The 57,671-nt window shown below is 73.8% G+C and carries 43 protein-coding genes (1 of these 43 running past the window's edge); 17 read left to right on the top strand and 26 right to left on the bottom strand.

Translation table 11 applies throughout. The features are described from left to right. A protein-coding gene (gene fxsA / locus ABZ404_RS36405; RefSeq protein ID WP_358837702.1) for an FxsA family membrane protein crosses the window boundary here: on the top strand, positions 1 to 88 show its 3' end. It extends 494 nt beyond the left edge of the window; only the last 88 of its 582 coding nucleotides appear in the window; its start codon lies beyond the left edge, outside the window; it ends in the stop codon at positions 86 to 88. A 141-nt stretch (positions 89 to 229) separates the two neighbouring features. On the opposite strand, the gene ABZ404_RS36400 is transcribed toward fxsA, so the two are convergent. The 4 genes from ABZ404_RS36400 to ABZ404_RS36385 all read right to left on the bottom strand — a co-directional run bounded on the left by ABZ404_RS36400 (position 230) and on the right by ABZ404_RS36385 (position 3,745). Next, positions 230 to 604 carry an RNA polymerase-binding protein RbpA gene (locus ABZ404_RS36400; RefSeq protein ID WP_067155573.1) on the bottom strand — a complete coding sequence of 125 codons (375 nt, stop codon included), beginning with the start codon at positions 602 to 604 and terminating at the stop codon, positions 230 to 232. 254 nt (positions 605 to 858) lie between these two features. Continuing rightward, positions 859 to 2,211 (bottom strand): MFS transporter, encoded by a 1,353-nt coding sequence (locus ABZ404_RS36395; RefSeq protein ID WP_358836113.1) that lies wholly within the window; start codon positions 2,209 to 2,211, stop codon positions 859 to 861. A 56-nt stretch (positions 2,212 to 2,267) separates the two neighbouring features. Next, on the bottom strand, positions 2,268 to 3,032 hold the full coding sequence (locus tag ABZ404_RS36390) for a glycerophosphodiester phosphodiesterase (RefSeq protein WP_358836112.1): 765 nt from the start codon (positions 3,030 to 3,032) through the stop codon (positions 2,268 to 2,270). Continuing rightward, a complete protein-coding gene (locus tag ABZ404_RS36385) occupies positions 3,029 to 3,745 on the bottom strand; it encodes a hypothetical protein (protein WP_358836111.1) in 717 nt (238 codons plus the stop codon). Before ABZ404_RS36385 ends, ABZ404_RS36390 begins: the two co-directional genes overlap by 4 nt. A gap of 63 nt (positions 3,746 to 3,808) precedes the next feature. Between ABZ404_RS36385 and ABZ404_RS36380 the strand changes: the two genes are divergently transcribed. Next, entirely contained in the window at positions 3,809 to 5,305 is a 1,497-nt protein-coding gene (locus tag ABZ404_RS36380; RefSeq protein WP_358991341.1) for a PLP-dependent aminotransferase family protein, read from the top strand. Positions 5,306 to 5,529: 224 nt separating this feature from the next. On the opposite strand, the gene ABZ404_RS36375 is transcribed toward ABZ404_RS36380, so the two are convergent. After that, positions 5,530 to 7,083: a hypothetical protein gene (locus ABZ404_RS36375; RefSeq protein WP_358836109.1), complete on the bottom strand. Its 1,554-nt coding sequence runs from the start codon at positions 7,081 to 7,083 to the stop codon at positions 5,530 to 5,532. 37 nt (positions 7,084 to 7,120) lie between these two features. After that, on the bottom strand, positions 7,121 to 7,315 hold the full coding sequence (locus ABZ404_RS36370; protein ID WP_067155558.1) for a hypothetical protein: 195 nt from the start codon (positions 7,313 to 7,315) through the stop codon (positions 7,121 to 7,123). A 320-nt stretch (positions 7,316 to 7,635) separates the two neighbouring features. On the opposite strand from ABZ404_RS36370, the gene ABZ404_RS36365 reads away from it, so the two are divergent. From ABZ404_RS36365 to ABZ404_RS36355, 3 genes are all read left to right on the top strand, one after another. Then, entirely contained in the window at positions 7,636 to 8,028 is a 393-nt protein-coding gene (locus ABZ404_RS36365; RefSeq protein ID WP_358836108.1) for an ankyrin repeat domain-containing protein, read from the top strand. Positions 8,029 to 8,287: 259 nt separating this feature from the next. Next, positions 8,288 to 9,706 carry a HEAT repeat domain-containing protein gene (locus ABZ404_RS36360; RefSeq protein ID WP_358836107.1) on the top strand — a complete coding sequence of 473 codons (1,419 nt, stop codon included), beginning with the start codon at positions 8,288 to 8,290 and terminating at the stop codon, positions 9,704 to 9,706. A gap of 157 nt (positions 9,707 to 9,863) precedes the next feature. Further along, a complete protein-coding gene (locus ABZ404_RS36355) occupies positions 9,864 to 13,439 on the top strand; it encodes a hydantoinase B/oxoprolinase family protein (protein ID WP_358991338.1) in 3,576 nt (1,191 codons plus the stop codon). Here the strand turns inward: ABZ404_RS36355 and ABZ404_RS36350 are convergent. From ABZ404_RS36350 to ABZ404_RS36335, 4 genes are read right to left on the bottom strand one after another with little or no spacing between them, the layout of a single operon-like run. Continuing rightward, complete coding sequence (locus tag ABZ404_RS36350) at positions 13,427 to 14,320, bottom strand: biotin-dependent carboxyltransferase family protein (RefSeq protein ID WP_358835710.1); 894 nt, start codon at positions 14,318 to 14,320, stop codon at positions 13,427 to 13,429. The two genes, ABZ404_RS36355 and ABZ404_RS36350, sit on opposite strands and share 13 nt — an antisense overlap. Then, positions 14,317 to 14,937 carry a 5-oxoprolinase subunit PxpB gene (gene pxpB / locus ABZ404_RS36345; protein ID WP_358835717.1) on the bottom strand — a complete coding sequence of 207 codons (621 nt, stop codon included), beginning with the start codon at positions 14,935 to 14,937 and terminating at the stop codon, positions 14,317 to 14,319. Before pxpB ends, ABZ404_RS36350 begins: the two co-directional genes overlap by 4 nt. A gap of 14 nt (positions 14,938 to 14,951) precedes the next feature. Next, positions 14,952 to 15,722, bottom strand: coding sequence for a 5-oxoprolinase subunit PxpA (locus ABZ404_RS36340; RefSeq protein ID WP_358835709.1), 771 nt, complete (start codon positions 15,720 to 15,722; stop codon positions 14,952 to 14,954). Next, positions 15,719 to 16,996 (bottom strand): MFS transporter, encoded by a 1,278-nt coding sequence (locus ABZ404_RS36335; protein ID WP_358835708.1) that lies wholly within the window; start codon positions 16,994 to 16,996, stop codon positions 15,719 to 15,721. The genes ABZ404_RS36340 and ABZ404_RS36335 overlap by 4 nt, the downstream gene beginning before the upstream one ends. A gap of 190 nt (positions 16,997 to 17,186) precedes the next feature. On the opposite strand from ABZ404_RS36335, the gene ABZ404_RS36330 reads away from it, so the two are divergent. The 4 genes from ABZ404_RS36330 to ABZ404_RS36315 all read left to right on the top strand — a co-directional run bounded on the left by ABZ404_RS36330 (position 17,187) and on the right by ABZ404_RS36315 (position 25,494). Next, positions 17,187 to 17,891 carry a GntR family transcriptional regulator gene (locus ABZ404_RS36330; RefSeq protein ID WP_358835707.1) on the top strand — a complete coding sequence of 235 codons (705 nt, stop codon included), beginning with the start codon at positions 17,187 to 17,189 and terminating at the stop codon, positions 17,889 to 17,891. Between the two features lie 98 nt (positions 17,892 to 17,989). Further along, positions 17,990 to 19,513, top strand: coding sequence for a hypothetical protein (locus ABZ404_RS36325; protein ID WP_358835706.1), 1,524 nt, complete (start codon positions 17,990 to 17,992; stop codon positions 19,511 to 19,513). 417 nt (positions 19,514 to 19,930) lie between these two features. Continuing rightward, the gene (locus tag ABZ404_RS36320; RefSeq protein WP_358837807.1) at positions 19,931 to 20,776 is read left to right on the top strand and encodes a hypothetical protein; all 846 of its coding nucleotides are present in this window, start codon (positions 19,931 to 19,933) and stop codon (positions 20,774 to 20,776) included. Between the two features lie 56 nt (positions 20,777 to 20,832). Next, positions 20,833 to 25,494 carry a hypothetical protein gene (locus tag ABZ404_RS36315; RefSeq protein ID WP_358991335.1) on the top strand — a complete coding sequence of 1,554 codons (4,662 nt, stop codon included), beginning with the start codon at positions 20,833 to 20,835 and terminating at the stop codon, positions 25,492 to 25,494. Between the two features lie 52 nt (positions 25,495 to 25,546). Here ABZ404_RS36315 and ABZ404_RS36310 read toward each other — a convergent pair whose 3' ends face one another. The 8 genes from ABZ404_RS36310 to ABZ404_RS36275 all read right to left on the bottom strand — a co-directional run bounded on the left by ABZ404_RS36310 (position 25,547) and on the right by ABZ404_RS36275 (position 36,777). Then, on the bottom strand, positions 25,547 to 27,124 hold the full coding sequence (locus ABZ404_RS36310; RefSeq protein ID WP_358833937.1) for a GMC family oxidoreductase N-terminal domain-containing protein: 1,578 nt from the start codon (positions 27,122 to 27,124) through the stop codon (positions 25,547 to 25,549). A gap of 19 nt (positions 27,125 to 27,143) precedes the next feature. After that, on the bottom strand, positions 27,144 to 28,739 hold the full coding sequence (locus ABZ404_RS36305; RefSeq protein WP_358833936.1) for an amino acid permease: 1,596 nt from the start codon (positions 28,737 to 28,739) through the stop codon (positions 27,144 to 27,146). A gap of 103 nt (positions 28,740 to 28,842) precedes the next feature. Further along, positions 28,843 to 30,312, bottom strand: coding sequence for an aldehyde dehydrogenase family protein (locus ABZ404_RS36300; RefSeq protein WP_358833935.1), 1,470 nt, complete (start codon positions 30,310 to 30,312; stop codon positions 28,843 to 28,845). Positions 30,313 to 30,427: 115 nt separating this feature from the next. Then, positions 30,428 to 31,579, bottom strand: coding sequence for an aromatic ring-hydroxylating dioxygenase subunit alpha (locus ABZ404_RS36295; protein WP_358833934.1), 1,152 nt, complete (start codon positions 31,577 to 31,579; stop codon positions 30,428 to 30,430). Further along, positions 31,576 to 32,775: an N-methyl-L-tryptophan oxidase gene (gene solA / locus ABZ404_RS36290; RefSeq protein WP_358833933.1), complete on the bottom strand. Its 1,200-nt coding sequence runs from the start codon at positions 32,773 to 32,775 to the stop codon at positions 31,576 to 31,578. Before solA ends, ABZ404_RS36295 begins: the two co-directional genes overlap by 4 nt. A gap of 113 nt (positions 32,776 to 32,888) precedes the next feature. After that, positions 32,889 to 35,354, bottom strand: coding sequence for an FAD-dependent oxidoreductase (locus tag ABZ404_RS36285; protein WP_358833932.1), 2,466 nt, complete (start codon positions 35,352 to 35,354; stop codon positions 32,889 to 32,891). Between the two features lie 166 nt (positions 35,355 to 35,520). Continuing rightward, positions 35,521 to 36,324 carry an IclR family transcriptional regulator gene (locus ABZ404_RS36280; RefSeq protein WP_358833931.1) on the bottom strand — a complete coding sequence of 268 codons (804 nt, stop codon included), beginning with the start codon at positions 36,322 to 36,324 and terminating at the stop codon, positions 35,521 to 35,523. Between the two features lie 18 nt (positions 36,325 to 36,342). After that, complete coding sequence (locus ABZ404_RS36275; protein ID WP_358833939.1) at positions 36,343 to 36,777, bottom strand: hypothetical protein; 435 nt, start codon at positions 36,775 to 36,777, stop codon at positions 36,343 to 36,345. A 352-nt stretch (positions 36,778 to 37,129) separates the two neighbouring features. Here ABZ404_RS36275 and ABZ404_RS36270 point away from each other — a divergent pair, with 352 nt between their 5' ends. The 4 genes from ABZ404_RS36270 to ABZ404_RS36255 are packed head-to-tail and all read left to right on the top strand — an operon-like array spanning position 37,130 to position 41,357. After that, entirely contained in the window at positions 37,130 to 39,871 is a 2,742-nt protein-coding gene (locus tag ABZ404_RS36270; protein ID WP_358833938.1) for a nitrate- and nitrite sensing domain-containing protein, read from the top strand. Continuing rightward, complete coding sequence (locus tag ABZ404_RS36265; protein WP_358833930.1) at positions 39,868 to 40,308, top strand: roadblock/LC7 domain-containing protein; 441 nt, start codon at positions 39,868 to 39,870, stop codon at positions 40,306 to 40,308. The genes ABZ404_RS36270 and ABZ404_RS36265 overlap by 4 nt, the downstream gene beginning before the upstream one ends. A gap of 10 nt (positions 40,309 to 40,318) precedes the next feature. After that, positions 40,319 to 40,771, top strand: a complete 453-nt coding sequence (locus ABZ404_RS36260; RefSeq protein WP_358833929.1) for a DUF742 domain-containing protein — start codon at positions 40,319 to 40,321, stop codon at positions 40,769 to 40,771. Then, positions 40,752 to 41,357 carry an ATP/GTP-binding protein gene (locus tag ABZ404_RS36255; RefSeq protein ID WP_358833928.1) on the top strand — a complete coding sequence of 202 codons (606 nt, stop codon included), beginning with the start codon at positions 40,752 to 40,754 and terminating at the stop codon, positions 41,355 to 41,357. Before ABZ404_RS36260 ends, ABZ404_RS36255 begins: the two co-directional genes overlap by 20 nt. 102 nt (positions 41,358 to 41,459) lie before the next feature. On the opposite strand, the gene glpK is transcribed toward ABZ404_RS36255, so the two are convergent. The 4 genes from glpK to ABZ404_RS36235 form a co-directional block, all read right to left on the bottom strand. Continuing rightward, positions 41,460 to 42,971, bottom strand: a complete 1,512-nt coding sequence (gene glpK, locus ABZ404_RS36250; RefSeq protein WP_358833927.1) for a glycerol kinase GlpK — start codon at positions 42,969 to 42,971, stop codon at positions 41,460 to 41,462. 335 nt (positions 42,972 to 43,306) lie between these two features. Then, positions 43,307 to 44,503: a lipid-transfer protein gene (locus ABZ404_RS36245; RefSeq protein ID WP_358833926.1), complete on the bottom strand. Its 1,197-nt coding sequence runs from the start codon at positions 44,501 to 44,503 to the stop codon at positions 43,307 to 43,309. Beyond that, entirely contained in the window at positions 44,500 to 44,949 is a 450-nt protein-coding gene (locus ABZ404_RS36240; RefSeq protein WP_358833925.1) for a zinc ribbon domain-containing protein, read from the bottom strand. The genes ABZ404_RS36245 and ABZ404_RS36240 overlap by 4 nt, the downstream gene beginning before the upstream one ends. Before the next feature lie 84 nt (positions 44,950 to 45,033). After that, the gene (locus ABZ404_RS36235; RefSeq protein ID WP_358833924.1) at positions 45,034 to 45,840 is read right to left on the bottom strand and encodes a M15 family metallopeptidase; all 807 of its coding nucleotides are present in this window, start codon (positions 45,838 to 45,840) and stop codon (positions 45,034 to 45,036) included. A gap of 92 nt (positions 45,841 to 45,932) precedes the next feature. Between ABZ404_RS36235 and ABZ404_RS36230 the strand changes: the two genes are divergently transcribed. Further along, positions 45,933 to 46,460, top strand: coding sequence for an NUDIX domain-containing protein (locus ABZ404_RS36230; protein WP_358833923.1), 528 nt, complete (start codon positions 45,933 to 45,935; stop codon positions 46,458 to 46,460). An 11-nt stretch (positions 46,461 to 46,471) separates the two neighbouring features. On the opposite strand, the gene ABZ404_RS36225 is transcribed toward ABZ404_RS36230, so the two are convergent. Then, positions 46,472 to 48,829 carry a TIM-barrel domain-containing protein gene (locus ABZ404_RS36225; RefSeq protein WP_358991332.1) on the bottom strand — a complete coding sequence of 786 codons (2,358 nt, stop codon included), beginning with the start codon at positions 48,827 to 48,829 and terminating at the stop codon, positions 46,472 to 46,474. A gap of 219 nt (positions 48,830 to 49,048) precedes the next feature. Between ABZ404_RS36225 and ABZ404_RS36220 the strand changes: the two genes are divergently transcribed. After that, a complete protein-coding gene (locus ABZ404_RS36220) occupies positions 49,049 to 51,037 on the top strand; it encodes an acetoacetate--CoA ligase (protein WP_358837044.1) in 1,989 nt (662 codons plus the stop codon). Positions 51,038 to 51,058: 21 nt separating this feature from the next. Here ABZ404_RS36220 and ABZ404_RS36215 read toward each other — a convergent pair whose 3' ends face one another. Continuing rightward, positions 51,059 to 52,381, bottom strand: a complete 1,323-nt coding sequence (locus ABZ404_RS36215; protein WP_358837045.1) for an aminotransferase class I/II-fold pyridoxal phosphate-dependent enzyme — start codon at positions 52,379 to 52,381, stop codon at positions 51,059 to 51,061. A gap of 45 nt (positions 52,382 to 52,426) precedes the next feature. On the opposite strand from ABZ404_RS36215, the gene ABZ404_RS36210 reads away from it, so the two are divergent. Both ABZ404_RS36210 and ABZ404_RS36205 read left to right on the top strand, forming a co-directional pair. Next, positions 52,427 to 53,701, top strand: coding sequence for an MFS transporter (locus tag ABZ404_RS36210; RefSeq protein ID WP_358837046.1), 1,275 nt, complete (start codon positions 52,427 to 52,429; stop codon positions 53,699 to 53,701). 115 nt (positions 53,702 to 53,816) lie between these two features. Then, the gene (locus tag ABZ404_RS36205) at positions 53,817 to 54,674 is read left to right on the top strand and encodes a hypothetical protein (protein ID WP_358837047.1); all 858 of its coding nucleotides are present in this window, start codon (positions 53,817 to 53,819) and stop codon (positions 54,672 to 54,674) included. 170 nt (positions 54,675 to 54,844) lie between these two features. Here ABZ404_RS36205 and ptsP read toward each other — a convergent pair whose 3' ends face one another. Both ptsP and ABZ404_RS36195 read right to left on the bottom strand, forming a co-directional pair. Further along, a complete protein-coding gene (gene ptsP / locus ABZ404_RS36200) occupies positions 54,845 to 56,515 on the bottom strand; it encodes a phosphoenolpyruvate--protein phosphotransferase (RefSeq protein ID WP_358837699.1) in 1,671 nt (556 codons plus the stop codon). Positions 56,516 to 56,609: 94 nt separating this feature from the next. Further along, entirely contained in the window at positions 56,610 to 57,059 is a 450-nt protein-coding gene (locus ABZ404_RS36195; RefSeq protein ID WP_358837698.1) for a PTS glucose transporter subunit IIA, read from the bottom strand. Between the last annotated feature and the right edge of the window lie 612 nt (positions 57,060 to 57,671).

The raw sequence follows: 57,671 nt of genomic DNA, 5'->3' as shown, positions 1-57,671 counted from the left end.
CAAGGTGGTGCGCGGCGAGGTGATCCGCGAGGACGCGGGCTCCTCGCCGTACCACGAGGAGCGGGGCCCCCGGCCGCCGCTGACCTGACGGCCGGCCCGCCCGGGCCGGCCGCCCGCCGCGCCGGTCATCGTGCCCGGCGGGCGGCGCACCGGGCACAAGAAGAGGGCCGGTCCCACCGAAACGGTGGGACCGGCCCTCTTCTTCTTGGGCGCTTCGGCGCTTGCGCGCTTAGGCGGACTTGCGGCTGTCGCGCGGATGCACGGCAATGTTCATGGCGCCGGAACGCAGGACCTCCAGCCTCTCGGCCAGAACCTCCTCCAGCTCCTCGCGGGTGCGCCGCTCCATGAGCATGTCCCAGTGCGTACGCGCGGGCTTGCCCTTCTTCTCCTCAGGACCTTCGCCGTCCACCAGGAGTGCCATGGCGCCACACGCCTTGCACTCCCACTCCGGCGGGATGTCTGCCTCCACCGAGAACGGCATCTCGAAGCGATGTCCGTTCTCGCATGCGTACTCCACCGCCTGGCGCGGGGCCAGATCGATGCCGCGGTCGGTCTCGTAGCTGGTCACCACGAGGCGCGTGCCGCGAAGAGCTCGCTCACTCATGAATCGTGCCTCCCGGGCTTGTCGCCCACAGGACAGGTGTCGCTGTCGTCGTCATCCGGTCAACGTCCGGTCGGCGTTAAAGATTCCCGTTGTGGGTCATGTGTCGCCGTCGTGCCGCCCCTTGTTGTACCCACCAGTGCCCGGTTTGTCACATCTGGCAGCAGATGTCACCCAGCGTCTTCTCTAGTTGAGCACGCAGTAACGGTCCGCCTGGCAGGCCAAAGGCGTACACTACCGGCCTTTCACTTCAACGTCTAAATCCGCGCCGGAACAGGGTTCCCGGCGGCCGCCACGGCGGCCCTCACCGGGACCCTCGCGAGCAGCACGAAGCCGACCGCGAAGAAGATCACGAGAGAGATGATGGCATCCCGGTAGCTGCCGGTCAGCTGGTACGCGAGCCCGAACACCAGTGGCCCCAGCCAGCTCAGCCCGCGATCGCTCATCTCGTAGGCCGAGAAGTACTCGGCCTCCTTGCCGCTCGGCACCAGGTGTGAGAAAAGCGACCGCGACAGCGCCTGGCTGCCGCCGAGGACCGTGCCGATCGCCGCCGCCAGGACGAAGAAGAGCGCGGGCGAGTGCGCGGGCAGGAAGTACCCGGCGCCCAGGATCAGCGCCCACACCGCCAGCGACCCCAGGATCGTGCGCTTGGCGCCGTGGGTCCGCGCCAGCCGCCCCATCCCCAGCGCCCCCGCCACCGCGAGCACCTGCACCAGGAGCACGGCGACGATCAGGGTGTTCTGGTCCAGCCCGAGTTCCTCGGAGCCGTACAGCGACGCCTGCGAGATCACGGTCTGCACGCCGTCGTTGTAGATCAGGTACGCGAGCAGGAAGGCGAGCGTCAGCGGACGCGCGCGCATGTCGCGCAGGGTCGCGACGAGCTGGCGCCAGCCCGCGCCCACCCTGCCCTCGGCCGGTACGTGCCCGGCGGGCGCGCGCCGGTCCCGCAGCCGCCGCAGCGGTACGAGCGTGAAGGCGCCCCACCACACGCCCGCCGACGCCAGGCAGATCCGTACGGCCGTGCCCTCGGACAGCCCGAAGCCGTCGTGGCCCGAGTAGAGGGCCAGGTTGAGGATCAGGACGAAGGCGCCCGCGGTGTAGCCGAACGCCCAGCCGCGCGAGGAGACGCGGTCGCGCTCCTCGGGGCCCGCGATCTGCGGCAGATAGGCGTTGTAGAGCACCATCGAGACCGACAGGGCGGCGTTGGCGACGATGAGGAGGACCGCGCCGAGCAGATAGCGGTGCCCGTCCAGGAAGAACATGCCGGCCGTCGCCGCGGCACCCGTGTAGGCCGCCACCGCGAGCAGCGGCTTCTTGCGGCCGGTGCGGTCGGCCGCGGCGCCCACCATCGGCATCAGGACCACCGCGAGCACCACCGAGGCGGACACCGCGTAAGCGAAGAGGGACCCGGCCCGCACCGGGACGCCCAGGGGGTGCACGAAACCGCGGGCGTCGGCGGCATCCTTGGCGATCGCCGTCAGATACGGCCCGAGGAACACGGTGAGGACGGTCGTCGAGTAGACCGAGCACGCGAAGTCGTAGAAGTACCAGCCGTGTTGCTCGCGGCGGCGGTCGGCGTCCGGGACCGCCTCCGCGGCGGCCCGGCCCATGGTCTCGGCGGTCAAACCCCGCGCCCTTCCGTTCGTCCTGTGGGCGCGCGCGGAGTTCAGAAGCCGGTTCCCCGGTCGGTCAGTACCTTGCGCAGCGTCTCCAGATGATCGGTCATGATGCCATCCACACCGAGGTCCAGGAGCCTCGTCATCCGATCGGGATCGTTGACGGTCCACACGTGGACGTGCAGGCCCAGGGCGTGCGCGGTCCTCACGAAGCGCCGGTCCACCACCGGGACGCCGTTCTGGGACTCGGGCACCTGCGCGCACACCGCGCCCCGGCGCAGCGGCGCGGGCAGCCCCAGTGAGCGCAGCCGCAGCGCGGCCACGCCCCGCACCCCGTACGAGGTGGCCAGGCGCGGACCCGCCAGCCGCGCGGCCCGCGCGACCCGGGCCTCGGAGAACGAGCCCACGCACACCCGGTCCCAGGAGCCGGTACGCCGGATCAGCTCCACCAGCGGCACGAGCGCCGACTCGGCCTTCAGATCCACGTTCCAGCGCGCCTCGGGGAACGCGTCGAGAAGCTCCTCGAAGAGCGGCAGCGGCTCCCGGCCCGCCACCCGGGCCTGTGACACCTCGCCCCACGGCAGATCGGCGATCCGGCCCACGGCGTCGGTGACCCGGTCCAGGGTGGAGTCGTGGAAGGCGACCAGACGGCCGTCCGCCGTGGTGTGGACATCGGTCTCGAAGTACCGGAAACCGGCCGCGGCGGCCCGCCCGAAGGCGGCGGCGGTGTTCTCGATGCCGTCCGCGGCCCCGCCGCGGTGGGCGAAGGCGATCGGCGTCGGATGGTCCAGATAGGGGTGGCGTACGCGAGTCACCCGGGCAGTATCGCCTGTGCCGGCGCCTCCCCGGCCAGGGGTCCGGCGGCCGGGGCCGGTTCGCCGGCGGCCCCCGGTGTCCCCGCCGCCTCCGGGACCGCGAAGACCCGCAGGAAGAGCTGGGCGAGCGGGCCGATGGCGAGGGCGTAGGCGACCGTGCCCACACCGAGCGAGCCGCCGAGCAGGAAGCCGGTCACCACGACCGCCACCTCGATCGAGGTGCGCACCAGCCGGATGGAACGGCCGGAGACCCGGTGCAGCCCGGTCATCAGGCCGTCGCGCGGCCCGGGGCCGAACCGCGCCGAGATGTAAAGCCCGGTCGCCACGCCGTTGAACAGGATCCCGCCGGCCATCAGCGGGATCTCGGCGGCGAGGCCGTGCACGTCCGGCACGAGGGCGAGGGTGGCGTCCATCGCGATGCCGATGGCGAAGACGTTGGAGACCGTGCCCAGGCCCGGGCGCTGGCGCAACGGGATCCACAGCAGCAGCACCAGCGCGCCCACGATGATCGAGACGACCCCGATGGTCAGCCCGGTGCGCTCGGCGATGCCCTGGTGCAGCACACCCCACGGTTCGAGTCCGAGCCCGCTGCGCACCAGCAGCGCCGAGCTCACCCCGTACAGCGTGAGGCCGACATAGAGCTGGAGCAGCCTCCGGGTGAGGTGTGCGGACACGTGAGCGTCCCCCTGTCTGGTGGTGGTGGACTGACGCATGACACTCTGTGGCGGGGAATCCTCTCCCAACCATGGCCAATCCGGGGAAGGTGGACTGACTTCATGGCGCAGTGGACCTCGGCGGTCGGGCCGGCACAGCTCGCCCGACAGCTCAACGCACAGCAGCAGCCCCGCCCGGCGGGCACCCGCAAGCCGCCCGCCTACCGGGCGCTGGCCGACGGGATCCGGCTCCTCGTCCTCGAAGGCCGGGTGCCGGTGGCCGCGCGCCTGCCCGCCGAGCGGGAGCTGGCCCTGGCGCTCTCGGTCAGCCGCACCACGGTCGCCGCCGCCTACGAGGCGCTGCGCGGCGAGGGCTTCCTGGAGTCCCGCCGGGGCGCGGGCAGCTGGACGGCCGTGCCGGCGGGCAACCCGCTGCCCGCGCGCGGCCTGGAGCCGCTGCCGCCCGAGTCGCTGGGATCCATGATCGACCTGGGGTGCGCGGCGCTGCCCGCGCCGGAGCCGTGGCTGACCCGTTCGGTGCAGGGCGCCCTGGAGGAGCTGCCGCCGTACGCGCACACCCACGGCGACTATCCGGCCGGGCTGCCGGCGCTGCGCCGGATGCTCGCCGAGCGGTACACCGCGCGCGGCATCCCGACCATGCCCGAGCAGATCATGGTCACCACCGGGGCGATGGGCGCCATCGACGCCATCTGCCACCTCTTCGCCGGGCGCGGCGAGCGGATCGCGGTGGAGTCGCCCTCGTACGCCAACATCCTCCAGCTGATGCGCGAGGCCGGGGCCCGGCTCGTGCCCGTCGCCATGGCCGAGGGGCTCACCGGCTGGGACCTGCCCCTGTGGCGGCAGGTGCTGCGCGACTCCGCGCCCCGGCTCGCCTATGTCGTCGCCGACTTCCACAACCCGACGGGCGCGCTGGCCGACGAGGACCAGCGCCGCGCCCTGGTGGACGCCGCCCGTTCGGCCGGGACCGTGCTCGTCGTCGACGAGACCATGTCCGAGCTGTGGCTGGACGAGGGCGTCGACATGCCGCGCCCGGTCTGCGCCTTCGACCCGGCGGGCGCGACGGTGCTCACCGTCGGCTCGGCGAGCAAGGCGTTCTGGGCGGGCATGCGCATCGGCTGGGTGCGGGCGGCCCCCGACGTCATCCGCTCCCTGGTCGCGGCCCGCGCCTACGCCGACCTGGGCACCCCCGTCCTGGAGCAGCTCGCCGTCAAGTGGCTGATGGCCACGGGCGGCTGGGAGCAGGCCGTCGACCTGCGCCGCGCCCAGGCGCGTGAGAACCGCGACGCGCTGGTGGCGGCGGTCCGCCGGGAGCTGCCGGAGTGGGAGTTCGACGTACCGGTGGGCGGGCTCACGCTGTGGGTGCGCACCGGGGGAATCTCCGGCTCCCGCCTGGCGGAGGTGGGCGAACGGGTGGGCGTCCGGGTGCCGTCCGGCCCCCGGTTCGGCGTGGACGGCGCCTTCGAGGGCTATGTGCGCCTCCCCTTCACCGTGAGCGGCCCGGTGGCCGAGGAGGCGGCGGCCCGCCTCGCGGCGGCGGCACGGCTGGTGGAGAAGGGGGCGAGCACGGGGGGCGAGTCGCCGCGGACGTTCGTGGCATGAGGGGAAGGGGCGCGGCGGTGCGGGGCCTTGAGGGGGGCCGGGGCGCCCGGGGCCCAGAGCTGCGGCACTCAGGACCGAGGGACGTTCGGGGCACCTGGGGGACGTGTCGGGCGCCCAGGACCGAGAGGTGCCGGGGCCCCCGAGGGTGCCGGGGCGCCCGGGGCTGACGGGCGCTCGCCGTGGTGCCCCGGGCGTTCAGGCGTTCCGTCCGCCGGTGCGGTGGCTCACCCCTCCGCCGGTACCGCCTGCGCGTGCGGGGCCGCCTCCACCGGCAGGTCGCGTTCCGGGAGCAGGTCGAGGACCGCCTGGCGGTGCTGTTCGCTGGTCGCCTCGTCGTACGGGTCCGGGGTCGCCGGGACCTGGAGGCGCAGGACGGGCCCGGTGCCCAGCCGGGCGTAGCCGCGGCCGGGCGGGACGAGCGCGGTCGGGGTGGTGTGCGGCGGGACGCCGAGGACCCACGCGGCCTGGGCGGCGGTGGCGGGGCCGAGCACCACGCGCGCGCGGGTGTGCGTGCGGACCGGCTCGGTCAGCGCCTCCAGGCAGTCGAACTGCTCGGCGACCACCACCGTCACCCCGGCCGCCCGGCCGTGCCGCAGCGGGATCTGGAGCAGCTGCTGCGGCTCGGGGCGCCCGTCGGCGGCGGCCAGGTGCCCGAAGACGCTCGGCCGGTCGAGCAGGATCCACAGCGGCCGCTTGACGTCGTCCGGAGTCGGGTGGCCCGACTGGCGGGCGCGGTTGGCGGCGATGAGGCGGCGCTCGGTCTCGTGCGCGGCCCACTCCAGCGTGGCCAGCGCCCCGGCGAGGCCGCACTCGACGGCGAGCACGCCCCGGCGCCCGGCCAGGCACGCGTACTCCCCGGTGCCGCTGCCCTCGACAATGAGCACGTCGCCGTACTGGAGCGCCTGGAGGGCGATGGAGCGCAGCAGGGTCGTGGTGCCGCTGCCGGGCTCGCCGACCGCCAGCAGGTGCGGCTCGGTGGAGCGCGGCCCGGTGCGCCAGACGACCGGGGGCGCGTCGCGGACGTCCTCGCCCTCGACGACCGGCACGGTCCGCTGCACCGCGTCGGCGTCGGTGAACCCGAGCACGGTCTCGCCGGGCCCGGCCACGAACCGCTGGGCGGCGATCGCGGTGGGGAGCGCGCCGAGGACGCGCATCACGAGCTGGTTGGCCTCCTCGTCCCACTCGAACCGGTACTCCCGGCCGCGCCCGGACTTGGTGTGCAGCAACTGCTCGATACGGGCGCGCGCCTCGGGCTCGCCGTCCGTGAAGTACGCCGGGTAGCGGATGAGGAGGCGGGCCACCCGGCCCGTGTCGTCGAACGCGTACTCGCTGAAGACGGCGGTCCAGTCACCGCCGTGGGTGAAGAGCGGACCGGGGTCCTCCGGCACCGAGAAGTACGGCACGAGCGCCTCGTAGAGCGCCTGGAGGCGGCCGGCCTCCGCCTCGTCGGGGCCGGTCTTGACGGGGACGCGCACGCGGCCCTTCCAGGCGGCCGCGGCCATCACCGTGATCAGGGCGAGCAGCGGCCCGTACGGGATGAGCGCGACCACCAGGACCACGGCGGCCGCCAGGAACAGCGCGGGACCACGCCGCTCCTTGGGCGTGGCGGTCCACTTGCCGCCCAGGGCGACGAGGATCAGCCGCAGGCCGCGGGTGATCGTGATGAGCGGATGGAGGACGTCGGTGGCGCTGTCGGCGGCCGTGCGCGCCAGCTCGCGGCTGCGGGCGATCGGCGCGGTCGTGCTGCTCAGAATGCGGGGGAGTGGTCGCCGGGCCACGTCGGTCTCCTGTGGGGGTGGTCGGGGCTGCGGGAGGTCAGAACTTGATCCCGCCCAGCAGGCTGGCCAGGCTCTGGCCCCCGGCCTTGATGCTCGGGGCGATCGCCGTGCCCGCGAGGTAGAAACCGAACAGGGCGCAGACCATGGCGTGCGAGGCCTTGAGGCCGTCTTTCCGGAAGAAGAGGAAGACGATGATGCCGAGCAGGACGACGCCTGAGATGGACAGGATCATGAGGAGTTCTCCTGGGTGGGGGGACAGTCACCATGAGTTCTTCCATGATCACGGGAAGTATCTATGTGATAAAAGGTGCAATCGAGTGAAATCCTCTGATTTTCACTGGAGTGGCGGACAGGGATCCGGGCCGCGGGAGGGACACTGCGCGCCCGGTGGACCGGGTGCTGTTACTCGCGGTGAGCTTTGCCCCGGGCGGACCGGTCCATGTCGGCCGGCGGGCAGTACCCTGTCGATTCACTCGTACGGCCCCGACGCCGTACGGGCCAGGTCACAGGCGTTCCGAGGAGCGCCGCACCCGAAGAAAGGCGGTCCGCGCGATGAGCGATGCCCTCGATCCCGAGGTGGTCGAACTGGCGAGCAGGATCTTCGATCTGGCCCGCCGGGGAGAGGCGGAGGCGCTCGCCGCGTACGTGGACGCCGGGGTCTCGCCCGACCTCACCAATGACCAGGGTCACACCCTGGTGATGCTCGCCGCCTACCACGGGCACGCGGAGGCGGTCTCCGCGCTCCTCGCGCGCGGGGCCGACCCCGACCGCGCCAACGACCGCGGCCAGACCCCGCTCGCGGGAGCGGTCTTCAAGGGCGAGCAGGAGGTCGTGAAGGCGCTGCTCACAGGCGGAGCCGATCCTTCCGCCGGGACGCCGTCAGCGCTGGACACCGCACGGATGTTCGGCAAGACGGAACTGCTCGCACTCTTCGGCGACCGCTGAGGTTTGTGCCGGGGTACCCCCGCCTACCTGGTGGGAGAGGCTCGTAAATGTGGTCGCGGTGGCGAAATGCCTGGGTCATCATGACGACGAGCCCCTTCATCAGGGGCAGGGTCCTTACATCGGGGGCCACACGACGAGAGGCAGGAAGATGGTCCACAGCAAGCGGAAGACGGCGGACGGCCGAACATGTTGGCGCGCGGCCTACTAGGGCACGGCACGAATCCCGGTTGCGTCGACAGCTTGATGTGAGGCTACTTCCATGTTTGATCCGGTCATAGCGCCGAGCGGTACGCTGCTCGGCCTGCTGCAGCGGGGCCGCGGCGACGGCACCCTGCACGCGCTCGCCGCCCCGCGCCCAGAAGCCCTGGCGGCCCTGAACCACTGTGTACTGAGCGACCCCCGCCAGGACTGGCAGGTGGAGAACCGCTCCCTGTACTACGCGCGCCTCTACCTGGATCTCGACGGCGGACTCGACGAGATCGAGGCCCATCTCCTCAGCGCCGAGGACGTTCTCGACGCCGACGAGAACCGCACCGGCCTCGCGCTCGCGGTCCTCGGCCACCTCGCCTCCTACGGCAGGCACGACGCGCTGCTGCTGCTGCGCCGCTACGCCGCGGGCGGTGCCAACTGGCGCTGGGCCCTGGACGAGCTCGCGCTGCGGGACGACGACGCGGGACTGCGCGCCCTCGCCGAGCCCGTCCTCGCCCGCTTCCCCCGCACCCCCGAGGGCGACGCCGAGCTGGCCGCCACCGTCCGCGACGCCTTCGAACCCCGGCCCTGGCGGCTGTGGGCCGAGGACACCCGCGCCTCGGTCGGCGCCCGGGTGCGCGCCGCCCGGGAAGCCGGCTCCTTCGACCGCTGGCAGCGTCAGCTGAGGCCGTCCGGGCCGCGCCCCGGCTGGAGCGTCCAGGCCGTCTTCGACTGGGCCCAGGAGGGCCTCGACCGCGGCGCCGACCTCACCCTGCCCGCCGCCCGCTGCCTGGGCGCCGTCGCCGGGCCCGACGACCGCGAAATGATCGTCGAGGCCGCGCGCGCCGGCGCGGACGGCGCCCGCTGCGCCGCCCTGCACTACCTCACCGAGTCACGCGACCCGCGCGTCCTCGACCTCATCGAGGCCGCCGTCGGCGGCGGCTCCCGCACGGTGGCCGAGGCCGCTGTCCAGGCCTTCGAGCGGATGTGCGGCCCCGCGGCCGTCGACCGGGCCCGCGGCTGGGTGCACCGGCCCGACGCGCTCGGCGCCGCCGCCGCGGGCGTTCTCGCCTGCCGGGGCGAGGCCGACGACGCCCAGCTGGTGCTGGGCGCGCTGCGCGAGTGCGTGCGCTCCGAGGGGCCCGACGCGCCCCTGCTGCGCCCCCTCGTCGACGGCACCGGACGGCTCGGCATCGGCTGCGCCGCCCCCGTACTGCGGCACCTCTACCGCGAGACCGCCTCCTCCGAGCTGCGCGGCCGCACCGCCCGCGCGCTCGCCGCCACCGACCCCTCCTTCGCCACCGGCTTCGCCGTCGAGTGCCTGTGGGACTGCGAGGAGACCACCCGCGAGGTGGCCGCGCAGTACGCCGAGCTGGTCGACGCGCGCGTGGCGGAGCGGCTGCGGCGCCTGGCCGACGACCCGGCCGAGGAGGCCGAGGTACAGAGCGCCATCCACAACCGGATGGGCCCCGACGCACCCGCTCTATGAGCCGCGGCTCCGTCCGGACGGGCCGGGAGCCCCGGCGGCGGAACACCCTCTCCGAAGAGCCCGGGGGACGCCTTCCGGACGGAGCGGGCGGGACCCGCGCCGCGCACGTGGTGCTCGGCGCGCCCCCGGGCACGCCCCTCCTTGCCAGAATGGAGGGATGACAGGGCGCTGGGAGTTCTGGGTCGACCGGGGCGGCACCTTCACCGACGTGGTGGGCCGGCGGCCGGACGGGCGCCTGGTCAGCCACAAGCTCCTCTCCCACGCCCCGGAGCGGTACCGGGACGCGGCCGTCGCCGGGATCCGGCTCCTGCTGGGGCTCGGGCCCGGCGAGCCCGTCCCCGCCGAGCGGATCGCGGTCGTCAAGATGGGCACCACCGTCGCCACCAACGCCCTCCTGGAGCGGCGCGGTGAGCCGACGGTCCTGGTCGTCACCGAGGGCTTCCGGGACGCCCTGCGGATCGCGTACCAGAACCGGCCGCGCCTGTTCGACCGGCACATCGAGCTGCCGGACGCGGTGTACGAGAAGGTCGTGGAGGTGCCCGAGCGGGTCGACGCGCACGGCGCCGTCGTCCGCCCCCTCGACCTCGCGGCCGCGACCGGGCGGCTGCGCGCCGCCCACGCGGAGGGCTTCCGCAGCGCCGCCGTCGTCCTGACGCACGGCTACCGCCACCCCGGCCACGAGACGGCCGTCGCCGGGGCCGCCAGGGAGCTGGGCTTCACCCAGGTCAGCTGCTCCCACGAGGTGAGTCCGCTGATCAAACTGGTGCCGCGCGGCGACACCACCGTGGTGGACGCCTACCTCTCGCCGATCCTGCGCCGCTATGTCGACGAGGTCGCGCGGGAACTCGACGGCGTACGGCTGATGTTCCTCCAGTCCAACGGCGGGCTGCGGGAGGCCGCGCACGTCCGGGGCAAGGACGCGGTGCTCTCCGGCCCGGCGGGCGGCGTCGTCGGCATGGCCCGCACCTCCGCACAGGCCGGCCACGCGCGCGTGATCGGCTTCGACATGGGCGGCACCTCCACCGACGTCTCGCACTACGCGGGCGCCTTCGAACGGGACTTCGCCACCCAGGTCGCCGGGGTGCGGATGCGCGCCCCCATGATGACCGTCCACACCGTGGCGGCGGGCGGCGGCTCGGTGCTCCACTTCGACGGCCGGCGCTACCGGGTCGGCCCCGACTCGGCGGGCGCCTCCCCCGGACCCGCCTGCTACCGGCGCGGCGGCCCGCTCACCGTCACCGACGCCAACGTGATGCTCGGCCGGATCCAGCCCGCCCACTTCCCGGCCGTGTTCGGCCCCGACGGCGACCAGCCACTCGACGCCGAGGTGGTGCGGGAGCGGTTCGCCGCCCTCGCCCGGCGCACCGGCGGCGGGCGCACCGCCGAGGACGTGGCCGCCGGATTCCTGGAGATCGCCGTCCTCACCATGGCGAACGCGGTCAAGAAGATCTCCGTGCAGCGCGGCCACGACGTCACCCGCTACGCCCTGACCAGCTTCGGCGGCGCGGGGGGCCAGCACGCCTGCGCGGTCGCGGACGCGCTCGGCATCGCCACCGTCGTCGTCCCCCCGCTGGCCGGGGTGCTCTCCGCGTACGGGATCGGTCTCGCGGACGCGACCGCGATGCGCGAGCGGTCCGTGGAGGCGGAGCTCGACGGGGCCGGAGCCGGTCGGGCGCGCGAGGTGTGCGCGGAGCTCGCGGCTCACACGCGCGCCGAACTGCGCGCCGACGGCCTCCCCGACGAGGCGGTCACCACCCACGCGCGCGTCCTGCTGCGCTACGCCGGCACGGACGCGAGCCTGCCCGTCGACCTGGACGCGCCGGACGCCATGAAGGCGGCCTTCGAAGCCGAACACCGCGCGCGGTACGCCTTCACCATGGACAAGCCGCTGGTCGTGGAGGCGGTGTCGGTGGAGGCGGTCGGCGCCGCCGGGCCCCACGGCGCCCCCGGGGCCGGGGAGTACGCGCGCGAGGAGGCGGCCGGGCCCGCGGCCACCGTGCCCATGGTCGTGGCGGGCGAGCGCCGGGAGGTCCCGCTGTACCGGCGCGCCGCCCTGCGGCCCGGCGCCGCCGTCACCGGACCCGCCGTCGTCGCCGAGGCCGACGCCACCACCGTGGTGGACGACGGCTGGCAGGCCGCAGCCGGGGACCTCGGGCACCTGCTGCTGACCCGGTCGCGCCCCCGCCCGGCCCGCACGGCCGTCGGCACGGAGGTCGACCCGGTGATGCTGGAGGTCTTCAACAACCTCTTCATGGCGATCGCCGAGCAGATGGGCGTACGCCTGGAGAACACCGCCCACTCCGTCAACATCAAGGAACGCCTCGACTTCTCCTGCGCGCTCTTCGACTCCGAGGGCAACCTGATCGCCAACGCCCCGCACATCCCGGTGCACCTGGGCTCGATGGGGGAGTCCATCAAGGAGGTGCTGCGCCGCAACGAGGGCGCCCTGCGGCCCGGTGACGTCTACGCCGTCAACGACCCGTACCACGGAGGCACCCACCTGCCCGACGTCACCGTCATCACCCCGGTCTTCGACGGCGGCGAGCTGCGGTTCCTGGTGGCCTCGCGCGGCCACCACGCCGAGATCGGCGGCATCACGCCCGGCTCCATGCCCGCCTTCAGCCGCACGATCGAGGAGGAGGGCGTGCTCTTCGACAACTGGCTGCTCGTCCGGGACGGCCGGCTGCGCGAGGCCGAGACGCGGGAGCTGCTGACCGGCGCCGCCCACCCCTCGCGCGACCCGGACACCAACCTCGCGGACCTGCGTGCCCAGATCGCCGCCAACGAGAAGGGCATCGCCGAACTGCGGCGCGTGAGCGAGGAGTTCGGCCCCGACGTCGTCCAGGCGTACATGGGTCATGTGCGGGCCAACGCCGAGGAGTCCGTGCGCCGGATCGTGGCCGGGCTGAACGACGGCTCGTACGCGTACGAGACGGACAGCGGCGCGGTGATCCGGGTCGCCGTCACCGTGGACCGCGAGGCGCGCGGCGCCGTCGTGGACTTCGCCGGCACCTCCCCGCAGCAGCCCGGCAACGCCAACGCGCCCCGGTCGGTGGTGATGGCGGCCGTCCTCTACGTCTTCCGGACGCTGGTGGACGACGACATCCCGCTCAACAGCGGCTGTCTGGAGCCGCTGGAGGTACGGGTGCCGCCCGGCTCGATGCTGGCACCCCGCTACCCGGCCGCGACGGTGGCCGGGAACGTCGAGACCTCGCAGGCCGTCACCGGCGCCCTCTACGCGGCCCTGGGGGTCCAGGCCGAGGGCTCGGGCACGATGAACAACGTCACCTTCGGCAACGACCGGGTGCAGTACTACGAGACGGTGGCGAGCGGCTCCGGCGCGGGGGAGGGCTTCGACGGCGCGGACGCCGTGCAGACCCACATGACCAACTCGCGCCTCACCGACCCCGAGGTGCTGGAGTGGCGCTACCCGGTGCGCGTGGACGCCTTCTCCGTACGGGAGGGCAGCGGCGGGACGGGCCGGTGGAGCGGCGGCCGCGGGGCCGAGCGCCGGATCCGCTTCCTGCAGCCGATGACGGTGGCCCTGCTGACCGGCCACCGGCGCGTCCCGCCGTACGGCATGGCGGGCGGCGGGCCGGGCGCGCTCGGCGAGAACCTGGTGGAGCGCGCGGACGGCCGCAGCGAGCCGCTGGCCGGTGTGGACACCGTCGAGATGGGCCCCGGGGACGTCCTGGTCGTCCGCACACCCGGAGGCGGCGGCTACGGCTGCTGACGGCTGCGCGCGGGGGACCGGCGGACGGGCACGAACCGCAGCGGGGTGCCGGGCGCGGCCTGCGCGGCGGCGGCCAGATCGGCCCCGGCGACCACGCCGAGCACCGGATAGCCGCCGGTGGTGGGATGGTCGGCAAGGAACACCACCGGCCGTCCGTCCGGCGGCACCTGGACCGCTCCCCACACCATGCCCTCGCTCGGCAGCTCGCCGTGGACGGCCCGCTCGAGCGCCGGGCCCTCGGTGCGCAGACCGATGCGGTTGCCGGCGGCGGAGACCCGGTAGCGCCCGCGCGCCAGAACGTCGAAGGCGTTTGGCGTGAACCAGTCGGCGCGCGGCCCCGGCAGCACCCGCAGCACCAGCTCGGTGGGCGGTCCCGGCGCGGGGGCCGCGTCCACGCGCGCGTGGCGCCCGGCCGGATGCCCCAGGGGCACCACGGCGCCGTCCGTGAGCGGAGGCGGTCCGAGCCCGGAGAGCAGGTCGGTGGAGCGGCTGCCGAGGACCGGATCGACCGCGATCCCCCCGGCGAACGCCACATAGGAGCGCACTCCCCGTACGGCGGCGCCCACCTCCAGGACCGCTCCGGCGGGCACCCGCACCGGCGCGCCCCACGCCGCCGGACGCCCGTCGACGGTCACCGGGCAGGGCGCCCCGGTCACCGCGGCCGTCACGGCGCGGCGGGGGCGCACCGCGCATCCGCTCAGCGTCGTCTCCAGGACGGCGGCGCCGGCGGGGTTGCCCACCAGCCGGTTGGCGAGACGGCTCGCGGGCAGGTCGAGCGCCCCCGAGCGCGGTACGCCGAGGTGGGCGTGGCCGGGTCGGCCCTCGTCCTGGACCGAGGTGAGCGCGCCGGCCCGCACCACGCAGAAGGCCCGGTCCGTCATGCCGCGCCCAGCGGAACGAAACGCACCCGGGTACCCGGCGCCAGGAGCGCGGCGGGCTCCCGGCCCGCATCCCACAGGACGGCGTCCGTGGTGCCGACGAGCTGCCAGCCGCCCGGGGACGAGCGCGGATAGACGCCGGTGTACGGGCCCGCCAGCGCGACCGACCCGGCCGGGACGGCGGTCCTCGGCGTGGCCCGGCGGGGGACCGCGTACCGCTCGGGCAGCCCGGTCAGATAGCCGAAGCCGGGCGCGAACCCGCAGAAGGCCACCCGGAAGGCGGTCGCGCTGTGGATCCGTACCGCGGCCTCCGGCGAGACGTCCCACTCCGCCGCCACCTCGGCCAGGTCGGGGCCGTCGTAGCGGACCGGGATCTCGACCGACGCGCCCGCGTCCGCGCGCGGCGGGGCCACCTCCCAGCCGGGCAGCAGCGCCGCGAGCCGCTCCGGGTCGTCCAGGCCGTCGAGCAGGACCGTACGGGCCGCCGGGACGATCTCCCGCACGGGAGGCAGTCGTCCGGCGGCGCGGCGGCGCAGCAGCTCGGCGTGGAGGGCCTCGGCGTCCTCACCGCTCTCCAGCTCGACGAGGAGCGCGCGGTCGCCGACCGGCAGCGTCCGCATCGGCAGGGCACGGCTCACGCGAACGCCTCCACCCGCACGCCCGCGCCCTCCAGTTCCGCCCGCACCCGGCGGGCGAGCGAGGCCGCGCCCGGGGTGTCGCCGTGCAGACAGAGCGAACGCGCGCGTACCTCGACACTCTCGCCCGTGACGGCGACCACCGTCCCGCTGCCCGCCAGCGCGAGCGCGCGCTGGACGACCGCGCGCGGGTGCGTGATGACCGCGCCCTCCTGGCCGCGCGGGACGAGGGTGGCGCGCGCGGTGTAGGCGCGGTCCGCGAACGCCTCGGTGACGACCGGCAGTCCGGCCTTCGCGGCGCGCTCCAGCAGGCGCGAGCCGGGCAGCCCGAGCACCGGCACCGCGCCCGCCGCCAGGCACACCCCCTCGACGACGGCCGCCGCCTGCTCCTCGTCGTGGACGACGCGGTTGTAGAGCGCGCCGTGCGGCTTCACATAGGAGACCCGGCTGCCGGCGGCCCGCGCGAAGACCTCCAACGCGCCTATCTGGTAGGCGACCTCGGCGGCCAGCTCGTCCGGCGGCACGTCCATGCTGCGCCTGCCGAAACCGGCCAGGTCGCGGTAGGAGACCTGGGCGCCGATCCGCACCCCGCGCTCGACCGCGAGCGCGCACACGCGCCGCATGGTGGCCGCGTCACCCGCGTGGAAGCCGCAGGCGACGTTGGCGCTGGTGACGACGGACAGCAACTGCTCGTCGTCGGTCAGGCGCCAGCGACCGAAGCCCTCGCCGAGGTCGGCGTTGAGGTCGATACGGGACGGGGTCGGGGTCACAGCAGCTCCTTGCCGCGGGTCTCGGGCAGCCCGAACAGGGCGACGACGGCCAGCGCGTAGCCGACCGCGCCCAGGGTCAGCGCGCCGCCCACGCCCCAGCTGTCGGAGAGGTAGCCCACGAAGGTGGGCAGGAAGGCGCCGACGGCCCGGCCGCTGTTGTACGTGAAGCCCTGGCCGGTCCCGCGTACCGCCGTCGGATAGAGCTCGCTGAGGAACGAGCCGAACCCGCTGAAGATCGCGGACATGCAGAACCCCAGGGGGAAGCCGAGGACGAGCAGCAGGGTGTTCGCGCCGGACGGGATGTGCGTGTAGACCAGGATGCACAGCGCGGACAGCACCGCGAAGAGCTGGATGTTCCGCTTGCGGCCCAGCCGGTCGCTGAGGACGCCGCCGGTGAGGTAGCCGAGGAACGCGCCGGAGATCAGGAACGTCAGATAGCCGCCGGTGCCGACGACGGTCAGCCCGCGGTCGGTCTTGAGGTAGGTCGGCACCCAGGTGGCGAGCGTGTAGTAGCCGCCCTGGACCCCGGTGGAGAGCAGCGTCGCGAAGAAGGTGGCGCGCAGCAGGTCCTTCTTGAAGATGGCGGAGAAGGAGCCGCGGGTGGAGTCGGCGGCGCGCCGCGCGGCGGCCTCGGGGGCGTCGCTGACGTTGCGCCGGATGTAGATCACCAGGAGGGCGGGCAGCGCGCCCGTCCAGAACATCACGCGCCAGGCGGTGTCGGCGTCCACGTAGTGGAAGACCAGGGTGTAGACGAGGACGGCCAGCGCCCAGCCCGCCGCCCAGGCGCTCTGCACCGCGCCCAGCGTCCGCCCGCGGTCCTTGGCCGAGGCGTACTCGGCGACCAGGATCGCGCCGACCGCCCACTCGCCGCCGAAGCCGAAGCCCTGGAGGGCGCGGCAGACCATCAGCGTCTCGTACGAGGGCGCGAAGCCGCAGGCCACGGTGAACACCGCGTAGGTGATGACGGTGATCATCAGGGCCTTCACCCGGCCGATGCGGTCGGCCAGGATCCCCGCGAGCGCGCCGCCGACCGCCGAGACCACCAGGGTCACGGTGGTGAGCAGACCGGTCTGGCCGTGGTCGAGGCCGAAGTACGCGCCGATCGCGACCATGCTCAGCGGCAGCGTGAAGTAGTCGTAGGAGTCGAGGGCGTAGCCGCCGAACGCGCCGCCGAAGGCGTGCCGGCCGCGCGGGCCGAGGGCGCGCAGCCAGCCGAACGGGCCGCCGCCGGCAGGCAGTTCGTCCTGTTTCGGCCGGTCCTGGGTCGTGCTCATCTGCACCTCGCAGGGGGAGGGGGGAGGGTGCGGTCGAGAGCGGAGGGGTGGGGGGCTCCGGGGTGACGCCCAAGCTAGAGGATCGTTGAACAATCCGACAAGAGCCGTGTCGGCCCGTTCTTCCGCGACGGCGCTTCTACGATGGCGGGCAGTGCGCCGCCGGAAAGCCCGGCGGGGGAGTGAGGTTGCCGTGGGGACCACCGGGTCCGGGGCCGGCGGGCTGGCGGACGACCGCCCGCTGCTCGGCCGCACCAGTACCGCCGAGCGGGTCGCGGACATCCTGCGCGGCCGGATCGCGGAGGGCTACTTCCCGCCGGGCGAACGCCTCGCGGAGGACGCCATCGGCAAGGCCCTCGGGGTCTCGCGCAACACCCTGCGCGAGGCGTTCCGGCTACTGACCCACGAGCGGCTGCTGGTCCACGAGCTCAACCGGGGCGTGTTCGTACGGATCCTGGCCGTCGAGGACGTCGAGGACATCTACCGCACCCGGCGCCTGGTCGAGTGCGCCGTCGTCCGGGGCCTCGGCGCGCCTCCGTACGCGCTCGGACCACTGGACGCGGCGGTGGCGACCGGGGAGCGGGCGGCCCGCCGCCACGACTGGCGGGGCGTCTCCACCGCCAACATCCACTTCCACCGGGAGCTGGTGGCCCTCGCGGGCAGCGCGCGCACGGACGAGCTGATGCGCGGGGTCCTGGCCGAACTGCGGCTCGCCTTCCATGTGGTGGACGACCCGAAACTGCTCCATCAGCCCTATCTCATACGGAACCGGGAGATTCTGGAAGCGCTGCGGGCGGGCGAGCGGACCGGCGCGGTCCGGTTGCTGGCCGACTATCTCGACGACTCCCGCGAGCAGTTGGTGGAGGCGTACGCGGGGGTGGTGGCGGACGGCGCGTGACGGCGGGGCCGAGCGGTGACCCGGCGGCGCGGGGGCGGCCGGCGGTCGTATCTGCGCCGTTTCGACCGTTGTCAGTGCGAGGACCTAATCTGTGCAGCGTGACTTCGCCTGCCTCGACGGAACCCGTTCCGCCCCAGCTCAGCGCGGGGCCGCGCCCCGCACCGGGCCCGGCCGCCGACGAGGGGCTGGCGCGTCGGCTGCGCGCGCTCGCCTGCACCGCCCCGCTGCACGACCTGGACGTGCGCAAGGCGAACCTGGCCGGTGAGTACTCGGTCTACGCGATGGCCGAGGTCGCCCTCGCCTCGATCGACCTGGTCACGCTGAACATGGACTTCGACACCGGCGCCGACCACGAGCAGATCGTGGCCCGGCTGATCCCGCGCGTCGCCGCGCAGGCGCCGGGCCGCCCGGCCGCGGAGCACGAGCGGGTGGCCCGCTGGGTCCTGGAGAACCTGATCAACGTCGGCAGCGTGGACCGCGGCTTCCGCGCGGTGTACGGGACGTTCAGCCAGGACGGCGTCTATGTGCGCCGGGACTACGACTTCAAGCTGATCGAGGAGGTCCCCGGATACGGGGGCAGCGTCTATCTGCGCACCACCGACGAGGCCGTGAACGTGCTGGTGGGCGCGCTCGACACGGATGTCACCAGCGCCCAGATCGCCGCCGAGGTGAAGCTGGAGGTGCTGATCAGCCGGGGCCGCCTCGCCGACGCCCAGCTCGCCGCCGAGCAGGCCCGCTACCGCACCGTGCAGTACGCGGAGACCCTGCGCCGCACCCTGGAGGCGACGCGGCGCAACGTCCGCGCGGTCGACTGGCTCAACGCCGTCCCGGACATGATCGCGGAGGCGCTGGAGCACGTGGCCGACCGCTACCGGCACGAGAACGCGATCCTCACCAACATCCGCAAGGCGCGCGACGAGGCGGAGGAGCCCGAGAACAAGCGGCGGGCCGCCGAGCTCGTCGACATCGTCAAGGACTGCATCCGGCGCCATACGCAGTTGCAGTCGCGGCTGCTGGAGGCCGGCCCGCTGTTCCGGGCCGAGCAGGACCGCCAGGCGTTCGCGCGCCCGGCCGCCCGCACCGGCCTCGACCTGTACGGGCAGCTGGTCGCGCCCCTGCTGCCGCTGCCGGTGGAGGACGCGTCGCGGGTGACGGACGCCTTCTTCGCGCGCGGGACGGGGCTGCGGACGCCGGTCTCCGTGCGGGTCGCCGACCTCGTCGACATACTGCTGACGCCGCCGATGGAGCGGGAGCACCTCGGCGCGGAGATGCCCGAGCCCGATCTGATCGCCACGCCGGACGACAGCCGCTTCAGTGAGGAGCAGCTGGCGGCGGCGATGGAGCTGCTCGACCTGGAACACGACGCGCCGCGCCGCCTCTCGGGCCTCCTCGCCGAGGCGCGCGCCCTCGACCCCGACCTGCCGTACCTGGTCGCCCTGCTCGCGGTCCACGCGGCGAGCCCCCCGGTCGGCACGGCGTACCGCCAGGGCGAGGAGCGCCTGCTGTTCGCCGTGGACGACGGGACGCTGCTGGACGACCCGGAGTTCGGCGGGGCGGATCTGATCGTGGGGACGGCGCGGCTGGACGCGGCGGGGATGGCGGCGGACCGGGAGGCGGCGTGACGTCCCCCGCCCCGCCCCTTCCCGAGACCCTCCGGGGGCGGGTGAGGGCGGTTCCCCGGGGGCTTCGCGCCCGGACCCCGTTGCGGGGCCTGCGGCCCGCTCCTGTGCCGGGCTGCGGGCCGGTGGGGGTTGGCCGCGCAGTTCCCCGCGCCCCGTAGGTAGCTGCGGCCCCAGCCACCTCCACCCCCTCGGGCGTTCGAAGAGCGGGGACCGGGGCGGAGCCCCGTTCCTCCAGGGGCGCGGGGAACTGCGCGACCGGCCCCCACCGGACCCGCAGACGAACATCGGGCCCGCCCGCCGCAGGCGCCCCCCACCCCGCACCGCGCCCCCACCGCACAACCCACCCCCCCAAGGAGCAGACCCGTGACCGACCACCACCTTGAGCACGAGCCCGAGGCCGGCGACGGTCCCGTCGAGGTGCCCCGGGACGGGGACGAGCGGCGGATCACTCCGGGCGACGCCGCCGACGCCGCCCGCCTCGTCGCCTTCGGCCTCCAGCCCAAACTGCTCCCCGCCCGCGACGCGGAGTACGCGGAACTGCTCCGCCGCCACCGCGAGGACCCCGCGTTCGCGCGGCTGGCGGACGCCGTCGCCGCCGGGCTCGGCCTCGTCGTCCTGGAGGTCTCCCCCCGCGCCGGCATGGCCGTGACCGCCGCCGAGGACTCCGTCTTCGCCGTCCGCATGGGCGACTACGCCCGCCGCGCCGCCACCGACGCCGCCGACCGCTTCCTGCACGGCCTCGCGCACCTCGCCGTGGCCGCGATGGCCTTCCCCCGCCCCGAGGACCTGGCCGACGACGGCTACATCGGGCGGATCACCGTCAACGGCGTCGACGCGTTCGTCCGCCAGGCCTGCCGCCGGCTGGAGGAGAAGGCCGCCGAGCAGGGCGAGAACACCGACCCCGAGACCGGTGCCCCGGGCCTGGAGGCCGCCTGGCGCATCTACGCCCGGCGCAGCTCGACCGGCGCCACCAAGGACGCCCGCCGCCTGGCCGGCTCCACCACCGGCATCGTGGCCAAGGCCGTCGCGTTCCTCACCGAGTCCGGCTTCCTCCAGCGGACCGGCGACGACGCGGGCGGCGCCTACCGCACCACCGCCCGCTACCAGCTCCAGGTCCGCGACATGGCCGGCAGCGCCGCCCTCGCCGAGCTCCTGGACCTCGGCGTCGTCGCGGTCAGCGACGGCAGCGCGACCCTCCTGCCGCCCCCGGACGGCGACGACCTCGACCTGGCCGCCGATGCCGGGCTCCCCTTCCACGCCTGACCGGCACCCGTACGCCCCCCCACGCCCATCCACCGCCACATCCACGAGAGTCCGCCATGTACGAGCTGTCCCGGGTCCGCCTCTACTCGATCGGTCCCGCCGGTGCGCGTTACGCCGACACCGTGCTGGACCTGCGGGGCGTGGGCGCGCCCGTGCCCCACCCGGCGCCCGCCCAGGCGGAGTTCTTCGAGGACGAGCCGGTCGGCCCGCCCCGCCGCCCCGCCCCCGCGGGCGTGCTCTTCCTGGAGAACGGCGGCGGCAAGTCCGTCCTGCTCAAGCTGATCTTCTCGGTGATGCTGCCCGGCCACCGCAACACCCTCGGCGGCGCCAGCTCCGGCGTGCTGCGCAAGTTCCTGCTCGCCGACGACTGCGGCCACGTCGCCCTGGAGTGGCAGCACACCCTCACCGGCGAGCTGGTCGTCGTCGGCAAGGTCAGCGAGTGGCGCGGCCGGCAGGTCTCCAACGACCCGCGGAAGTTCGCCGAGGCCTGGTACTCGTTCCGGCCCGGCCCCGGCCTCAGCCTGGACTCGCTGCCGGTCGCCGAGTCCAGCGCGATGCGCCCCTCCGCCGAGGGCGCGTCCGGCGCCCAGGGCAGGCGCCGCACCATGAAGGGCTTCCGCGACGCGGTCACCGAGGCGGGCAAGGCCTATCCCCACCTCGACGTGGTGTGGGAGGAGATCCACGACCGCTGGAACGAGCACCTGGGCGACCTGGGCCTGGACCCCGAACTCTTCCGCTACCAGCGCGAGATGAACGCGGACGAGGGCGAGGCGGCCGGTCTCTTCGCGGTCAAGAAGGACTCCGACTTCACCGACCTGCTGCTGCGCGCGGTCACCGACACCCGTGACACCGACGGCCTCGCCGACCTGGTCAGCGGCTTCGGCAACAAGCTGGGCCGACGCGCCGAGCTGACCGCGGAACGCGACTTCACCGCGGGCTCGGTGGACCTGCTCACCAAGATCGTCGAGGCCGCCGAGGCCCGCTCCCGCGCGCGCGACGTTCACGCCGGCGCCGAGCGCCGTACCCGTACGCTCGCGCGCAGGCTCTCCGCGCGCGCCGCCCAGGAGCGCGGGCGCGCCACCGACCTCGCGGGCCGGGTCACCGCCGCCGCGCACACCGTCACCGAGGCCGAGCAGGCGCGCGGCCGCAGCGCCCTGATCGCCTCCGAACTCGCCTACCGCCACGCCTCCCTGGCGCTCGCCGTCGCCGAGAAGGCCGCCACCGCCCAGCGCCGCGAGCTGGCCGACGCCCGTACGCTGCACTCCGCCTGGCAGGCCGCCGAGGCGGTGCTGCGGCACCGGGCCGCCGCCGACCGCTCCGCGCGCGTGGCCGCCGCCATCCGCGAGGCCGAGCGGGACGCGGCGCCCGCGCTCGCCGCCCGCGCCACCGCCGCCGCCGATCTCGTCCGGGCCCTGCACACCGCCGCCGAGGACGGCGAGCGGGTCGCGGCCGAGGAGGAGGAGCGCTCCGCCGCGCTCCAGGAGGCGAGCGAGGCGGCCCACCGCGACGCCACGGCCGCCGCCACCGACGCCCAGCGCGCCCGCAGCGAGGCCGGGCATCTGCGCCAGCGCCTGGCCGAGGTCGAGCAGGAGACCGCCGAGGCCGTGCGCGCGGGCTGGCTGGACGACAGCGCCCCCGACGCCGACCCGGCCAGGGCCGCGCTCGCCGCCAGCGACGCCGAGAAGACCGCGGTCGCCGCCTGGGACACGGCCCGCGAGAGCGCCCGTACGACCGCCGACCGCGCCCGCGAGGCCGCCGCCACCGAGGCGCGCGCCGAACTGGCCGCCGCCCGCGCCCAGGACGCGGCCGAGGCGGCGGGCAACGCCTACGACGCCGAGCGCCGCGCCGCCGAGTCCATCGCCTCCGAAGAGCGCCTCGCCGAGCTCCTGGGCCTGCCGTCGGCCCCGGCGGCCGGGGTCCCGCAGCCGCGCAACGCGACCATGTACGCGGCGGAGGCCGTCCACGCGGCGGTCCGCGGCACGCCCGCCTCCTTCGCCCCGGACGGCGCGGACACCCCGCTGACCGCCGAGGAGCTGGACCGCCAGGCCGACGAGCTGCGCCGGCTCCTCGACCAGAACATCGCCTCCGCCGAGCGGCAGCTCTTCGAGCTGCGGACCGCCGCCGCCGACGACTCCCGCATCCTCGGCGCGCTCGGCGACGGCGGCCTGCTGCCGCCGGGCCCCGACGTGCTGGCCACCGTGGAGTACCTGGGCGAGCACGGCATCCCGGCCCTGCCGGGCTGGCGCTACCTCGCCCAGGCCGTCGACCCCGCCGACCACGCGGCGGTGCTCGCGGCCCGGCCCGAGCTGGTCGACGGTGTGGTGATCACCGACCCCGCCTCGCACGTCCGGGCCCGCGAGGTGCTGGCCGGGGCCGCGCTGCTGCCCCGCTCGGCGGTCGCCGTCGGCACCGCGGCCGCGCTGCTCGCCCCGGTGCCCCGGCAGGGCGAGGGCGCGGCGGACAGCGAGGTCTTCCTCGTCCCGCCGAACCCGGCCATGCACGACGAGCACGCCGCCGACGAGGAACGGCAGGCGCTGCGCACCCGCGCCGCCGCCCGCGACGAGGAGATCCGCGCCCTGGCCGCCCGCCTCGCCGGAGACCGGAGCATCGCCGCGCGGCTCGGCTCCTGGCGCGCCGACTGCCCGCCCGGGATGCTCGACGAGCTCGCCACGGCCGCCCACGGCGCGCGCGAAGCGGCCAGGACCGCCCTGGAGGAGCTGACCGAGGCCCGTACGGCACGGGCGGAGGCCGAGGAGGCCGCAGCCGAGGCCGCCCGGGTGCGCGACGAGCGCCAGGAGGCCGCCCAGCGTGCCCGCCGCGCCGCCGACGCGCTCGCCGGGCTCGCCTTCCGGCTGCGCGAGCGCGCGGGCTGGCAGGCCACCCTGCGCGAGCTGGTGGACGAGGCCGCCGAGTCCGAGGCCCGCGCCCAGTCCCTCCTGGAGCGCGCCCGGGCCGCCGACGAGGACCGCCGCGGCGCCCAGCGCGCCGCCGACGACGCCCACCGCACGGCCCGCGCGCTGCGCGCCGAGCGGGCCGAGATCGCGGGCGCCCCGGAGAACCTGCCGGAGCCGGACGCGGACGCGCCCAGGACCGCGCTGCCCGCCCTGCGCGAGGCCTACCGCGCCGCGTCCCAGCTGTACGAGAAGGTCGGCGTCGGCGCCGACCTGCGCGCCGAGCAGGCCCGTGCGGAGAGCGACGAGAGCGCCGCGCTCGCCGAACTGGACCGGCTCACCAACAAGGTCCGCACCCGCGCCGCCCAGCTCCTGGAGGGCACCGACGGCGCCGACGGCCCGTCCCGGCAGGCCGCCGCCGCCCGCGCCGAGTCCCTCGTACAGCTCCTGGAGACCAGGGCGTCGGCGGCCAGCGAGCAGCTGGGCCGGCTGCGCGGCGAGGCCGAGCGCCTGGCCCCCGAGGACGGCGCGGCGCACACCGAGCTGCCCGAGGAGCTGGTGCCCGGCGACGCCGAGCAGGCCCAGGCCCTGCTGCGTACGGCCACGGGGGAACTCGCCGCGCGCACCGACGCGCTGGAGACCTCGCGCGCCGCGCACGCCGAGCTCCTGACGGCCCACCGCGCCGCCGAGGACGCGGCCGGGGGCTTCGAGGAGACGGCCGCGCTCCTGCGCGACCTGCTCCGCGACCACCAGCAGGACGAGGACGAGCAGGAGCCCGAGCCGTTCCCCGGCGACCTCGCCGAGGCGCGGCAGTCGGCGGCCGAGGCGCGGCGTTCGCTGCGCGGCTGCGCGGGAGACCTGTCGGCCGCCGAGGCCGCCGTCCGCGAGTCCTCGGACATCCTGGTCCGGCACGCGAACGCGACCCGCTACGAGCAGGTGCGCACCCCCGCCCGCCAGCAGATCCGCGAACTGCCCGCCGCCGCGCTGCCCGAGCACGCGGCGGCGTGGGCGGCGGCGTTCGCGCCCCGGCTGCGGGTCCTCACCGACGAGCTGGAGCAGCTGGAGCGCAACCGGGACTCGATCGTGGACCGGCTGCGCGGGCTCGTGGAGTCGGCGCTCACCACGCTGCGTTCGGCCCAGCGGCTCTCGCAGCTGCCGGAGGGCCTCGGCGAATGGTCCGGGCAGGAGTTCCTGCGGATCCGCTTCGAGGAGCCCGACCAGGCGACGCTGACCGAGCGCCTGGGCGAGGTCATCGACGAGGCCACGCGCGCGGCCGTGAAGAAGAACGCGGACATGCGCCGGGACGGAATGTCCCTGCTGCTGCGGGGAGTCCAGGCCGCCCTCGAACCGCGCGGCATCGCCGTGGAGATCCTCAAGCCGGACGCGGTGCTGCGCGCCGAGCGCGTCCCGGTCGGGCAGATGGGCGATGTGTTCTCCGGCGGCCAGCTGCTCACCGCGGCGATCGCGCTGTACTGCACGATGGCCGCCCTGCGCAGCAACGACCGGGGCCGCGACAAGCACCGCCACGCGGGCACGCTGTTCCTGGACAACCCCATCGGCCGGGCCAACGCCACGTACCTCCTGGAGCTCCAGCGGGCCGTGTCGGACGCGCTGGGCGTGCAGCTCCTGTACACCACGGGCCTGTTCGACACCACGGCGCTCGCGGAGTTCCCGCTGGTCATCCGGTTGCGCAATGACGCGGACCTGCGGGCGGGACTGAAGTACATCAGCGTCGAGGAGCACCTGCGGCCGGGCCTGCCCGCCGACCCCGACGGGTCGGTGCACGGGGAGATCACCGCGACCCGGATGTTCCGGAAGCCGGCGTGAGGAAAGGGGGGCGCCGAGGCGCCCCCCTTTCCTCACGCTCCCGCGGACCCGCTCAGGTCGCGTCGGCCTTCATCATGTCCGCGCACTTCTCGCCGATCATCATCGTCGTGATGCACGGGTTGACGGTGACCAGCTCCGGCATCACCGAACCGTCGGCGACGCGCAGTCCGCTGACGCCCTTGACGCGCAGCCGGGCGTCGAGCGGCGCCATCGCGTCGTCGTCGGCGCCCATCTTCACCGTGCACGCCGGGTGGTAGACGGTGTTGTGCGTGGTGCGGATGTACTCGAACAGCTCGTCGTCGGTGCGCACGTCCGGTCCGGGCGCCAGCTCCGCGCCCGCCCAGTCCGCGAGCGCGGGCTGCGCCACGATCTGCCGGGCGAGCTTCAGCCCGTACGTCATCACCCGTACGTCGTGCTCATGGGTGAAGTAGCGCGGGTCGACCATCGGCTTGTCCCGGTAGTCGCGGGTGCGCAGCCGCACCGTGCCGCGCGACTTGGCGTGCGTGACGTTGGGCGTCAGACAGAACGCGTTCTCGCTGGTCGGGTAGCCGTGGCGGGTGGTGTTCATGTCGAACGGCACCGAGCCGTAGTGGAACATCAGGTCCGGCCGGTCCAGGCCCGGCTCGGTGTCGGCGAAGATCCCGATCTCCCACCACTGGTTGGAGCGGGTCGGCATCGGCCGCTTGGCATCCCACATGATGACGCCCTCGGGGTGGTCCTGAAGGTTCTCGCCGACGCCGGGGGAGTGCACCAGCGTCGGGACGCCCACCTCGCGCAGATGGTCGGCGGGGCCGATGCCGGAGAGCATCAGCAGCTTGGGCGTGTCGATCGAGCCGCAGCTGACGACGACCTCGCGCCGGGCGGAGACGGTACGGGTGTGGATCAGGTCCGGGTCCAGGTACTCCACGCCCGTGCAGCGCCGGTCCTCGCCGATCACCAGCCGCTTGGCGCGGATCCCGGTCCGTACGGTCAGATTGGGGCGCTTGCCGATGATCGGGTGCAGATACGCGACCGACGACGACTGGCGGATGTTGTTCTCGTCGGAGTTGATCTGGAACCAGTTGGCGCCTCTGATCACCGTACGGCCGGTGTTGAAGGGCGTGGTGGGGATGCCCGTCTGGGCGCACGCGTCGAGCAGGGCGCTGCCGCAGGGGTCCTCGCCCTTGATGGTGCGCAGCTTCACCGGGCCGCTGCGGCCGTGGTGCTCGCCCGGCGCGTCGTTGTTCTCCAGCCGTTTGTAGAGCGGGAAGACGTCCTCGGCGCCCCAGCCCGTACAGCCCTCGGCCGCCCAGCCGTCCAGGTCCTCGGCGGGCGCCCAGAAGGCTATGCAGGAGTTGTGCGAGGAGCAGCCGCCGAGCACCTTGGCGCGCGCGTGGCGCATCATGCTGTTGCCGCGCTCCTGCGGCTCGACCGGGTAGTCCCAGTCGTAGCCGGATTCGAGGAGCCCCATCCAGCGCTCCAGGCGCAGCACGTTGTCGTCGCCGACGTCCGAGGGGCCGGCTTCCAGGACGCACACCGTCACCGAGGGGTCCTCGCTGAGGCGGGCCGCGACAACGTTGCCCGCGGTGCCGCCGCCGACGACGACGTAGTCGAACTCGTCCATGGCCACGGGGGTGTTGGCCTCGTTCATGATTGCTTCGCTCCTTGCGTCAGCCGGTGGCGGCGGCGGGGTTGCCGGGGGTGGTGGCGGGGTCGGTGTCCTGCTTCTCGGCGGCGTGGTCCGCGAGGACGCCGGTGCGGTGGCGCTGGACGAACCAGTAGTAGGCGAACCCGCCGACGGTGACGGCGCCGACGAACAGCACACCGCCCCAGCGCAGGTACCAGTGGTAGGGGGCGGCCGCGTTGTAGACGGCGGCGCGCGGCCACAGCAGGTTGATCGTCATGCCCGTGCCCCACAGCACGGCGAGGATGTTGACGGGCAGACCGAAGCGGCCGAGCGAGAAGCGTCCGGGGGCGGGCTGCCAGGTGCCGCGCAGCCTGCGGACCAGCATGGGCAGCGTGACCAGCAGATACGCCACGTAGATCATGATGATCGCGATGCTGGTGACGACCGAGAAGATCTGCGGCTGCTTGATGTTGACCAGCAGGATGCCGATGGCGACGACCCCGCAGACCACGGCGGGCGCGATCGGGGTCTGGAAGCGCGGGCTGATCCGCGCGAGCCGGCTGCCGCCGGGCAGGTTGTTGTCCCGGGCCATCGCGAACATCAGCCGGATGCCGGCGGTGTGCACGGCGAGCTCGCAGACGACGACCGCGATCACCACGCACCACAGCAGGGCCTGGCCCATGGTGTCGCCGAGCGTGCTCAGGACCACGTACTGGAGGCCGTCCACGGAGAGTTCGGGCGCGCTCAGGTCGGGGGTGGCGAGCAGGGCGCACAGCAGGATGAGGCCGCCGATGACGAACGAGGCGATCAGCGCCCGCAGGATCGCGCGCGGCGCGTTGCGGCTGGGGTCGACGGCCTCCTCGCCGAGCGAGGACGCGGTGTCGAAGCCGTACATGACGTACGCGGAGGCGAGCGAGGCGGTGAGGAAGGCGCCGAAGTAGCCCAGGTTCTGGCCGGCGCCGATGCCGTGGGTCTCCACGATGGCGCTGGGACCCCGGGTGATGTGCGCGGCCAGCAGGATCACCAGGATCACGGCGGCGACCAGCTCGATGAAGACGCCGGCGGTGTTGATCCGGGCCATCAGCTTGACGCCGAACGCGTTGACCAGCGTGGTGAAGAGGATCAGCCCGCAGGCGAGCACCACGGCGTTGGCCGCCGCGTCGTACTTCCCGCTGCCGTCGCCCACGAACTGGAACCACGAGGAGATCTGGGGGAGCGTCAGCTGGAGGGCCAGGGCGACGGCGGCCAGCGACACCATGCTCGCCAGCGTCATCATCCAGCCGGCCAGCCAGCCGACGTGCGGGCCGCCCAGGTTCTTGGCCCAGTTGTAGACCGATCCGGCCACCGGGTAGCGGGCGGCCAGCTCGCAGAAGCAGAGCGCGACCATCAGCTGACCGACGAAGACCAGCGGCCAGGACCACCAGTAGGCCGGGCCGCCGAGGCTGACGCCGAAGTAGAACATCTGGAACGTGCCGGTCAGGATCGAGATGTAGCTGATTCCGGCGGCGAAGGTGTGGAAGTTGCCGAGGGTGCGCTTGAGGCCCGGCTTGTACCCGAGTTCGGCGAGCGCGGCGTCATCGGCGTCGGCGCCCGCCCGGGCTGGGGAGGGAGAGGGCGGCGGGGGACTGGTGGCGGTCATCGGGGATCACTCCTCGTACGGGATCGCGCGGCGGTGGGACGGGGGGCGTACCGGTCGGACGGCCGCGGTGAGCGGGGCCGTCCGGTGCCGGGGGCGGGGCCGTTCAGTCGAACCAGCGCTGCGGGCGCGGGTCGGTGTTGCGCCAGATGTGCTTGATCTCCTGGTACTCGGCGAGCCCGGCGAGCCCGAGCTCGCGGCCCGTCCCCGACTGCTTCATCCCGCCCCACTCGGCCTGCGGGACGTACGGGTGGAAGTCGTTGATCCACACCGTGCCCGTGCGCAGTCCGGCCGCCACGCGTCGCGCGCGTGCCTCGTCGCGGGTCCACACCGCTCCGGCCAGGCCGTAGATCGTGTCGTTGGCCAGGGCGAGGGCCTCGTCCTCGTCGTGGAACCGCTCCACGGTCAGCACCGGCCCGAACGACTCCTGACGGACCACGGACATCGAGGCCGTGCACTCGTCCAGGACCGTGGGCAGGTAGTAGTGGCCGTTCGCCAGCGCCGGGTCGTCGGGGCGCGCGCCGCCGCAGCGCAGCACCGCGCCCTCGGCGAGCCCGTCCGCGACGTACGCCTCCACCTTCGCGAGATGGGCGGCGGAGATCAGCGGACCGGAGCGGGCCTGCTCGTCGAAGGGGCCGCCGAGCCTGATCTGCCGTGCGCGGCGCACCACTTCGTCGACGAAGCGGTCGTGCAGCGAGTCCTCGACCAGCAGGCGCGCGCCCGCCGAGCAGACCTGGCCGGAGTGCAGGAACACGGCGGTCAGCGCGTAGTCGACAGCCGTGTCGAAGTCGGCGTCGGCGAAGACGATGTTGGGGTTCTTGCCGCCGAGCTCCAGCGCGGTGCGCTTGACGGTGGCCGCGGCCGACGCCATCACGCGCTTCCCGGTGGACAGTCCGCCGGTGAACGACACCAGGTCCACGCGCGCGTCCTCGGTCAGCGGCGCGCCGACCGCGGGGCCGGTGCCGAGGACCAGGTTGGCGACGCCCTCCGGCAGCCCGGCCTCGGTGAGGAGGCGCATCAGGATGATCGCGGTGTGGGGGGTCAGCTCGCTGGGCTTGAGGACGAAGGTGTTGCCCGCGCCGATGGCGGGGGCGACCTTCCACGCGGTCTGGAGCAGCGGGTAGTTCCACGGCGTGATCAGCGCGCAGACGCCCACCGGCTCGACGACGGTACGGCTGTCGGTCTCGGGGTTGCCGGTGTCGACGACCCGGCCCGGGTCCTGGGCGGCGACCTGGTGGCCGAAGTGGCGGAAGCAGTTGGCGATGTCGGCCATGTCGTACTCCGACTCGACCAGCCGCTTGCCGGTGTCCAGCGACTCGGCGCGGGCCAGCGCGGCCGCGTCACGCTCGATGAGCCCGGCGACGCGCAGCAGGAGCGCGGCCCGCTCGGCGGCCGTCGTCCGGGGCCAGGGGCCGCGGTCGAAGGCCTCGCGGGCGGCGGCCACCGCCGCGGCCGCGTCCTTGGGACCCCCCTCGTCGACCACGGCGACCGGCGAGCCGTCCGCGGGACAGCGGATCTCGCGGGTCTCCCCGTCGACGGCGGCGCTCCACCGGCCACCGATGAACAAATCAGGCATGACGCTCCTCGACTTCTGGTCACGAACAGAGGCGCCGCTACCCAGGCGGGCACACTTCAGGCCTGTGACGATGCCGATAGTTTGGGCGGCGGAACAGCGCGTGAGCCGCGGTTTTTCAGGGGCCGCCCGGGTCCGCGCCCAAGTGGTCGAGGACCCAGGTATGGAACGCACGGATGTGGTGTTCGCTGGGCACCAGGACGCCTCCGTCGCGGTACGCCCGCGAGTCCATGGCGGGCTGGGTGCGCTCGCACGCCTCGAAGTCCTGGAGGTTGACGCGGTGGAACAGCTCCACCGACCGGGAGACATCGGCGCCGTCCGCCACCACCCGTGGCGCGTACAGCCAGTCGCACTCGACGACCGTGCGGTCCACGGCCCGCGGGAACATCCGGTGGACGATCACGTGGTCGGGCACCAGGTTCACGAACACCTGCGGTTTCACGGTGATCGCGTAGTAGCGGCGGTCCTGCTCGTCCGCGAGGCCCGCCAGGCGCGCGAAGCCCGCGCCGCCGTCCACGGTGAACCCCTCGGCGCCGCGCGCGAACGCCGCGCCGTGGCCCACGTAGTACTGCGCGGCGAATCCCTTGGCGAACTCCGGCAGCACATGGGTGAGTTCGGGGTGGATGGTCGCGCAGTGGTAGCACTCCATGAAGTTCTCGACGATCAGCTTCCAGTTGGCGGCCACGTCGTACGAGACGCGGCGGCCCAGCGCGAGGCCCGCGGCTCCGTAGCGCTCCACCGCCGCCGGGTCGCCCAGGCGCTCGGTGGCGGCGCCGACCACGGTGTCCTCGAACGACGGCGGCTCGTCGGCCGGGCACACCCACACGTAGCCGAGCCACTCCCGCAGCGCGACCCGCAGCAGCCCGCGCTCCCCGCGGTCCACGTCCGGCATCCGCGCCAGGTTCGGCGCCGCCACCAGCCGGCCGTCCAGGTCGTACGTCCACGCGTGGTACGGGCACTGCAAGGTGCGCCGGACCGTACCGCTCTCCTCGGCGCACACCCGGGCGCCCCGGTGCCGGCACACGTTGAGGAACGCGCGCAGGGCGCCCTCGCGGGTCCGCACCACCAGCACGTTCTCGCGGCCCACCTGGACCGTGCGGAAGGCGCCGGGCCGGTCGAGGTCGGCGGCGCGCACCGCGCAGAACCACAGCGCCTCGAAGATCCGCTCCTGCTCTCGGGCGAAGACGGCCGGGTCGCAGTAGAAGCGTCCGGGCAGCGTTCGCAGGAGGCTCGGTGCGGCTTCGGTGGACTCAGTGGCCTCGGCGGTCATCGCGAGCCGCCTCCGGCGCCCTGGCCGGCCCCGGCGGGCGTGCCGGCGGCGAACCTGAGCGGGTCGAAGAGCCCGATCGGATGGGCTGTGGCGCCCTCCAGGGCCAGATCGGCGAGGATCTCGCCGACCACCGGGACGAACTTGAACCCGTGCCCCGAGAAACCGCAGGCCACGGTGGTGGTCTCCGGGTGGGCGGGGTGCCGGGCGATCACGAAGTGCTCGTCCGGGGTGTTGGAGTACATGCAGGTCACGGCCCGCAGGAACGTTCCCGGCAGGGTGGGGGCCACCCGGCGCATGGCCGCTGCCATGTCCTCGGCCTCGGCCGCGGTGACCGTACGGTCGATGGTCGCCGGGGTGCAGGGGGCGCCGTTCTTGCGGAAGAAGGCGGTCTTCACGCCGCCGGAGGGCCCGTCGACGGCCGGGAAGCCGTACACCTGGACGCCGTCCGCCTGCTCCCACACGAAGACCGGCTGGCGCTCGGGGAGGAACGGCCCGATGCCGCCCCGGGGCTCGAACCAGTACATGACCTGCCGCTCGACGCGGACCGGCACCCCGAGGTCCGCCAGCAGCTCCGGCGCCCAGGCCCCCGGACAGACCACCAACTGCCCCGCCGTGCAATGGCGCCCGGCCGTGTGGACGCGGACCCCCCGCCCGCCCGGCAGCTCCTCCCAGCCGGTCACCGGCTCCTCGAAGCGCAGCTCGGCCCCCGCCTTGGCGGCGAGGTGGAGATGCGCCGCCACCGTGGCCTCCGGCCGCAGCAGGCCGGCCCGCGCCTCGTAGAGGGCCACCTCGTCGTCGAGCGGGCTCATGGCCGGGAAGCGGCGCCGGATCTCGCGGGCGTCCAGCATCTCGTGCGGCAGGTCCCACGCGCGGGCCGAGCGCACCGCGCCCGCGACCGTCCGGCAGTCGGGACGGCCCACCATCATCCCGCCGCACAGCAGCGCGATCTCGTGCCCGGAGTCCCGCTCGACCTGCTCGTACAGCTCGTACGCCCGCAGCAGCAGCGGTACGTACGCCGGGTCCTCGAAGTAGGACTGCCGGGTGATCCGCGAACCGCCGTGGCTGGAGCCGTGCGCGTGCGCCGGGCCGAACCGCTCCAGGCCGAGGACGCGCACCCCGCGCGCGGCGAGGTGCCGGGCCGCGGCGGAACCCATGCCGCCGAGGCCCAGGACGATCACGTCGTACGTCGGAGCCATGCTTCCTCCCGGAGAGTCGGTGTCCGGCCGGACCCGCCGTGCGGGATACCGGCCGGCGCGGTGCCGTTCCACGGATGAGCCCTTCGGCGCCCGGAACCGCCGGGCGCGGGCCCTCACCGCAAGAGGTGGGTCATCCGCGGGTCGAACAGGGGCTCCTCGGCGACGGTCGCGGGCACCTTCTCGCCGAAGTACTCCACCTGGACCGCCGTGCCCGGTGCCGTCACGGGCAGCCACGCGTACGCCACGCACCTGCCGACCGTGTAGCCGTAGGCGGCGCTGGTGACGTGACCGGCGGGCACACCGTCGACCAGCACCGGCTCGTTCCCGAGGACCACCGCCGAGCGGGAGTCCAGGGTCAGGCAGGTGAGTTTGCGGGGGAGCGCCGCCGGATCGCCCAGCGCGGCGCGGCCGACGAACTCGCCCTTGCCCGGCCGGACCGCGAAGCCCAGCCCCGCCTCGTAGGGGGTGTGCTCGCTCGTCATGTCACGGCCCCAGGCGCGGTAGCCCTTCTCCAGGCGCAGCGACTCGAACGCGCCGCGCCCCGCCGCGACCACGTCGAGCCGCTGCCCCGCCTCCCAGAGCGTGTCCCACAGCCGCAGCCCGAGGTCGGCGCTCGTGTACAGCTCCCAGCCCAGCTCGCCGACGTAGCTCAGCCGCAGGGCCGTGACCGGGACGTTTCCGAGGACCGTCTCCCTCGCCCGGAAGTAGCCGAACGCGCTGTGCGAGAAGTCGTCGCGGGTCAGGGACTGGACCAGGTCGCGGGCGAGCGGGCCCCACACGCCGACGCAGCAGGTGCCGGAGGTGATGTCCCGGACGGTGACGGTGTCCGGCGCGTGCGCGAGCAGCCGGTCCAGGTCGGCGGGGGAGTTGGCGCCCACCTGGAAGCGGTCGGGAGCCAGCCGCGCCACGGTCAGATCGGAGAGGATCCCGCCCGCGTCGTCCAGCATGAGCGTGTACGTCACCGAACCGGGCTTCTTCTCCAGTTGGTTGGTCGTCATCCGCTGGAGGAACGCGAGCGCGCCGCGTCCGGTCACCTCCAGGCGCCGCAGCGGCGTCATGTCGTAGAGCGCCACCCGCTCCCGGGTCGCCTTGGCCTCCGCCGCCGCCACTGGCGACCAGTACCGCGCGGACCAGGCGTCGCGTACGGGGAGGTGCAGCCCGTCCACCAGGGGAGCGTTCGCCTCGTACCAGTGCGGCCGCTCCCAGCCGCCGCCCTCCAGGAAGTACGCGCCCAGTGCGCACTGGCGTCCGTGGAAGGGGCTCGTCCGCAGCGGGCGCGGGCTCTGCGGCGGCTGGAGCGGATGGACGACGTCGTACACCTCGACGAAGCTCCGCGCCGAGCGCTCCTCGACGTACCGGTCCGTGAGCTGGACGTCCTCGAAGCGCCGGATGTCGCAGGCGTGCACGTCGAGCGAGGGGCGGCCGTGCGTCATCCACTCGGCGACCGCCCTGGCCGCTCCCGCAGCGTGCGTCACCCACACCGCCTCGGCCAGCCAGAACCCGCGCAGCTCGCGGGACTCGCCCAGCAGCGGCATCCCGTCCGGCGTGAAGGAGAAGACGCCGTTGAAGCCGTCCGCGACCGCGCTGTCCGCGAGTTCGGGCAGCAGCGCCGCCGCGTCCTGCCAGCTCGGGGCGAAGTCCTCGGGGGTGAAGGCGAGCGAGGAGGGCATGACCGGCGCGTCGTCGTACGCCGGGACCGCCCACGGGTCCACCGGCAGCGGCCGGTGGGCGTACGAGCCGATCCCCAGCCGCACCCCTTCCGCGTCCGTGTGCGTACGGAAGTACAGGTCGCGGTCCTGGTGGCGCAGGATGGGCAGGGCGGCGGCCGCCCGTTCGGCGAGCCCGGGCAGCGGGGCGGTCCGCGCGTACTGGTGGGCGAGCGGCAGCAGCGGCACCGCCACGCCGGCCAGGCGTCCGATCACCGGGCCCCAGAAGCCGGCCGCCGAGACCACCAGATCGGCCGGGAAGCGGCCCCGGTCGGTGAGGACCGCGGTGACCCGGCCGTCCTCCCGCTCGACGGCGGTGACCGTGTGGCGCGCCAGGAACCGGGCGCCTCGGGCCCGGGCGCGGGCCTGGAGCGCCCGACAGGCGAGCACCGCGTCGGCGAGCCCGTCGTCGGGGGTGTGGAAGCCGCCCAGGACCTTCTCCCCGGCGAGCAGCGGCCACAGCGCCCCGCACTGGTGCGCGGTGAGCAGAGCGCCCCGCACTCCCCACGAGGTGGCGAGTCCCGCCTTGCGGTGCAGATCGGCCCAGCGCTCCGGTGTGGTGGCGACCTCCAGGCCGCCCACCGCCCGGAAGCAGGGCTCGCCCGCCACGCTGAGCCCGCGGAGGGTGTCGGCCGTGTACGTGCCGAAGGCCGTCATCGTCCGCGAGACATGCGTCCGGAAGACCAGACCGGGCGCGTGGGAGGTGGAACCGCCCGGCGCGGGCAGCGGCCCCTGCTCCACGACGGTGACGTGCGACCAGCCCCGCGCGGTGAGCTCGTCGGCGAGCGAACAGCCCACGATCCCGGCGCCGATGATCACTACGCGCGCGTGGGCGGGGTCGGGGGCGGGGGTGGTGCGGACCTCGTGGGACACGGCCTCACCCTCCTGTTGCGCAGAGCACTACCGGTTGCGCGATGTGAGACATCCTGAGGACGGCCCAGGAGAGCGTCAAGAGGGACGGACCGGCCGTGGCCCAGGGGCCCGTGACGGGTTAATCCGCCTGGCCAGAAACACATATGACGTGGGGTCAGGGCCGGTGTTACCCGGGATGACCCATGCGACGCGAGAGGTCCCGGGCGGCCTCCAGGACGTGCTCGGCCATCTCCGGGAGCACCCTCTTCGGCAGCCGGTACACCGGGCCCGAGACGCCGATCGCGCCGATCACCGAGCCGTCGTGGCCGCGCACCGCCGCCCCCAGGGCGTTCAGCCCGTCCTCCAGCTCCTCGGCCGTCCGCGCGTACCCCCGCTCCACCACCTCGGCCAGTTCGGCGCGCAGGACGGCCGGATCCGTGACCGTGTGCGCGGTGAAGCGCGCCAGCCCCTGGCCGAGCAGGGCTTCGCGGCGCTCCTCGGGAAGGTGGGCGAGCAGCGCCTTGCCGCTCGCCGTCGCGTGCAGTGGGGTGCGCCGGCCCAGCCAGTCGAAGGCCGTGACGGCCGCCGCGCCCCTCGCCTGCGTGATGTTGACGGCCGCGTCACCGTCGAGCACGGCGACGTTGGCGGTCTCGCCCGTGGCCTCCGCGAGCGCGCGGCAGACCGGCACGGCCTCCTGCGAGATGTCCAGCCGCACGGCCGCCGCCCCGGCCAGCCGCAGCACCCCGGTCCCCAGGAAGTACTTCCCCCGCTCCTTCTCCTGGCCGACCAGGCCGCGCTTCTCCAGCGCGTCCAGCAGCCGGAACGCGGTGGACTTGTGCACCCCCAACTCATCGGCGACTGCGGTGACTCCGGCCTCGCCGAGCCGGGCCAGCGCCTCCAGCACGCTGACCGCGCGGTCGACCGACCGCAGCGACCCGGCGCCGCCCCGCCGTCTGCCCGCGGCCGCGTCCGGCTCCCGCACCTCACCCACCCGCACTCCTCGGGGCCGCTATGCCCGGGAGAGGCTGCCCGCCTTGTGCTGCCGTATGCGGCCGGTCCCCGACGGCTCGGCCGACCTGGCCGCCAGGCGCACCCGCCTGCGCTCCCTGCGCCGCTCGCGCGCGGTGCTGCTCGGCACCGACACCACGCCGTTGCGCTGATTCCACACCTGGCGGGTGACCCACACGTCGAGGACCGCCCAGGTCGCCACGACCGTGCTCGCCACACTGCTGAGGACCATCGGGAAGGCGAGCCAGGAGCCCGCCATCGTGCACAGGAACGCGATCACCGCCTGGATCAGGGTGCAGGCGACGATCAGCACCGACCGCACGGCCGCGTCCCTGATCGGGTCGGGCAGCCGTGGCCGCACCGCGGGCTCCTCCACCCACAGCGGCGGCAGTTCACCCCCTCGCGCACCCCGAGCCGCCTCACCGTCCGCACACATGCCTTCAGTGCCCATGCATACTCCCTCCCCACCATCGGCGCATCAATGCCTGCCGATTCGCACGGGTCCGTACATCCCCGTCTCAACCCCCGTACAGAAGGACGAACGGAACCGCCGCAAGATTCCCGGGATGTGCGGGGAAGGCAGAATTCCAGCCAACCGGCCCGGTAGGGGAACCAGCGGGCCGGGGGACGTACTCGGCCACAGCCGGTAGGTGATCTCCCGTAATACCAGGACAACCCATGGTCAACTCCCTTGAGCACGGCCGAAAATCGTCCGGACGTGCCTTCGAGTCGGCTGTGTGGCAGTAGTAGGCTCACGCCGTTTGTTGACGGTTGATCTGGGGGAGGCCATGCGCTTTCGCGGGAAGTCCATCCGCAGGAAGATCGTGGCGTTGCTGCTGGTGCCGCTCGTCTCCCTCACCGCCCTGTGGGGATTCACGACCTACATCACCGGCCGCGAGGCCAACGAGCTGCTGAACGTCACGTACATCGTGGACAAGGTCGGCTCCCCGATGGAGGACACCGTCCAGGTCATCCAGGAGGAACGCCGCCAGACGCTCGTCTACCTGGCCGACCAGCGGGCCGCCGACGCGCTCGCCGCGCTCCAGGGCCGGCGCCGGGACACCGACCGCGCCGTGGCGAAGATTCGTTCCGCCGCCCGTGACTCCCAGGTCCGCGACGATCTGCGTCCGGCGGCCAGGGCCCGGCTGAAGACCGTCCTCGAGGCGTTCGACGGCATCGGCGGCCTGCGCCGCCAGGTCGACCGGCGCAGCGTCAACCGCACCCGGGCGCTGGAGGCCTACAGCGGGGTCATCGAACCCTGCTACACCTTCCTCACCAACCTCCACGCGCTCGAGAACGTGGACATGGACAAGCAGGGCCGCGCGGTCGTCGGCCTCGCCCGCGCCCGCGAGATGCTGGCCCGCGAGGACGCCCTGGTCGCCTCCGCGCTGGTCGCCCCGCCCCAGTTCACCTGGAACGAACTGCGCGAGGTGGTCAACCTGGTGGCCAACCGCACGCTCCTGTACGAGATCAGCCTGGAGAACCTGCCCGGCGGCGAGCGCGAGATCTTCGAGCGCTTCTGGGCCGCCGCCGGTTCCGAGTCGCTGCGCGCCGCCGAGCAGAGCATCATCACCGCAGGCCCCACCAAGAACCCGCGCGTCGACCTGGCCCGCTGGCAGCAGACGGCCACCCCGCTCCTCGGCCGTCTCTCGCAGGCCGTCTCGGACGCCGACGACCGCTACCGCGACCGTGTCCACCCGGTCGCCTTCAACGTCCTCATCAAGGCCGGTGTCGCGGGCGTCCTCGGTTTCCTCGCGCTCGTCTTCTCGCTCTTCCTCTCGGTCCGCATCGGCCGCGAACTGATCCGCGACCTCACCCGTCTGCGCAAGGAGGCGCACGAGGTGTCCGGCGTGCGCCTGCCGAGCGTCATGCGCCGCCTCGCCGCCGGTGAACACGTCGACGTCGAGACCGAGGCGCCGCGCCTGGACTTCGAGAAGGACGAGGTCGGCCAGGTCGGCCAGGCCCTCAACACCCTCCAGCGGGCCGCCGTCGAGGCGGCCGTCAAACAGGCCGACATGCGGCGCGGAGTGGCCGAGGTCTTCGTCAACCTGGCCCGCCGCAACCAGGTCCTGCTCCACCGCCAGCTCACGCTCCTGGACACCATGGAGCGCCGCACCGAGGACACCGACGAGCTCGCCGACCTCTTCCGCCTCGACCACCTCACCACCCGTATGCGCCGCCACGCCGAGGGCCTGGTGATCCTCTCCGGCGCCGCGCCCTCCCGGCAGTGGCGCAAGCCCGTCCAGCTGATGGACGTGGTCCGGGCGGCCGTGGGCGAGGTCGAGGACTACGAGCGCATCGAGGTCCGCAGGCTGCCCCGGCTCGGCGTGGGCGGCCCGGCCGTCGCCGACCTCACCCACCTGGTGGCCGAACTCCTGGAGAACGCCACGGTGTTCTCGCCCCCGCACACCGCCGTCCAGGTGCACGGCGAGCGGGTGGCCAACGGCTTCACGCTGGAGATCCACGACCGGGGCCTGGGCATGACGCCCGAAGCGCTCCTCGACGCCAACCTGCGCCTCGCGGAGACCCCCGAGTTCGAGCTCTCCGACACCGACCGGCTCGGCCTGTTCGTGGTCAGCCGGCTCGCCCAGCGGCAGAACGTCCGCGTCTCGCTCCAGCCCTCCCCGTACGGCGGCACCACCGCCGTCGTCTTCATCCCGGCCGCCCTGCTCACCGACGCGCCGGACACCAACGGCACCGGCTTCCGCCTCGACCGCAAGGCCGCGGCCCAGGGCGACGCGGCCGGACGCCGTGAGCGGGACGCCGGCCCCCGCGTACTCTCCCCGCTCCCGCTGGGCGCCCCCGACCGCGCCCTGCTCGACGGCCCGGTGGAACTGGAGGCTCCGGTGGACCCGTTGGAGCTGGACGCCCCGAACGGCGTGGGCGAGCGCGACGCCGTACGCGGAGGCTTCCTCGGCGCGGCCCGCGCGTTCCCGGGCGAGCGCCGTCAGCACCAGCAGACGGCCGACGAGGGCGTGCCCGCCCACGCCTCCGGCCCCGTGCCGCTGCCCCGGCGCCGTCCGCCCGCGCCGACGCTGGTCAGCGACCACGGCCGCCGGGTCGACGACCAGCCGGGCCGCGACCACCCCTCCTCGGCGGCGGAGCCGTTCCGGGGCGCCGGTCCTGGCCTGGAGCGGCGGCGGGCCGACGCGCTGCGCGCCGGCGGGCTCGTCCCCGCCCCCGCGCCCGAGCCGCTGCGGCGGCCCGTCCCCGCCCCCGGCCGCGAGAGCGCCGACGGCACCGCCGCGCAGGGCGCCCTGCCCCGCCGGGTCCGCCAGGCCAGCCTCGCCCCGCAGCTCAAGGAGACCTCCGCCCGGCCCGCGGACCGCACCGGGCCGCACGGCCCGGGCGCTCAGCCGCAGCCCGAGCGCGACGCCGAGGAAGTGCGCGACCGTATGGCGTCGATGCAGCGCGGCTGGCAGCGCGGGCGTCGGCACAACGCGATGACCAGCGCAGAGACCACAGCCGACGGGCCCGACCAGGCCCTCGGCGACGTACGACGCAACACATCGGAGGGGGACGGTCGATGACCGCACCGAAGTCCGCAGCACACGACGTCATCGGGAAGGGCGCCGGGGAACTCAACTGGTTGCTGGACGAGCTGGTCGACCGGGTCGGCTCCATCCGCAAGGCGCTCGTCCTGTCCAGTGACGGCCTGCCCACCGGCACGTCGGGGGACCTGACGCGGGAGGACGGCGAACACCTGGCCGCCGTCGCCTCCGGCTTCCACAGCCTCGCCAAGGGCGTCGGCCGCCACTTCGACGTGGGCGGCGTCCGCCAGACCGTCGTGGAACTCGACGACGCCTTCCTGTTCGTGACGGCCGCGGGGGACGGCAGCTGTCTGGCCGTCCTGGCCGACGCCGAGGCCGACGTCGGCCAGGTGGCGTACGAGATGACCCTGATGGTCAAGCGGGTCGGGGCCCACCTCACCACGGCACCACGGACCGGCCTGCCCACCGCAGGGTGAGCGCGACGGTATGAGTGACGCAGACCAGCGGGCGCCGGCCGGCGGCCCGCAGCAGCCGGACCGGGTGCCGCAGCAGTCGCCGCCCCGGCAGCACCACTGGTTCGACGACGACGCGGGACCGGTGGTGCGGCCGTACGCGATGACCCGCGGCCGTACCAGCAGCGTCGGCCAGCACCGGCTCGACCTGATCGCGGTGGTGGTGCCCGAACCGGCCGCCGACGACCCGGGGCGGGACCACTCGCTCTCGCCCGAACACGTCGAGATCGTCGAACGCTGCGTCGGCACCCCGCAGTCCATCGCCGAACTCGCCGCCGGACTCGACCTCCCCGTCGGCGTGGTCCGCGTCCTGGTGGGCGATCTCGTCCAGGATCAGCTGGTGCACGTCTCCCGACCCGTTCCGCCGGCCGAGCTGCCGGACGAGTCCCTTCTCCGCGAGGTGATCAATGGCCTTCGGGCGCTCTAGCCGCAGGAAGCGGCCCGTCGAACCGGTGACCCTGAAGATCCTGGTGGCGGGCGGCTTCGGCGTCGGCAAGACCACGCTGGTGGGCGCGGTCAGCGAGATCCGGCCGCTGCGCACCGAGGAGCGGCTCAGCGAGGCCGGGCGGCCCGTCGACGACGTGGCGGGGGTGGAGACCAAGAGCACCACCACCGTCGCGATGGACTTCGGGCGCATCACGCTCCGCGAGGACCTGGTGCTCTACCTCTTCGGCACGCCCGGCCAGGACCGCTTCTGGTTCCTCTGGGACGAGCTGGCGCAGGGAGCCCTGGGCGCGGTGGTCCTCGCGGACACCCGCCGCCTGGAGGACTCCTTCGCGGCGATCGACTACTTCGAGCGCCGCGGGCTGCCCTTCACGGTGGCCGTCAACTGCTTCGACGAGGCCGCCCGCTACCCCGCCGACGCGGTGCGCTCCGCACTCGACCTCGACCCCGAGGTGCCACTGATGATGACGGACGCGCGCGACCGCGAGGCCGTCAAGGACGTCCTGGTCGCGGTCGTGGAGCACGCGATGGTCCTCTCCGAGCGCCGCCGCCGTACGGTCTCGATCTGACGCGCGCGCGTCCCGTACGCGTGGACACGGCCCGTACCCCCGCCGACCGGGGTACGGGCCGTGCGCTGTGGGGGAGCGGCCGCGGCCCCGGAGCCCGGGCGGCTAGGGCGCGTCCTCCTCGTGCCAGCCCAGGCTCCGCTCCACCGCCTTGCGCCACCTGCCGTACTCGCGCTCGCGTGCCCCGGCCTCCATGGCGGGCCGCCACTCCACGTCCTGGCGCCAGTGCGCCTTGAGTTCGTCGAGGCCCGCCCACACCCCGGTGGCGAGCCCGGCGGCGTAGGCCGCGCCCAGACAGGTCGTCTCGGAGACCTTCGGCCGGATCACCGGCACCCCGAGGACGTCCGCCTGGTGCTGCATCAGGAGCCGGTTGACGGTCATGCCGCCGTCGACCTTGAGCGCGGTGATCCGCACTCCGGAGTCCTGGTACATCGCGTCCACCACCTCGCGCGTCTGCCAGCTGGTGGCCTCCAGGACCGCGCGGGCCAGATGCGCCTTGGTGACGTACCGGGTCAGCCCGGTGACGACACCGCGCGCGTCCGAGCGCCAGTAGGGCGCGAACAGGCCGGAGAAGGCGGGGACGATGTAGGCGCCGCCGTTGTCCTCGACGCTCGCGGCGAGGGTCTCGATCTCCGCGGCGGTGCGGATGAGGCCGAGCTGGTCGCGGAACCACTGGACCAGGGCCCCGGTGATGGCGATCGAGCCCTCCAGGCAGTAGACCGGCGCCTGCTCACCGATCTTGTAGCCGACGGTGGTGATCAGGCCGTTCTTGGACGGCACAGGACGGCTGCCGGTGTTGAGCAGCAGGAAACTCCCGGTCCCGTAGGTGTTCTTGGCCGTGCCGGTGTCGTAGCAGGCCTGTCCGAAGACCGCCGCCTGCTGGTCGCCGAGCGCGGCGGCCACCGGCACACCGGCCAGCCGCCCGACCGCCGTCCCGTACACCTCCGCCGAGGACCGGATCTCCGGAAGGATCGCCTCCGGTACGTTCATCGCGGCCAGGATCGCGGGGTCCCATCGGAGGGTCTCCAGGTTCATCAGCATGGTCCGCGAGGCGTTGGTGACGTCGGTGACGTGCACCCCGCCGTCCGTGCCCCCGGTCAGGTTCCAGATCAGCCAGGAGTCGATGGTCCCGAACGCGATCTCGCCGCGCTCGGCACGGGCGCGCAGACCGGGTACGTCGTCGAGCAGCCAAGCCGCCTTGGGGCCGGAGAAGTAGCTCGCCAGCGGCAGCCCCGTGGCGTCCCGGAAGCGGTCCTGACCGTCCTCGGCGCCGAGCCGGGCGCAGAGCGCGGAGGTGCGGGTGTCCTGCCAGACGACGGCGTTGTGCACCGGCTTGCCGGTCGCCCGGTCCCAGAGCACGGTCGTCTCGCGCTGGTTGGTGATGCCCAGCGCGCTCAGCTCGTCGGCGCGCATCCCGGCCTTGGCCAGCGCTCCCGCGACCACCGCCTGCACCTTGGACCAGATCTCGGTGGCGTCGTGCTCGACCCAGCCGGGCCTGGGGAAGATCTGGCGGTGCTCGCGCTGGTCCACGGCGACGACGGCGCCGCTCCGGTCGAAGATGATGCAGCGGCTGGAGGTGGTGCCCTGGTCAATGGCTGCGACGAACTTCTCCGTCATGGCTACCCCTAGGTCTGGAGGCTGCGCGGGCCGGGATCGCGGGCCGGTCCGACCGGGGTACGGCCCCGGCCCCGGGTGCAGGGTGGGCGCTGTGCGTGGCTGCGGGGCCGGGGGATGAGGCCCGTCGGCCTCCGCCCGGCGTGCGTGACGAGCGTGCCCGTCCGGCGGAATCGCCCGTGGGGGAGCGGCCCGGCGGTCGCGTGCGGGGCACGCGGCCGGGGGCCGGGGAACGGCGACGCCGGGAGACAACGGGAAGTGTTCACCGGCCGTGACGGACCGTCAAGGTTGCCGGCAGCACCGGCCGCCGGGGGTACGTGGCGGCCCGTGCCCGGAGTTCAGCGCACCGCGATCACCGACGAGCCGTGCCCGAACAGGCCCTGGTTCGCGGTCATCCCCACCCGCGCCCCGGCGATCTGCCGCTCTCCCGCCGTACCGCGCAACTGCCAGGTCAGCTCGCAGACCTGGGCGATCGCCTGGGCGGGCACCGCCTCGCCGAACGATGCGAGACCCCCGCTCGCGTTGACCGGAACGCGACCCCCGAGCGCGGTCACGCCCTCCCGTACGAGCTTCGCGCCCTCACCCGTGCCGCACAGCCCCAGATCCTCGTACCACTCCAGCTCCAGCGCGGTCGACAGGTCGTACACCTCCGCCAGCGACAGGTCCTCGGGCCCGATCCCCGCTTCCTCGTAGGCGGCCCGGGCGATGGAGGCGCGGAAGGAGTACGGCGAGGGCTCGCTCCCGAGCGCCGAGTCGGTGGCGATGTCCGGCAGGTCCAGGACGGTGTTGGGGTAGGTGGGCGTGACCGTGGAGACGGCCCGGATCCGGACCGGGTCCGCCACGCCGCGCCCGCGCGCGTAGTCCATCCCGCACAGCACCAGGGCGGCCGCCCCGTCCGAGGTCGCGCAGATGTCGAGCAGCCGCAGCGGATCGGCGACCACGGCCGAGCCGGCGACCTCCTCGGCGGTGACCGCCTTGCGGTAGCGCGCGTACGGGTTGAGCGCCCCGGCCGCCGCGTTCTTCACCTTCACGCGCGCGAAGTCGTCGACCGTGTCGCCGTACAGGGCCATGCGGCGGCGGGCGTAGAGTCCGAAGTAGGCCGGGTTGGTGGCGCCCAGCACCCGGAAGCGCAGCCAGTCAGGATCGTCGGGCCGGTCGCCGCCCGCGGGCGCGAAGAACCCCTTGGGCGCGGCGTCGGCGCCCACCACGAGGACGACCTCGGCCAGCCCGGAGAGGATCTGCGCCCGGGCGGTGTGGATCGCCTGCGCCCCGGAGGCGCAGGCCGCGTAGACGCTCGTCACGCGCGCGCCCTGCCAGCCCAGCGCCCGCGCGAAGGTCGCCCCGGCCACATATCCGGGGTATCCGCCCCGTACGGTGCCGGCGCCCACCAGCGACCCCACGGCGGACCAGTCGAGGCCGGCGTCGGCGAGCGCGGCCCGGGCGGCGACCGTCCCGTACTCGACGAAGCGGCGCCCCCACTTGCCCCAGGGGTGCATACCGGCCCCGAGGACCGCGATGTCGTGGGCGCCGCTCATGCGCCCGCCTCCACGGGCCGCCAGTGCCAGGTGGTCCAGACGGTGTGGGCGTCCTCGTGCAGCACGCCCGGGACCACCTCGACCTCCCTGCCGACGGCGAGGTCGGCGGTGGTCACCCCCGGCGCGGCCTGCCCCAGGACGACCATCCGCTCGGCCGCGAGCTCCACGGCGACCAGCGTGTACGGCTGCCACACGGCCTCGGGGTCGAAGAGGTAGGGCGCGGGCGGGCGGTAGCGGCCGTCGGTGTACGACCAGACGCGCCCGCGCCGGGACAGCGGCACCTCGGTCAACCGGGCGCCGCCGCAGGCGGGGTTGCGGCAGAAGGCGTCCTCGCGGGGGAAGAACACACGGGCGCAGTCGGAGCACCGGGTGCCGAGCAGCCGGAATTCCTCGTCCGGCGCCTGTGTGAACCAGCCCGCCACCACGGGCGTGCGCGTGCGCGTCAAAACCCCTCCACGGTTCGCGGGTCCGTTTCTGACGGGACGTCAGAAGTGTGCCACGGCAGGCCGCGCTCCGGCAGGGGGCGTCGCTCAGCGGTGCCCGGCCACCGAGCGCCACGCCACGGGGAAGTCGAAGTACGTGTCCGGGAACGGCTCCGGCTTGAACGTGTAGTGCCACCACTCCTCGGGGATGCCCACGAACCCGGCGGTCTGGAGGGTGCCCTTCAGGAGTTGGCGGTTGGCGCGCTGGACGCCCTGGATACGGGGGTCGTCGGTGTGGGACAGGGTGTCGAAGCAGTCGAACCCGGTGCCCATGTCCACGGAGTTGTCGGGGAACCGCTGGACCTTCGGCGCGAAGCACGGCACGAGCGGCTGCCCCGGGTGGTAGGGCCGCGTCGGACGCGCGGGCAGCCGGACGAGGGTGAGGTCCACCGAACTTCCCCGGCTGTGCCCGGACTTGGCCGCGATGTAGTTGTCCTCGAACAGCCTCGACTTGTCGACAAGCGGATAGAACTCGGTCTTCATTCTCTGATCGTCGAGATCCTTCGCCCAGTTCACGAAGGTGTCGACGGCCCGCTGCGGCCGGAAGCAGTCGTACACCTTCAGCGAGTAGCCCTGGCGCAGGAGCTTCAGCTGCGCTTGGTGGAGCGCCTGGGCCGCGTGCCGGGTCAGGATGCACACCGGCTGGCGGTAGCCGTCGATCGGCCGCCCCACGAAGTTGTGCGGCGTGATGTAGCGCATCTCCTGGATGATCGTCGGGTCCACGGTGGCCAGCGCCACGAACTCGGCGGGCGCCTTCGGCTCGGGCGTCGCCCGCGCGGTGGACGAGGTGGCGGTCACGGCGAGCAGGGCGGCGGCAGCGGCGACCAGGCCGCGCACGGTTGATCGAATCGTCATGGGCACACCCTTCAGCACACAACGCGGCTGCGGATAGGCGGAGTTGGGGCAATGTCACACATTGGCCGAAGACCGTCGGTTACAGTCCGCGCGTGACCGGGACCCCGAAGACCTCGAAGCAGCCCGTGAAGGACTCGCACTGCGCCGCGTGCGGATCGCCCTACCCCTCGGCCTCGGCCGGCTGGCCGCGCCCCTGCGCGGACTGCGGGACCATCACCTACCGCAACCCGCTGCCCGTCGCCGTCGCCCTCCTCCCGGTGACGGACGCGCGCGGTACGGGGCTGGTCGTCATCACCCGCGCCGTCGAACCCCACGTCGGCCGCTTCGCGCTGCCCGGCGGTTTCGTCGACGACGGCGAACTGTGGCAGGAGGCGGTCGTCCGCGAGCTGTACGAGGAGACCGGGATCGAGGCCTCCGCCGCCGAAGTCCGGCTCGCCGACGCGCTCAGCTCCCCGCACCACGTGCTCCTGTTCGGCCTGCTCCCCACCCGCCCGGCGGCCCTGCTCCCGCCGCCCGCGCCGACGGACGAGACCGCCGGCTGGCAGGTGCTGCACCGCCCGCGCGAGCTGGCGTTCCCGCTGCACACCCAGGTGGTACGGGAGTGGTTCGCGAGGCGCTGACCCGGTCCGGCTCACCCCTCCCCACCCCGCACCCGCACCGCGTATCCCAGCTCCCGGGTCGCCCCCTCGCGCGTGGTCCGCTCCACCACCACCCGGCCGCCCGCCGTCCGCGTGGTGAAGCGCTCCACCACGGCCGCCTCCCACCCGTCGCCCGCGTCCCGCACGACCAGGCCGCCCCCGGTGCGCCCGGCCGCCGGGGCCCACACCTCCAGCTCCACCTCTCCGTCCGTGCCGCGCACGGGAATGACGGAACCGGCTCTGGCCAGCACCGGGATACGGGCCAGGGGCGCGTCCAGGAGCACCTGGCAGGGGCCCTCGTGGGGCTCCTCGGTCGCCGTGTCGTACCAGCGCCCGCGCGGCAGCCGCACCGCCCGCCGGTCCGTGCCCTGCTCGAAGACGGGTGCCACCAGCAGCGCGTCCCCGAGCAGGAAGGCGTCCTCGCAGTCCCGCAGCGCCCGGTCGCCCGGGGCGCCCCACCACAGGGGCCGTGCGTAGGGCGCCCCGGTCAGCCGGGCGAGCTGGGCCAGGGTCATGAAGTACGGGCGCAGCCGCTCCCGTTCGAGGAGCGCCGCGCGCGCGTGGCCGAGCACCTGCGGACCGAACTCCCACGGCTCGCGGCGCCCGGCCCACAGCGCCGAGTGGGTACGGAAGAACGGCAGTAGGGCCGCCAGCTGGAGCCAGCGCAGATACAGCTCGGGCGAGGGGCTGCCGTCGAAGCCGCCGACGTCGGGACCCGAGTATGGCACACCGCAGAGCCCGAGACCGAGCACCAGGGCGAGCGAGGCGCGCAGCCCCGGCCAGCCGGTGCTGACGTCGCCCGACCAGGTGCCTCCGTAGCGCTGCATCCCGGCCCAGCCGGAGCGGCTGAACAGGAACGGCCGCTCGTCGGGGCGCAGCCGGCGCAGCCCCTCGTACCCGGCACGGGCCATGGCCAGGCCGTACACGTTGTGGGCCTCGCGGTGGTCGCCGCCCCGGCCGTCCAGCGCGTGCCGCGCCGAGCGGGGCAGCGTCGGATCGCCGAAGGGCGCGAACGACGTCGGCTCGTTCATGTCGTGCCACACCCCGGCGAAGCCCTGGTCGAGCCGCTCCTGGTAGAGGCCGCCCCACCACTCGCGCGCGCGGGGGTCGGTGAAGTCGGGATAGACGCACTCACCCGGCCAGACCACGCCCCGCACCTCGCCGCCGCGCGCGTCCCGCACGAACGCGTCGGCGGCGAGGCCGCTCTCGTACACCGCGTTGCCGCGCCGCGCCTTCACCGCCGGATCGACGATCGACACCAGCCGCACCCCGTCCTCGGCCAGGTCCCGGGCCAGGCCCGGCAGATCCGGGAACCGCTCGCGGTCGACCGTGAACACCTGGTGGGCGTCGTAGTGGTCGATGTCCAGATGGAGCGCGGACAGGGGCAGTCGGTGCTCCCGGTACCCGGCGACGACCCGCCGCACCTCCGCCTCGCTGCCGAAGCCCCAGCGCGCGTGCTGCGGGCCCAGCGCCCAGGAGGGCGGCAGCGCGGGCGCGCCCGTCAGCGCCGTCCACCCGCGCAGGACGCGCGCGGGGGTGCCCGCCACCACCCAGCAGCGCAGCGGGCCGCCCTCCATGCGCAGCTCGCTGTACCCGGCCCGGTCATGGCCGGAACCCGCGCCCTCCTCGCCCTCGCGCAGCAGGACCCGGCCGTCCCAGGTGTTGTCGTAGAACGCCAGGTGGGTCCCGGCGTCCGCCACCACCAGCTGCACCGGCATCGTGATGTACAGCGGGTCGTCGCCCGGGGCGAAGCCGCCGCGCGGGTCGGTGTTCCACAGCCGGTACGTCCCGTCGCGCAGCCGGGGGCCGTGCGCGCGTCCGCCGAGCCCGAACACGCGCGCGTCGGCGGCCACTTCGGAGCGCTGCACCCACCGCCCCGGGCCGCCGTCGGCCGGCTCCCACCAGCGCGGCGGCAGCTCACGGCGCAGCAGCAGCCCGCCGGGGGTGCGCACCTCCACGGCCCCGTGCCGTGACACGGCCACCATCACCCGCTCGGAGACCACCCGCCAGCCGCCGTCCGTGTCGGGCTCCAGGACGGCGCGCGCGTCCGGCTCGGGCGCGGGGCCCGCGAGCGCGTAGGACGGCTCGGGTCCTGCCCCGTCCCAGCCCCAGAACACCGCGCCGCCCACCGCCACCCGCACCTCCAGGTCGGAGCGGGCGAACCGCACCACTCCGCCGCCCGGCCGGGGCTCCGCGCCCTGGACCCGACCGGGCACCCGGGCGCGCTCGGGGCCGCGCGCGGGCAGCCCCCACCCGTCCGCGCGGCGCCGGCGCAGCGCGGAGCGCACCGCCCGCAACCCCCGCACCGAGCCGAACGCCTTCACCGAGCGCACCAGGTCATCGCCGTCCATGCGGCTCACCCTGCCATCCGGATCATGAGCCGTGTGCTCCGTTCAACTTCCGTTCACCCGTGGTGGCACCACATCGACAGGTGCCTGACTATGGGCGGCACACCCTGGTGCGCAAGACGATCACATGGCATCGTCCCTGTGAGCCCGCCGCATGCGCACACCCCTACGCGTGTGCGCGCGGCACACGCACACCACGCGTACCAGCCCGGGAGCCGACCCATGACCTCACCAGCGAACGCCGCGCCGCAGCCCGCGCCCCTGTGGCAGCCGGGACCCGACCGCATCGCCGGGGCGCGGATCACCGCGTTCCAGACCTGGGCCGCCGAGCGGTACGGCGCACCCGCCGAGGGCGGCTACGAGGCGCTGCACCGCTGGTCCGTCACCGCACTCGACACCTTCTGGAAGGCCGTCGCCGACTGGTTCGACGTGCGCTTCTCCACCCCGTACGAGACGGTGCTCGCCGACCGGTCGATGCCGGGCGCCCAGTGGTTCCCGGGTGCCACGCTCAACTACGCCGAGCACGCGCTGCGCGCCGCCGAGGACCCGGCCCGCGCCGGGGACGCCGCGCTGCTGCACGTCGACGAGACGCACGAGCCGGTCGCCACCAGCTGGGCCGAGCTGCGCCGGCAGGTCGGCTCGCTCGCCGCCGAGCTGCGCGCCCTCGGCGTACGTCCCGGGGACCGCGTCAGCGGCTATCTGCCGAACATCCCGCAGGCCGTCACCGCGCTCCTGGCCACCGCCGCCGTCGGCGCCGTGTGGACCTCCTGCGCCCCCGACTTCGGCGCGCGCAGCGTCCTCGACCGGTTCCAGCAGGTGGAACCCGTCGTCCTGTTCACCGTCGACGGCTACCGCTACGGCGGCAAGGAGCACGACCGGACCGAGGTCGTCGCGGAGCTCCGCCGCGAACTGCCCACCCTGCGCGCCGTCGTCCACATCCCGCTGCTCGGCACCCCTGCCCCCCAAGGAACTCTGGATTGGTCATCGCTCACTGAGAGTGACAACGAGCCGGTCTTCGAGGAAGTTCCCTTCGACCATCCGCTCTGGGTGCTCTACTCCTCCGGCACCACCGGACTGCCCAAGGCCATCGTGCAGTCCCAGGGCGGCATCCTCCTCGAACACTTCAAGCAGCTCGGCCTCCACTGCGACCTGGGCCCGGAGGACCGGTTCTTCTGGTACACCTCCACCGGTTGGATGATGTGGAACTTCCTCGTCTCCGGCTTGCTGACCGGCACCACGGTCGTCCTGTACGACGGCAGCCCCGGCTACCCGGAGACCGGCGCCCAGTGGGGCGTGGCCGAGCGGACCGGCGCCACCCTCTTCGGCACGTCCGCCGCCTATGTGATGGCCTGCCGCAAGGCGGGTGTGACGCCCTCGCGCGACCACGACCTCTCGCGGGTGAAGTGCGTCGCCACCACCGGCTCACCGCTGCCGCCCGACGGCTTCCGCTGGCTCCACGACGAGGTCCGCGAGGACCTGTGGATCGCCTCGGTCAGCGGCGGCACCGACGTGTGCTCCTGCTTCGCGGGGGCCGTCCCGACGCTCCCCGTGCACATCGGCGAGCTCCAGGCCCCCTGTCTGGGCACCGACCTCCAGGCCTGGGACCCGCAGGGCAAGCCGGTCGTGGGCGAGGTGGGGGAGCTGGTCGTGGTCAACCCGATGCCCTCCATGCCGATCCGCTTCTGGAACGACCCCGACGGCAGCCGCTACCGCGACAGCTACTTCGAGATGTTCCCCGGCGTCTGGCGCCACGGCGACTGGATCACCCTCACCGACCACGGCTCGGTCGTCATCCACGGCCGCTCCGACTCCACCCTGAACCGCCAGGGCGTCCGGATGGGATCGGCCGACATCTACGAAGTCGTCGAACGCCTCCCGGAGATCCGCGAATCCCTGGTCATCGGCCTGGAGGAGCCGGACGGCGGCTACTGGATGCCGCTCTTCGTCCACCTCGCGGAGGGCGCCGTCCTGGACGACGCCCTCCGTACGAAGGTCAAGCAGGCCATCCGCGAGCAGCTCTCGCCGCGCCATGTGCCGGACGAGATCATCGAAGCGCCCGGCGTGCCGCACACACTGACGGGCAAGCGCATCGAGGTGCCGGTCAAGCGCCTGCTCCAGGGCACCCCGCTGGAGAAGGCGGTCAACCCGGGCTCGGTCGACAACCTGGAGTTGCTGCGCTTCTACGAGGCGGTGGCCCGCAAGCGCGCCTGAAGGGGCGCCGGCTTCCGTCCGTCATCCTCCGTACGTGGCTTCGGACTCGCCCAGCACCTCGGCGAAGTCCGAAGCCAGCCGGACCGCCTCCGCCGGTTCCAGGCCCGCCGAGGTGATCCGTACGCCCGGCCCCGAGGCGATCCGGAACCGCGCCCCCGCGGCCACCCACCACCCGCGCGAGCGCAGCCCGTTCACCACCGCGGACTCGTCCCGCACCGGTACCCACAGGTTCATCCCGCTCGCCCCGTGCGACGGGATCCCGCGCCGCTCCAGCTCGTCCGTCAGGGCGCGCCGCCGCTCCGCGTACGCGTCACGCGCGCGATGGACGAGTTCCCCCGCCATCCGGTCGGTGAGCAGCCCGAGCACCGTGCCCTGGAGCAGATGGCTGACCCAGCCGGAGGTCAGCAGCAGCCGGCCGTCGTGCCGCGCCAGCGTCACCGGGTCGCAGGCGGCGGCCGCCCACCGCAGGTCCGTGCCCAGGTACTTCGTCACCGTCCGCACATGCGCCCAGCGCGCCAGACGCCCGCCTTCGGTCAAGGTGTGCAGAGGCGCCCCGGCGATCTCCGCCGCGTGGTCGTTCTCGATCACCAGCACCTCGGGCGCCCCGCGCAGCACCTCCACCAGATCGTCCCGGCGCCGCCGCGAGAAGCAGCCGCCGTACGGGTTCTGCGCGCGCGGGCTGCACACCACGGCCCGTGCCCCGGCCCGCAGAGCCTCCCGCAGCGGTTCGGGCCGCATCCCCTCGTCGTCCACGGCGACCGGGACCGTACGCAGCCCCATCACCTGCACCAGGTCGAGCAGATGGTGGTAGCCGGGGTCCTCCATGGCCACCGCGTCGCCGGGCCGCAGCTCGGTGGTGAGCAGACGGGCGACGCAGTCCAGGGCCCCATGGGCGAAGGTCACCGACTCGGCCGGCACGCCGTCGGCGCCCAGCCACTCCTGGACGCGCTCTTCGAGCAGCGGCAGCCGGGGCGTCGAGCGGTGGGACCGCGCGCCCGCCGTCATCCGCACCGGTGCGGGCAGTTCGGGCAGGAAGGCGGGGTCGGGGTGGCCGCCCGCGAGGTCCCGCAGCCCCTCGGGCACCTTCGGCGGGCGACGCGAGGCGACCGAGGGCGCGGCCGCGACCACGGTCCCGCCCCGCCCGTGCGTGACCACGACACCGCGTCCGCGCAGGTCCTTGTACGCCGTCGCCACCGTGCCGGGACTGACGCCCAGGTCCTCCGCGAGCCGGCGGACCGGAGGGAGCGTGTCTCCGGGCGCCAGCGCGCCCTCGGCGACGGCCCGTTCGACGGAAGCGGCAATCCCCTTGGCCGAGGTGCCGCCGATCGCATATTGTTCTGCCACGTACTGGACTATGTACCAATACATAATTCACGTCAAGGGGGAGCAGTGACACTGCGCAGCCGACGAGCCGCACTGTGGGAACGAGTCCCGGGAGGCCGCGACGGCCGACTGATGCTCTGGGTCGCCTTCGTCGACCGCACCGGAAGCGGCCTGTGGGCCGCCGTCTCCGTCCTGTACTTCACCTACGTGGCGGGGCTCTCGGTCGCCCAGGTCGGCACCCTGGTCGCCCTCGCCGGCGCCGTGGGCATCGCCGGCGCGCCCCTCGGAGGCCGCCTCGCCGACCGGCTGCCCCTCACCCGCGTGCTCATCGTCGTCCAGATCCTGCGCGCGCTCTCCTCGGCCGCACTGCTCACCACCGACAGCTACGCGCTCCTGCTGGTCTACTCGGCCGTCGGCAGCTTCGGCGACCGCTCCGCCAACGTGCTGACCAAGCTGTACGCGGCCCGCGTCGCCGGTCCCGACCGCGTCCGCTACCAGGCCGTCAGCCGCACCCTGGCCAACGCGGGATGGGCCGTCGGAGGCCTCGCCGCGGCAGCCGCCCTCGCGCTCGCCACCACGGCCGCCTACCAGTGGCTCCTCGCCGGGGACGCCCTCTCCTTCGTCGGCGCCGCCGTGGTCACCGCCCGCTGCGCCGAACCACCCTCGCCGTCGCGCACGGTCACCACCTCCAAGGAACCCGCCCCCGCCGCGCGACCGGGCAACCCCTGGAAGGACCGCGCCTACCTCGCCTACGTGGCGACCGAGGCCGTCCTCTTCATGGACGACGCCGTCTTCAAGGTCGGCATCCCCCTCTGGGCCGTCTCCGCCACGGACGCGCCCCACGGCCTCGTACCGCTGCTCATGGTGCTCAACAACGTGATGGTGGTGGGCCTCCAGGTCTCCCTGGCGCGCTTCGGCGCCACCACCCGAGCGGCACACCGCCTGCTGCTCCCGCTCGCCGCGGTCTTCGCCGCCGCGGGCGTCGCCATGGCCGCCTCGGCGGTCCACGGCGCCGTCGTGGCGAGCATCTGCCTGACCGTCTCGGCCGCCGCGTTCACCCTCGCCGAGATGATCCACGCCACCGTCTCATGGGAGCTCTCCCTCGCGCTGGCCCCCGGACAGGCCCAGGGCGCCTACCTCGGCGTGCACGGACTCGCCCAGTCCGCACAGCGCAGCGCGGGACCGCTCGCCGTCACCGCAGCCATCGCGACCGGCCCCGTCGGCTGGACCGTCTTCGGCGCCGCCATCGCCCTGACCTGCTGTGTTCAGCACCGACTCGTCCGGGACCGGTTGCCGCGACCGGCGTTGTCAGTGCCCCCGGTTACGGTGAGTGAGCACTGATCGACAGCGCTCAGGGGGAAACATGGCGCACATCCGCAACTCCAGGAAATCCACCGGCTCCACGACCGGCACCCGCTCACCCCGCGGCACCCGGCCCGGCCACAAGGCCCGGGCCATGCGGCGCACCCTGCGCAGGGAGATGCCCAGCACGGTGGGCCTGCTGGCCGACGCGTACGACTTCGAGGCGATGACGCGGTACCGGACCTTCGCCTTCGACGACCACACGGCCTACCTCCACCAGGTCGAGGCCCTGCTCCGCTCCTTCGCGGCCCAGGGCCTGCACACCACGGTCGCCCTCTTCGACCCCGAGGAGTTCACCGAGTTCTGCACGGCCACCGGCATCGACCCCGACACCCCCGACAGCCGCAGCCGCTTCACGGCCGAGATCGCGGCAGCGGGCACCCGCGTCCCCTACCAGGGCCAACCCATCGACACCCTGGTGCCCGAGCTCATCAACAGGGCGGTCCGCCAGGCGACCTGGGACTACGCGACCCTGCTCCTGGCCGACCTGGGGGAGTGCGCCCAATGCGGCCAGGACATCGGCCGCTCCGCCTTCGAACGCGCCTCGACGATCCTCACGCGCCTCATCGAAGCGGCAGGACCCGGCCTGCACCACATGGTGTGCAGCGTCCAGGCAGAGCGGGAACAGCTCATCGCCGTGCTCCACGCCGAAGGCCGCGACGTCGAGCCGGCCGCGCTCGACGAGACGGATGTCGCCGAGTTCGTCACCGTCCTCGCCGCGGGGATCGCCCAGCACAGTCCGGGAGGCCTGGTGCTGCGGACGACGGCGGCGGACGCACCCGACCGCGTCCACGGCTGGCGCCTGCACGAGGGCGCCCTGCACCCCCTCACCGCCGGAGAGGTCTTCAGCGCGTACTGCACGGACGCCGACACCGGAGACCCGGTGGCACCCGAACCAGGTGTGGACTACCGGGCGGGCTTCCCGTTCGACCAGCCCACCACCGACCACTGAGGACCGCCGACCACTGAGGTCCACCGACCACTGAGGACCACTGACCACAAAGGAAGGGGGACGGGAGACCGGGGAGGAATACGGAAGGGGGCTTCCCGTCGCTCACCGACGGGAAGCCCCCTCCACCTACACACATCCGGCCACCGTGCGCCGAGGCAGCCGGACCCGGGTCACTCCCCGGACAGCACCGCCCGCGCGGCCACCCGGGCCTCCTCGGCCGAGTCCGCGGCACGCGCCGCGGCGGCCGCGCGCTCGCACTGGGCGAGCGTGTACTTCGCCAGCGTCGCGCGCACATACGGAATGGACGCCGCACCCATCGACAGGCTGGTCACACCCAGACCGGTGAGCACACACGCGAGCAGCGGATCAGAGGCCGCCTCACCACACACACCACAGCTCTTGCCCTCGGCGCGGGCCGCCTCGGCGGACAGCGCGACCAGGTCGAGCAGCGCCGGCTGCCACGGGTCCTGGAGCCGGGACACCGCACCGACCTGCCGGTCGGCCGCGAACGTGTACTGGGCCAGGTCGTTGGTGCCCAGCGACAGGAACTCGACCTCCTGGAGGATCGAGCGCGCGCGGAGCGCGGCGGAGGGGATCTCCACCATCGCCCCGAACTTCGCCCGCAGCCCGGCCTCCCGGCACGCGTCCGCGAACGCCTTGGCGTCCGTACGGTCCGCGACCATCGGCGCCATGACCTCCAGGTACACCGGAAGCCCCTCGGCGGCCCTGGCCAGCGCCGTCAGCTGCGTCCGCAGCACGTCGGGGTGGTCCAGGAGCGAGCGCAGACCCCGCACGCCGAGCGCCGGGTTCGGCTCGTCGGCGGGCGTCAGGAAGTCGAGCGGCTTGTCGGCGCCCGCGTCCAGCACACGCACGACCACCCGGCCCTCGGGGAACGCCTCCAGGACCTTGCGGTACGCCTCGACCTGCTTCTCCTCCGACGGCGCCTTCGCGGAGTCGTCGAGGAAGAGGAACTCGGTACGGAACAGACCGACGCCCTCGGCGCCCGCCTCCACGGCCGCCGGAACGTCGGCGGGACCGCCGACATTGGCGAGCAGCGGCACCTTGTACCCGTCCGAGGTGGCCCCCGGACCGGAGGACGCGGCCAGCGCGGCCCGGCGCTCGGCGGCGGCGCGCTCCAGCTCTGCGCGCTTGTCCTCGCTCGGGTCGACGAAGATCTCACCGGTGCTGCCGTCGACCGCGATCAGCGTGCCCTCCGCCAGCTCACCGGCGCCCGGCAGCGCCACGATCGCGGGGACACCCAGCGCCCGCGCCAGAATCGCGCTGTGGCTGGTCGGCCCGCCCTCCTCGGTCACGAAGCCGAGCACGAGCGCCGGGTCGAGCAGCGCGGTGTCGGCGGGAGCGAGGTCACGCGCGATCAGTACGTACGGCTCGTCGCTGTCCGGGACGCCCGGCATCGGGACGCCCAGCAGGCGCGCCACGATGCGGTTGCGCACGTCGTCGAGGTCGGCCACCCGACCGGCCATGTACTCACCCGCGCCCGCGAGGAGCTCGCGGTAGTGCGAGAACGCGTCGTACACGGCACGCTCGGCGGTGCTGCCGACGGCGATGCGACGGTCGACGTCGGCGATCAGCTCGGGGTCCTGGGCGATCAGGGCCTGGGCCTCCAGCACGGCCTGCGCCTCACCGCCCGCCAGGTTGCCGCGCGCGTTCAGGTCGGCCGCCACGGCCTCCACGGCCTTGCGGGCACGCCCCTGCTCGCGCTCCGCCTCCTCCGCGGGGATCTGCTTGGCCGGCGGCTCCAGGACCGCGGTACCCATGTGCCGGACCTGGCCGATCGCCACACCGTGGCTCACGCCGACGCCTCGCAGCGTTGTCTCCATTTCACCGTCTCCGATTGGTGCGGCGGTCTCCGCCACCGCGGTGGATGTCCGACCCGCCGTCTCCACGACGGCGGCGTCACGACTACGGGCCGAACTACTTCCAGCTGAACAGGGCGTCGCCGGCCTTCACTTCACCGCTTTCGACCAGCGCGGCGAGGGACTCGGCCGTGGCCTCCAGCGCCACGACGGGGCACACCGGGGACTTTCCGGCCTCTTCCACGGCGGCCGGGTTCCAGCGCACGACGGCCTGGCCGCGCTCCACGGTGTCGCCCTTGTTGACCAGCAGCTCGAAGCCCTCGCCATTGAGCTGGACGGTGTCGATACCGAGGTGCGTCAGCACACCGTGGCCCTGGTCGTCCACGACGACGAAGGCGTGCGGGTGCAGGGAGACGATGACACCGTCGACGGGGGAAACCGCCTCCGAGGGCTCTCGTACGGGGTCGATGGCGGTACCAGGGCCCACCATTGCGCCGGAGAACACCGGATCGGGCACTGCCGCGAGTCCGATGGCACGCCCGGCGAGCGGGGACGTCACGGTGGTCATGGATGGCCTCCCAGGGGGTGGGGCTTCTTCGCGTCACCGCCACTACCTGCTGGGTGACGGCATACTTTTCAGAAGGGTAAGTCATAAGAAGTCCGGGTTCGCCTGGTATGACTCCAGGTCGGGCTTCCCCGACGGAGACTACTGGACTAGACCGGTGCGGTAGTGGACTAGACCATAGACCCACGGGGAGCCCGGGGGTCGATTTGCCCCGACCGCGCCAGGGCCTGTACTGTCCTAAGTCCCGCCCGACCGCACCGTGTGAACTTCACGTGTATGGGTCGGGACGGGCAGGCTCCTTCACTTGCTGATCTTGATCCGCACCTCGCTCTGCCACGTCGGTACATCCGTGCGTCGCAAAACGGAGTGGCCGGAGAGACGGAAAAGCACTGATAGAGTCGGAGCCGCCGGAAAGGGAAAGCGCGAAAGCGAATACCTGGAAAGCACCGAGGAAATCGGATCGGAAAACGATCTGATAGAGTCGGAAACGAAGGAAGCGCCCGGAGGGCCCGGAAACGGGAACGAAGGAAGCGCCCGGAGGGCCCGGAAACGGGAACGAAGGAAGCGTCCGTACCTTGAGAACTCAACAGCGTGCCAAAAGTCAACGCCAGATTG

Source organism: Streptomyces sp. NPDC005878 (assembly GCF_040629815.1).
Lineage (GTDB): Bacteria > Actinomycetota > Actinomycetes > Streptomycetales > Streptomycetaceae > Streptomyces.
Note: the sequence above shows the minus strand (reverse complement) of the source record. Positions and strands in the feature narration are given on the sequence as shown.

Coding starts and splice junctions, on each gene's coding strand:
- solA (WP_358833933.1), bottom strand. CDS start 32,775: ATGGCTCCGACGTACGACGTGATCGTCCTGGGCCTCGGCGGCATGGGT.
- ABZ404_RS36275 (WP_358833939.1), bottom strand. CDS start 36,777: ATGTGTGCGGACGGTGAGGCGGCTCGGGGTGCGCGAGGGGGTGAACTG.
- ABZ404_RS36400 (WP_067155573.1), bottom strand. CDS start 604: ATGAGTGAGCGAGCTCTTCGCGGCACGCGCCTCGTGGTGACCAGCTAC.
- ABZ404_RS36195 (WP_358837698.1), bottom strand. CDS start 57,059: ATGACCACCGTGACGTCCCCGCTCGCCGGGCGTGCCATCGGACTCGCG.
- ABZ404_RS36365 (WP_358836108.1), top strand. CDS start 7,636: ATGAGCGATGCCCTCGATCCCGAGGTGGTCGAACTGGCGAGCAGGATC.
- ABZ404_RS36370 (WP_067155558.1), bottom strand. CDS start 7,315: ATGATCCTGTCCATCTCAGGCGTCGTCCTGCTCGGCATCATCGTCTTC.
- ABZ404_RS36310 (WP_358833937.1), bottom strand. CDS start 27,124: ATGAACGAGGCCAACACCCCCGTGGCCATGGACGAGTTCGACTACGTC.
- ABZ404_RS36220 (WP_358837044.1), top strand. CDS start 49,049: ATGACCTCACCAGCGAACGCCGCGCCGCAGCCCGCGCCCCTGTGGCAG.
- ptsP (WP_358837699.1), bottom strand. CDS start 56,515: ATGGAGACAACGCTGCGAGGCGTCGGCGTGAGCCACGGTGTGGCGATC.
- ABZ404_RS36245 (WP_358833926.1), bottom strand. CDS start 44,503: ATGAGCGGCGCCCACGACATCGCGGTCCTCGGGGCCGGTATGCACCCC.
- ABZ404_RS36205 (WP_358837047.1), top strand. CDS start 53,817: ATGCGGCGCACCCTGCGCAGGGAGATGCCCAGCACGGTGGGCCTGCTG.
- ABZ404_RS36360 (WP_358836107.1), top strand. CDS start 8,288: ATGTTTGATCCGGTCATAGCGCCGAGCGGTACGCTGCTCGGCCTGCTG.
- ABZ404_RS36225 (WP_358991332.1), bottom strand. CDS start 48,829: ATGGACGGCGATGACCTGGTGCGCTCGGTGAAGGCGTTCGGCTCGGTG.
- ABZ404_RS36335 (WP_358835708.1), bottom strand. CDS start 16,996: ATGAGCACGACCCAGGACCGGCCGAAACAGGACGAACTGCCTGCCGGC.
- ABZ404_RS36315 (WP_358991335.1), top strand. CDS start 20,833: ATGTACGAGCTGTCCCGGGTCCGCCTCTACTCGATCGGTCCCGCCGGT.
- ABZ404_RS36255 (WP_358833928.1), top strand. CDS start 40,752: ATGGCCTTCGGGCGCTCTAGCCGCAGGAAGCGGCCCGTCGAACCGGTG.
- ABZ404_RS36270 (WP_358833938.1), top strand. CDS start 37,130: ATGCGCTTTCGCGGGAAGTCCATCCGCAGGAAGATCGTGGCGTTGCTG.
- ABZ404_RS36235 (WP_358833924.1), bottom strand. CDS start 45,840: ATGACGATTCGATCAACCGTGCGCGGCCTGGTCGCCGCTGCCGCCGCC.
- ABZ404_RS36350 (WP_358835710.1), bottom strand. CDS start 14,320: ATGACGGACCGGGCCTTCTGCGTGGTGCGGGCCGGCGCGCTCACCTCG.
- pxpB (WP_358835717.1), bottom strand. CDS start 14,937: ATGCGGACGCTGCCGGTCGGCGACCGCGCGCTCCTCGTCGAGCTGGAG.
- ABZ404_RS36295 (WP_358833934.1), bottom strand. CDS start 31,579: ATGACCGCCGAGGCCACTGAGTCCACCGAAGCCGCACCGAGCCTCCTG.
- ABZ404_RS36300 (WP_358833935.1), bottom strand. CDS start 30,312: ATGCCTGATTTGTTCATCGGTGGCCGGTGGAGCGCCGCCGTCGACGGG.
- ABZ404_RS36305 (WP_358833936.1), bottom strand. CDS start 28,739: ATGACCGCCACCAGTCCCCCGCCGCCCTCTCCCTCCCCAGCCCGGGCG.
- ABZ404_RS36385 (WP_358836111.1), bottom strand. CDS start 3,745: ATGCGTCAGTCCACCACCACCAGACAGGGGGACGCTCACGTGTCCGCA.
- ABZ404_RS36265 (WP_358833930.1), top strand. CDS start 39,868: ATGACCGCACCGAAGTCCGCAGCACACGACGTCATCGGGAAGGGCGCC.
- ABZ404_RS36380 (WP_358991341.1), top strand. CDS start 3,809: ATGGCGCAGTGGACCTCGGCGGTCGGGCCGGCACAGCTCGCCCGACAG.
- glpK (WP_358833927.1), bottom strand. CDS start 42,971: ATGACGGAGAAGTTCGTCGCAGCCATTGACCAGGGCACCACCTCCAGC.
- ABZ404_RS36260 (WP_358833929.1), top strand. CDS start 40,319: ATGAGTGACGCAGACCAGCGGGCGCCGGCCGGCGGCCCGCAGCAGCCG.
- ABZ404_RS36355 (WP_358991338.1), top strand. CDS start 9,864: ATGACAGGGCGCTGGGAGTTCTGGGTCGACCGGGGCGGCACCTTCACC.
- ABZ404_RS36395 (WP_358836113.1), bottom strand. CDS start 2,211: ATGGGCCGGGCCGCCGCGGAGGCGGTCCCGGACGCCGACCGCCGCCGC.